Annotated in this window: 60 protein-coding genes (1 of these 60 cut by a window edge); 54 read left to right on the top strand and 6 right to left on the bottom strand. The window is 58.8% G+C overall.

Annotated features, from left to right (window positions below; genetic code table 11):
• From bamA to ispD, 15 genes are all read left to right on the top strand, one after another.
• Positions 1-1,333, top strand: partial view of an outer membrane protein assembly factor BamA gene (gene bamA, locus AC30D7_RS20540; protein ID WP_490135272.1) — the 3' portion only. It extends 1,046 nt beyond the left edge of the window; only the last 1,333 of its 2,379 coding nucleotides appear in the window; the start codon falls outside the window, past its left edge; the stop codon is at positions 1,331-1,333.
• 45 nt (positions 1,334-1,378) lie between these two features.
• Entirely contained in the window at positions 1,379-1,882 is a 504-nt protein-coding gene (locus AC30D7_RS20535) for an OmpH/Skp family outer membrane protein (RefSeq protein WP_007940508.1), read from the top strand.
• A 3-nt stretch (positions 1,883-1,885) separates the two neighbouring features.
• Complete coding sequence (lpxD, locus tag AC30D7_RS20530) at positions 1,886-2,941, top strand: UDP-3-O-(3-hydroxymyristoyl)glucosamine N-acyltransferase (RefSeq protein WP_490135271.1); 1,056 nt, start codon at positions 1,886-1,888, stop codon at positions 2,939-2,941.
• A gap of 109 nt (positions 2,942-3,050) precedes the next feature.
• Positions 3,051-3,491 carry a 3-hydroxyacyl-ACP dehydratase FabZ gene (fabZ, locus tag AC30D7_RS20525; protein ID WP_007940511.1) on the top strand — a complete coding sequence of 147 codons (441 nt, stop codon included), beginning with the start codon at positions 3,051-3,053 and terminating at the stop codon, positions 3,489-3,491.
• Entirely contained in the window at positions 3,488-4,264 is a 777-nt protein-coding gene (gene lpxA / locus AC30D7_RS20520) for an acyl-ACP--UDP-N-acetylglucosamine O-acyltransferase (protein WP_490135270.1), read from the top strand. Before fabZ ends, lpxA begins: the two co-directional genes overlap by 4 nt.
• A 2-nt stretch (positions 4,265-4,266) precedes the next feature.
• The gene (gene lpxB, locus AC30D7_RS20515; RefSeq protein ID WP_490135269.1) at positions 4,267-5,394 is read left to right on the top strand and encodes a lipid-A-disaccharide synthase; all 1,128 of its coding nucleotides are present in this window, start codon (positions 4,267-4,269) and stop codon (positions 5,392-5,394) included.
• Positions 5,394-6,035, top strand: a complete 642-nt coding sequence (gene rnhB, locus AC30D7_RS20510) for a ribonuclease HII (RefSeq protein WP_019581018.1) — start codon at positions 5,394-5,396, stop codon at positions 6,033-6,035. Before lpxB ends, rnhB begins: the two co-directional genes overlap by 1 nt.
• 82 nt (positions 6,036-6,117) lie before the next feature.
• On the top strand, positions 6,118-9,639 hold the full coding sequence (dnaE, locus tag AC30D7_RS20505) for a DNA polymerase III subunit alpha (RefSeq protein ID WP_490135268.1): 3,522 nt from the start codon (positions 6,118-6,120) through the stop codon (positions 9,637-9,639).
• Between the two features lie 150 nt (positions 9,640-9,789).
• A complete protein-coding gene (locus tag AC30D7_RS20500; RefSeq protein WP_490135267.1) occupies positions 9,790-10,737 on the top strand; it encodes an acetyl-CoA carboxylase carboxyltransferase subunit alpha in 948 nt (315 codons plus the stop codon).
• 148 nt (positions 10,738-10,885) lie between these two features.
• Positions 10,886-12,214, top strand: coding sequence for a tRNA lysidine(34) synthetase TilS (gene tilS, locus AC30D7_RS20495; RefSeq protein ID WP_490135266.1), 1,329 nt, complete (start codon positions 10,886-10,888; stop codon positions 12,212-12,214).
• 274 nt (positions 12,215-12,488) lie between these two features.
• Entirely contained in the window at positions 12,489-14,120 is a 1,632-nt protein-coding gene (gene pyrG, locus AC30D7_RS20490) for a CTP synthase (RefSeq protein WP_019581014.1), read from the top strand.
• A gap of 5 nt (positions 14,121-14,125) precedes the next feature.
• Positions 14,126-14,971 (top strand): 3-deoxy-8-phosphooctulonate synthase, encoded by an 846-nt coding sequence (kdsA, locus tag AC30D7_RS20485; RefSeq protein ID WP_490135265.1) that lies wholly within the window; start codon positions 14,126-14,128, stop codon positions 14,969-14,971.
• A 157-nt stretch (positions 14,972-15,128) separates the two neighbouring features.
• On the top strand, positions 15,129-16,418 hold the full coding sequence (eno, locus tag AC30D7_RS20480) for a phosphopyruvate hydratase (RefSeq protein ID WP_007940523.1): 1,290 nt from the start codon (positions 15,129-15,131) through the stop codon (positions 16,416-16,418).
• A gap of 170 nt (positions 16,419-16,588) precedes the next feature.
• Complete coding sequence (gene ftsB / locus AC30D7_RS20475; protein WP_105340281.1) at positions 16,589-16,867, top strand: cell division protein FtsB; 279 nt, start codon at positions 16,589-16,591, stop codon at positions 16,865-16,867.
• Positions 16,864-17,571: a 2-C-methyl-D-erythritol 4-phosphate cytidylyltransferase gene (gene ispD, locus AC30D7_RS20470; RefSeq protein ID WP_490135264.1), complete on the top strand. Its 708-nt coding sequence runs from the start codon at positions 16,864-16,866 to the stop codon at positions 17,569-17,571. Before ftsB ends, ispD begins: the two co-directional genes overlap by 4 nt.
• Before the next feature lie 36 nt (positions 17,572-17,607).
• On the opposite strand, the gene AC30D7_RS20465 is transcribed toward ispD, so the two are convergent.
• Entirely contained in the window at positions 17,608-18,504 is an 897-nt protein-coding gene (locus AC30D7_RS20465; protein WP_490135263.1) for a LysR substrate-binding domain-containing protein, read from the bottom strand.
• A 106-nt stretch (positions 18,505-18,610) separates the two neighbouring features.
• Between AC30D7_RS20465 and AC30D7_RS20460 the strand changes: the two genes are divergently transcribed.
• The 8 genes from AC30D7_RS20460 to rpoS all read left to right on the top strand — a co-directional run bounded on the left by AC30D7_RS20460 (position 18,611) and on the right by rpoS (position 25,746).
• Positions 18,611-19,723 (top strand): S-(hydroxymethyl)glutathione dehydrogenase/class III alcohol dehydrogenase, encoded by a 1,113-nt coding sequence (locus AC30D7_RS20460; RefSeq protein WP_007907184.1) that lies wholly within the window; start codon positions 18,611-18,613, stop codon positions 19,721-19,723.
• A gap of 8 nt (positions 19,724-19,731) precedes the next feature.
• Entirely contained in the window at positions 19,732-20,577 is an 846-nt protein-coding gene (gene fghA, locus AC30D7_RS20455; protein ID WP_490135262.1) for an S-formylglutathione hydrolase, read from the top strand.
• Between the two features lie 43 nt (positions 20,578-20,620).
• Positions 20,621-21,094, top strand: coding sequence for a 2-C-methyl-D-erythritol 2,4-cyclodiphosphate synthase (gene ispF / locus AC30D7_RS20450; protein WP_490135261.1), 474 nt, complete (start codon positions 20,621-20,623; stop codon positions 21,092-21,094).
• Positions 21,091-22,149: a tRNA pseudouridine(13) synthase TruD gene (truD, locus tag AC30D7_RS20445; RefSeq protein ID WP_490135260.1), complete on the top strand. Its 1,059-nt coding sequence runs from the start codon at positions 21,091-21,093 to the stop codon at positions 22,147-22,149. Before ispF ends, truD begins: the two co-directional genes overlap by 4 nt.
• Positions 22,137-22,886: a 5'/3'-nucleotidase SurE gene (gene surE, locus AC30D7_RS20440; RefSeq protein WP_490135259.1), complete on the top strand. Its 750-nt coding sequence runs from the start codon at positions 22,137-22,139 to the stop codon at positions 22,884-22,886. The genes truD and surE overlap by 13 nt, the downstream gene beginning before the upstream one ends.
• A 41-nt stretch (positions 22,887-22,927) precedes the next feature.
• Complete coding sequence (locus AC30D7_RS20435; protein ID WP_172901226.1) at positions 22,928-23,563, top strand: protein-L-isoaspartate(D-aspartate) O-methyltransferase; 636 nt, start codon at positions 22,928-22,930, stop codon at positions 23,561-23,563.
• A 211-nt stretch (positions 23,564-23,774) separates the two neighbouring features.
• Positions 23,775-24,632 carry a peptidoglycan DD-metalloendopeptidase family protein gene (locus tag AC30D7_RS20430; RefSeq protein WP_490135258.1) on the top strand — a complete coding sequence of 286 codons (858 nt, stop codon included), beginning with the start codon at positions 23,775-23,777 and terminating at the stop codon, positions 24,630-24,632.
• A gap of 106 nt (positions 24,633-24,738) precedes the next feature.
• Positions 24,739-25,746, top strand: a complete 1,008-nt coding sequence (rpoS, locus tag AC30D7_RS20425; RefSeq protein WP_490135257.1) for an RNA polymerase sigma factor RpoS — start codon at positions 24,739-24,741, stop codon at positions 25,744-25,746.
• 483 nt (positions 25,747-26,229) lie between these two features.
• On the opposite strand, the gene fdxA is transcribed toward rpoS, so the two are convergent.
• The gene (gene fdxA, locus AC30D7_RS20420; protein WP_490135256.1) at positions 26,230-26,553 is read right to left on the bottom strand and encodes a ferredoxin FdxA; all 324 of its coding nucleotides are present in this window, start codon (positions 26,551-26,553) and stop codon (positions 26,230-26,232) included.
• Between the two features lie 142 nt (positions 26,554-26,695).
• On the bottom strand, positions 26,696-29,275 hold the full coding sequence (gene mutS, locus AC30D7_RS20415) for a DNA mismatch repair protein MutS (RefSeq protein ID WP_026345675.1): 2,580 nt from the start codon (positions 29,273-29,275) through the stop codon (positions 26,696-26,698).
• 199 nt (positions 29,276-29,474) lie between these two features.
• Here mutS and AC30D7_RS20410 point away from each other — a divergent pair, with 199 nt between their 5' ends.
• The 26 genes from AC30D7_RS20410 to recX all read left to right on the top strand — a co-directional run bounded on the left by AC30D7_RS20410 (position 29,475) and on the right by recX (position 49,506).
• Positions 29,475-30,209, top strand: a complete 735-nt coding sequence (locus AC30D7_RS20410; protein ID WP_490135308.1) for an XRE family transcriptional regulator — start codon at positions 29,475-29,477, stop codon at positions 30,207-30,209.
• Positions 30,210-30,718: 509 nt separating this feature from the next.
• The gene (locus AC30D7_RS20405) at positions 30,719-31,300 is read left to right on the top strand and encodes a DUF642 domain-containing protein (protein WP_230174329.1); all 582 of its coding nucleotides are present in this window, start codon (positions 30,719-30,721) and stop codon (positions 31,298-31,300) included.
• 70 nt (positions 31,301-31,370) lie between these two features.
• Positions 31,371-31,718 carry a phage holin family protein gene (locus AC30D7_RS20400; RefSeq protein WP_019581003.1) on the top strand — a complete coding sequence of 116 codons (348 nt, stop codon included), beginning with the start codon at positions 31,371-31,373 and terminating at the stop codon, positions 31,716-31,718.
• A 128-nt stretch (positions 31,719-31,846) separates the two neighbouring features.
• Positions 31,847-32,431, top strand: a complete 585-nt coding sequence (locus tag AC30D7_RS20395; RefSeq protein ID WP_028939214.1) for a phage tail terminator protein — start codon at positions 31,847-31,849, stop codon at positions 32,429-32,431.
• Positions 32,428-32,610, top strand: a complete 183-nt coding sequence (locus AC30D7_RS20390; RefSeq protein ID WP_003198311.1) for a DUF2635 domain-containing protein — start codon at positions 32,428-32,430, stop codon at positions 32,608-32,610. Before AC30D7_RS20395 ends, AC30D7_RS20390 begins: the two co-directional genes overlap by 4 nt.
• Positions 32,610-34,106 carry a phage tail sheath subtilisin-like domain-containing protein gene (locus AC30D7_RS20385; protein WP_028939215.1) on the top strand — a complete coding sequence of 499 codons (1,497 nt, stop codon included), beginning with the start codon at positions 32,610-32,612 and terminating at the stop codon, positions 34,104-34,106. The genes AC30D7_RS20390 and AC30D7_RS20385 overlap by 1 nt, the downstream gene beginning before the upstream one ends.
• Positions 34,107-34,173: 67 nt before the next feature.
• Positions 34,174-34,521, top strand: a complete 348-nt coding sequence (locus AC30D7_RS20380; RefSeq protein ID WP_018926973.1) for a phage tail tube protein — start codon at positions 34,174-34,176, stop codon at positions 34,519-34,521.
• Positions 34,518-34,814, top strand: a complete 297-nt coding sequence (locus AC30D7_RS20375) for a phage tail assembly protein (protein ID WP_018926972.1) — start codon at positions 34,518-34,520, stop codon at positions 34,812-34,814. The genes AC30D7_RS20380 and AC30D7_RS20375 overlap by 4 nt, the downstream gene beginning before the upstream one ends.
• 130 nt (positions 34,815-34,944) lie before the next feature.
• Positions 34,945-36,447 (top strand): phage tail protein, encoded by a 1,503-nt coding sequence (locus AC30D7_RS20370; protein ID WP_490135255.1) that lies wholly within the window; start codon positions 34,945-34,947, stop codon positions 36,445-36,447.
• Positions 36,434-37,669, top strand: a complete 1,236-nt coding sequence (locus tag AC30D7_RS20365) for a DNA circularization protein (RefSeq protein ID WP_019581000.1) — start codon at positions 36,434-36,436, stop codon at positions 37,667-37,669. Before AC30D7_RS20370 ends, AC30D7_RS20365 begins: the two co-directional genes overlap by 14 nt.
• Before the next feature lie 3 nt (positions 37,670-37,672).
• A complete protein-coding gene (locus AC30D7_RS20360; RefSeq protein WP_490135254.1) occupies positions 37,673-38,716 on the top strand; it encodes a phage baseplate assembly protein in 1,044 nt (347 codons plus the stop codon).
• Positions 38,717-38,768: 52 nt separating this feature from the next.
• Positions 38,769-39,278, top strand: coding sequence for a phage baseplate assembly protein V (locus tag AC30D7_RS20355; protein WP_490135253.1), 510 nt, complete (start codon positions 38,769-38,771; stop codon positions 39,276-39,278).
• Positions 39,278-39,676, top strand: coding sequence for a phage GP46 family protein (locus AC30D7_RS20350; RefSeq protein WP_003222234.1), 399 nt, complete (start codon positions 39,278-39,280; stop codon positions 39,674-39,676). Before AC30D7_RS20355 ends, AC30D7_RS20350 begins: the two co-directional genes overlap by 1 nt.
• Positions 39,666-40,709, top strand: coding sequence for a baseplate J/gp47 family protein (locus AC30D7_RS20345; protein ID WP_490135252.1), 1,044 nt, complete (start codon positions 39,666-39,668; stop codon positions 40,707-40,709). The genes AC30D7_RS20350 and AC30D7_RS20345 overlap by 11 nt, the downstream gene beginning before the upstream one ends.
• The gene (locus tag AC30D7_RS20340; RefSeq protein ID WP_490135251.1) at positions 40,697-41,296 is read left to right on the top strand and encodes a YmfQ family protein; all 600 of its coding nucleotides are present in this window, start codon (positions 40,697-40,699) and stop codon (positions 41,294-41,296) included. Before AC30D7_RS20345 ends, AC30D7_RS20340 begins: the two co-directional genes overlap by 13 nt.
• Before the next feature lie 11 nt (positions 41,297-41,307).
• The gene (locus tag AC30D7_RS20335; RefSeq protein ID WP_490135250.1) at positions 41,308-42,459 is read left to right on the top strand and encodes a phage tail protein; all 1,152 of its coding nucleotides are present in this window, start codon (positions 41,308-41,310) and stop codon (positions 42,457-42,459) included.
• Positions 42,456-42,971, top strand: a complete 516-nt coding sequence (locus tag AC30D7_RS20330) for a phage tail protein (RefSeq protein WP_490135249.1) — start codon at positions 42,456-42,458, stop codon at positions 42,969-42,971. Before AC30D7_RS20335 ends, AC30D7_RS20330 begins: the two co-directional genes overlap by 4 nt.
• A 129-nt stretch (positions 42,972-43,100) precedes the next feature.
• The gene (locus tag AC30D7_RS20325; protein ID WP_490135248.1) at positions 43,101-44,135 is read left to right on the top strand and encodes a phage tail protein; all 1,035 of its coding nucleotides are present in this window, start codon (positions 43,101-43,103) and stop codon (positions 44,133-44,135) included.
• A gap of 25 nt (positions 44,136-44,160) precedes the next feature.
• A complete protein-coding gene (locus tag AC30D7_RS20320) occupies positions 44,161-44,766 on the top strand; it encodes a tail fiber assembly protein (protein ID WP_490135247.1) in 606 nt (201 codons plus the stop codon).
• A gap of 85 nt (positions 44,767-44,851) precedes the next feature.
• Positions 44,852-45,748 (top strand): gp53-like domain-containing protein, encoded by an 897-nt coding sequence (locus tag AC30D7_RS20315; RefSeq protein WP_490135246.1) that lies wholly within the window; start codon positions 44,852-44,854, stop codon positions 45,746-45,748.
• Complete coding sequence (locus AC30D7_RS20310; protein WP_490135245.1) at positions 45,749-46,195, top strand: phage tail assembly chaperone; 447 nt, start codon at positions 45,749-45,751, stop codon at positions 46,193-46,195.
• A gap of 54 nt (positions 46,196-46,249) precedes the next feature.
• On the top strand, positions 46,250-46,813 hold the full coding sequence (locus AC30D7_RS20305; protein WP_490135244.1) for a glycoside hydrolase family 19 protein: 564 nt from the start codon (positions 46,250-46,252) through the stop codon (positions 46,811-46,813).
• Positions 46,795-47,313 (top strand): lysis system spanin subunit, encoded by a 519-nt coding sequence (locus AC30D7_RS20300; protein ID WP_490135243.1) that lies wholly within the window; start codon positions 46,795-46,797, stop codon positions 47,311-47,313. Before AC30D7_RS20305 ends, AC30D7_RS20300 begins: the two co-directional genes overlap by 19 nt.
• 80 nt (positions 47,314-47,393) lie before the next feature.
• Positions 47,394-47,894, top strand: a complete 501-nt coding sequence (locus AC30D7_RS20295; protein ID WP_490135242.1) for a CinA family protein — start codon at positions 47,394-47,396, stop codon at positions 47,892-47,894.
• An 83-nt stretch (positions 47,895-47,977) separates the two neighbouring features.
• Complete coding sequence (gene recA / locus AC30D7_RS20290) at positions 47,978-49,030, top strand: recombinase RecA (protein WP_007940559.1); 1,053 nt, start codon at positions 47,978-47,980, stop codon at positions 49,028-49,030.
• A gap of 8 nt (positions 49,031-49,038) precedes the next feature.
• Complete coding sequence (gene recX / locus AC30D7_RS20285) at positions 49,039-49,506, top strand: recombination regulator RecX (protein WP_490135241.1); 468 nt, start codon at positions 49,039-49,041, stop codon at positions 49,504-49,506.
• Between the two features lie 42 nt (positions 49,507-49,548).
• Here the strand turns inward: recX and AC30D7_RS20280 are convergent, their stop codons facing one another.
• Complete coding sequence (locus AC30D7_RS20280) at positions 49,549-50,667, bottom strand: LOG family protein (protein WP_490135240.1); 1,119 nt, start codon at positions 50,665-50,667, stop codon at positions 49,549-49,551.
• A 490-nt stretch (positions 50,668-51,157) separates the two neighbouring features.
• Here AC30D7_RS20280 and AC30D7_RS20275 point away from each other — a divergent pair, with 490 nt between their 5' ends.
• On the top strand, positions 51,158-51,352 hold the full coding sequence (locus AC30D7_RS20275) for a hypothetical protein (RefSeq protein WP_490135239.1): 195 nt from the start codon (positions 51,158-51,160) through the stop codon (positions 51,350-51,352).
• Here AC30D7_RS20275 and AC30D7_RS20270 read toward each other — a convergent pair whose 3' ends face one another.
• Positions 51,353-51,778: a PA3611 family quorum-sensing-regulated virulence factor gene (locus AC30D7_RS20270; RefSeq protein ID WP_018926956.1), complete on the bottom strand. Its 426-nt coding sequence runs from the start codon at positions 51,776-51,778 to the stop codon at positions 51,353-51,355.
• 189 nt (positions 51,779-51,967) lie between these two features.
• Between AC30D7_RS20270 and AC30D7_RS20265 the strand changes: the two genes are divergently transcribed.
• The 3 genes from AC30D7_RS20265 (at position 51,968) to AC30D7_RS20255 (ending at position 54,065) form a co-directional block, all read left to right on the top strand.
• On the top strand, positions 51,968-52,726 hold the full coding sequence (locus AC30D7_RS20265) for a tRNA-uridine aminocarboxypropyltransferase (protein WP_490135238.1): 759 nt from the start codon (positions 51,968-51,970) through the stop codon (positions 52,724-52,726).
• A gap of 250 nt (positions 52,727-52,976) precedes the next feature.
• Complete coding sequence (gene erdR, locus AC30D7_RS20260; protein WP_018926954.1) at positions 52,977-53,627, top strand: response regulator transcription factor ErdR; 651 nt, start codon at positions 52,977-52,979, stop codon at positions 53,625-53,627.
• 75 nt (positions 53,628-53,702) lie between these two features.
• Positions 53,703-54,065 (top strand): diacylglycerol kinase, encoded by a 363-nt coding sequence (locus AC30D7_RS20255; RefSeq protein WP_018926953.1) that lies wholly within the window; start codon positions 53,703-53,705, stop codon positions 54,063-54,065.
• On the opposite strand, the gene AC30D7_RS20250 is transcribed toward AC30D7_RS20255, so the two are convergent.
• Positions 54,062-54,988 carry a LysR family transcriptional regulator gene (locus AC30D7_RS20250; protein ID WP_018926952.1) on the bottom strand — a complete coding sequence of 309 codons (927 nt, stop codon included), beginning with the start codon at positions 54,986-54,988 and terminating at the stop codon, positions 54,062-54,064. The two genes, AC30D7_RS20255 and AC30D7_RS20250, sit on opposite strands and share 4 nt — an antisense overlap.
• Positions 54,989-55,110: 122 nt before the next feature.
• Between AC30D7_RS20250 and fpr the strand changes: the two genes are divergently transcribed.
• The gene (gene fpr, locus AC30D7_RS20245) at positions 55,111-55,890 is read left to right on the top strand and encodes a ferredoxin-NADP reductase (protein ID WP_002554680.1); all 780 of its coding nucleotides are present in this window, start codon (positions 55,111-55,113) and stop codon (positions 55,888-55,890) included.
• Positions 55,891-55,939 lie beyond the last annotated feature (49 nt).

The following is a 55,939-nucleotide window of genomic DNA, read 5'->3' as shown; positions in this document are numbered from 1 at the left end:
CCGCATCAACTTCCGTGGTAACACCAAGTCCGAAGACGAAGTGCTGCGCCGTGAAATGCGTCAGATGGAAGGCGGCTGGGCTTCGACCTACCTGATCGACCAGTCCAAGACCCGTCTTGAGCGTCTGGGCTTCTTCAAGGAAGTCAACGTCGAAACGCCGGCTGTACCGGGCGTCGATGACCAGGTTGACGTGAACTACAGCGTCGAAGAGCAGGCCTCCGGTTCGATTACCGCCAGCGTCGGTTTCGCACAGAGCGCCGGTCTGATCCTCGGTGGTTCGATCACCCAGAACAACTTCCTGGGTACCGGTAACAAGGTCAGCATCGGCTTGACTCGCAGTCAGTACCAAAGCCGTTATAACTTCGGTTATGTCGACCCCTACTGGACAGCTGACGGTGTGAGCCTGGGTTACAACGCTTTCTATCGTACGACCGACTACAAAGACCTCGATGTCAACGTAGCCAGCTACGCCGTAGACAGCCTGGGCGCAGGTGTCAACGTTGGTTACCCGATCAGCGAGACTTCCCGTCTGACGTTTGGTTTGTCTGCACAACAAGACAAGATCAAGACGGGTCTTTACACCGTCGACGAAATCTTCGACTTCGTTAACAAGGAAGGTGATCAGTACCTCAACTTCAAGGCATCGGCCGGTTGGTCTGAATCTACTTTGAACAAAGGGGTACTGGCGACCCGTGGCCACTCCCAGAGCTTTACCGCGGAAGCCACGACACCAGGCAGCGACTTGTCGTTCTTCAAGCTCGATTATCGCGGTCAATTGTTCCAGCCGTTGTCTGAAAACTACACCATGCGCCTCCACACCGAGCTGGGCTATGGCGATGGCTATGGTTCGACCGACGGCTTGCCGTTCTATGAGAACTATTACGCCGGTGGTTTCAACTCGGTTCGTGGCTTCAAGGACAGCACCCTGGGGCCTCGTAGTACGCCGAGCCGGGGCGTGAACCCGGGCACCGCAACCGACCCGGACCAGGATCCACTACCGTTTGGTGGTAACGTCCTGATTCAGGGTGGTGTAGAAGTTCTATTCCCTCTGCCGTTCGTGAAAGATCAGCGTTCCTTGCGCACTTCGGTATTCTGGGACGTGGGTAATGTGTTCGATTCGACTTGCAAGCAGAGCACTAACGCCGATGGTTCCAAGTCCAACACTCAGTGTAACGACGTCAGCCTGAGCAATATGGCCAGTTCGGTGGGTGTCGGTGTGACATGGGTTACTGCCCTTGGTCCGTTGAGCTTTGCCTTGGCTATGCCAGTCAAGAAACCGGACAGCAATGCCGAGACTCAAGTGTTCCAATTCTCCCTCGGCCAGACGTTCTAAGCGTCTGACCCAAGATAACGACAATGGATTTTGTAGGAGTGCATCGTGCGTAAGTTGACTCAATTGGTTCTCCTGGCGACCGTACTGGTAGCAGGTCCGGCTTTTGCCGATATGAAAATCGCCGTTCTGAACTATCAGATGGCGCTGCTGGAATCCGACGCGGCGAAGAAATACGCCGTGGATGCCGAGAAAAAATTCGGCCCGCAACTGACCAAGCTCAAGAGCCTGGAAAGCAGCGCCAAGGGTATCCAGGACCGTCTGATGGCCGGTGGCGACAAGATGCAGCAAGGCGAGCGTGAGCGCCTGGAACTCGAGTTCAAGCAAAAGGCCCGTGATTTCCAGTTCCAGTCCAAGGAATTGAACGAAGCCAAAGCCGTTGCCGACCGTGAAATGCTGAAGCAGCTCAAGCCGAAACTGGACAGCGCTGTGGAAGAAGTCATCAAGAAAGGTGCTTATGACCTGGTCTTCGAGCGTGGCGCAGTGATTGATGTCAAGCCTCAGTACGACATCACTCGCCAGGTTATCGAGCGCATGAATCAGCTGAAGTAACCCATGACAGCGACCATAAAGCTCGGCCAGCTGGCCGAGTTCCTCGGCGCCACCTTGCGTGGCGACCCGGAGAAAGAAATTACTGGGCTGGCCACTTTGCAAGAGGCTGGCCCAGCTCAGTTGAGCTTTCTGGCAAATCCTCAATACCGTAAATACCTGGCTGACAGCGAGGCCGCAGCTGTGTTGCTGAAGGCCGCCGACGCTGAAGGTTTTGCCGGTGATGCGCTGGTGGTGGCTGATCCATATTTGGCTTATGCGCGCATTTCCCATCTGTTCGATCCCAAGCCCAAGGCGCCGGCCGGTATCCATCCGACAGCGGTCGTGGCAGCGGATGCGGTGGTCGATCCCGCGGCGAGCATCGGTGCTTTTGCAGTCATCGAAAGTGCAGCGCGTATTGGTGCCGGTGTGACCGTTGGTGCGCATTGCTTCATCGGTGCACGCAGCGAAATCGGCGAGGGCGGTTGGTTGGCCCCGCGCGTCACGCTGTATCACGATGTACGCATCGGCAAACGGGTAGTGATTCAATCCGGTGCCGTGCTCGGTGGTGAAGGCTTCGGTTTTGCCAACGAGAAAGGTGTCTGGCAGAAAATTGCCCAGATCGGTGGCGTCTCGATCGGAGACGACGTGGAAATAGGCGTAAATACCGCTATCGATCGCGGCGCGTTGGCCGATACCGTCATTGGTAATGGTGTAAAGCTCGACAACCAGATTCAGATTGCCCACAACGTCCAGGTCGGTGATCACACTGCCATGGCCGCGTGCGTGGGAATTTCCGGCAGCACCAAAATCGGCAAGCATTGCATGCTCGCCGGTGGCGTAGGGCTGGTAGGGCATATCGACATTTGCGACAACGTTTTCCTGACCGGGATGACCATGGTGACCCACTCGATTACCGAGCCGGGGTCCTATTCTTCCGGTACGGCGATGCAACCGGCAGCCGAATGGCGCAAAAGCGCGGCACGTATCCGTCAGCTCGATGACATCGCGCGACGTCTGCGACAGCTGGAAAAGCGTGTAGGGGACGTGACCCCTGACGGTAATGCTTCATCAGATGGCTGATACCATTTCCATATCAAGTGTGCACAGCCGCTAGACTGCCTCCCTTGATTTGCTAGAGGAGTGCGCGTCAGTCGCGCGCTCCCAATCTTTACATAGGCTTCCCCCCGAAATGATGGACATCAACGAGATTCGCGAATACCTGCCTCACCGTTACCCGTTCCTGCTGGTGGACCGGGTCGTGGATCTGGATGTGGAAGGCAAGCGCATTCGCGCCTACAAGAATGTCAGCATCAACGAACCGTTCTTCAATGGTCACTTCCCCGCGCATCCAATCATGCCGGGCGTACTGATCATCGAAGCAATGGCTCAGGCTGCCGGGATCCTTGGTTTCAAAATGCTTGACGTGAAACCGGCCGACGGCACCCTTTACTACTTTGTCGGCTCCGACAAACTGCGCTTCCGTCAGCCTGTGCTGCCGGGCGATCAATTGATCCTTGAAGCCAAGTTCATCAGCTGCAAGCGTCAGATCTGGAAGTTCGAGTGCCAGGCTTCGGTCGATGGCAAGCCAGTCTGCTCTGCTGAAATCATCTGTGCGGAACGCAAACTATGAGTTTGATTGACCCTCGCGCAATCATCGATCCGACGGCCGTCCTGGCCGACGACGTCGAAGTCGGCCCTTGGTCGATCATCGGCGCAGGTGTGGAAATCGGCGAGGGAACAGTGATCGGGCCGCATGTGATTCTCAAGGGCCCGACCCGAATCGGTAAGCACAACCGCATCTATCAGTTTTCTTCGGTAGGCGAGGACACGCCTGATCTGAAATACAAGGGCGAAGAAACCCGTCTGGTCATCGGTGACCACAATGTCATCCGTGAAGGCGTGACGATTCACCGAGGGACCATTCAGGACCGTTCGGAAACGACCCTGGGCGATCACAACCTGATCATGGCCTATGCCCATATCGGTCACGACAGCGTTATCGGCAACCACTGCATCCTGGTCAACAACACCGCGTTGGCCGGCCATGTGCACGTTGAAGACTGGGCGATCCTGTCCGGTTTCACCCTGGTTCATCAGTATTGCCACATTGGCGCTCACAGCTTTTCCGGCATGGGCACTGCCATCGGCAAGGACGTTCCAGCCTACGTCACGGTATTCGGCAACCCGGCCGAAGCCCGCAGCATGAACTTCGAAGGCATGCGTCGTCGCGGTTTCAGCGAGGAAGCGATCCACGCACTGCGTCGTGCCTACAAGGTGGTTTACCGTCAGGGCCTGACAGTCGAGCAAGCGCTCGCCGAGCTGGCCGAACCCTCGCTGCAGTTCCCGGAAGTCGCGGTGTTCCGTGATTCCATCCAGTCTTCGACCCGCGGCATCACCCGCTAATCATGGCCAATCTGCGTATAGCGCTGGTGGCGGGTGAGGCTTCCGGTGACATTCTGGGCGCGGGTCTCATGCGTGCGCTCAAGGCACAGCATCCGGCGGTCGAGTTCATTGGTGTCGGCGGTCCGCTGATGCAAGCCGAAGGCCTGACCTCGTATTTCCCGATGGAACGCCTTTCTGTCATGGGGCTGGTCGAAGTGCTGGGCCGTTTGCGCGAGCTGTTGGCCCGTCGCAAGAAACTGGTTGCGGACCTGATCGCCGAGAAGCCGGACGTGTTCATCGGTATCGATGCCCCGGACTTCAATCTCAATATCGAACTCAAGCTGCGTCAGGCCGGGATCAAGACCGTGCATTACGTCAGCCCGTCGGTCTGGGCCTGGCGACAGAAGCGAGTGCTGAAGATTCGCGAAGGTTGCGACCTGATGCTGACGCTGTTCCCGTTCGAAGCTAAATTTTATGAAGAGAAGGGCGTGCCGGTACGGTTTGTCGGGCATTCCCTGGCCGATGCGATCCCGCTTGAGGCCGATCGCGCCGCCGCGCGGGCCGAACTCGGTTTGCCGGACGGGCCGTTGGTTGCCCTGATGCCGGGCAGTCGTGGCGGTGAAGTCGGGCGCCTCGGTGCGTTGTTCCTCGACACTGCTCAGCGCCTGCGGGCCATGCGTCCGGGCGTGCGATTCGTCATGCCGTGCGCCAGTCCGGAGCGTCGGGCCCAGTTGGAAGAGCTGCTGGCTGGTCGCGATCTGCCGCTGACTTTGCTCGACGGCAAATCCCATCTGGCGCTGGCGGCGTGCGACGCGGTGTTGATCGCTTCGGGCACCGCCACCCTGGAAGCATTGCTGTACAAGCGGCCGATGGTGGTCGCTTATCGCCTGGCACCGCTGACGTTCTGGATTCTCAAACGGATGGTGAAGAGTCCCTACGTCTCGTTGCCGAATCTGCTGGCCCAGCGCCTGCTGGTGCCAGAGTTGTTGCAGGACGATGCGACTGTCGAAGCCTTGGCCCAGACTCTGTCGCCACTGATCGAAGGTGGCGAGGAGCAGACCCGAGGTTTTGACCAAATCCACCGAACCCTGCGACTGGACGCCTCCAATCAGGCAGCGGACGCGGTACTGAGCCTGATTGGCGGAGCATAATGAGCAAAGCAAGCAAGCAGCTGGGCCTGGATTTTATGTTGGTCGATGAAGTTGAAGATCTGGTCGCAGGGGTCGATGAAGTCGGTCGCGGCCCGCTGTGCGGTGCCGTGGTGACGGCGGCGGTGATCCTCGATCCAAGCCGACCCATCCTCGGCCTCAATGACTCGAAAAAGCTCACGGAAGCTCGCCGCGAAGCGCTTTACGATGAAATCTGCGAAAAAGCCCTGAGCTGGTGCATCGCTCGTGCCGAAGTCGAAGAAATCGACGAGTTGAACATTCTCCATGCCACCATGCTGGCTATGCAGCGTGCGGTCGAAGGGCTACACATTCAGCCGAAACTGGCGATGATTGATGGCAACCGGTGCCCGAAGCTTTCGATGCGCGCCGAAGCGGTGATCCAGGGTGATGGCAAGGTCCCGGCCATTGCAGCGGCGTCAATTCTGGCCAAGGTCAGCCGTGACCGTGAAATGGCGGCGTTCGAACTGATTTACCCCGGTTACGGTATCGGTGGCCACAAAGGCTACCCGACGCCTGTTCATCTGGAGGCGCTGACGCGTCTGGGGCCGACACCGATTCACCGCCGCTCGTTCGCCCCGGTACGCCTGGCGTATGAAGCGCGGGAAAACCTGATCGAGGGTTAGTCGCAGGCTGATGTTTTTCTCGAGGCCCGGTACAATCCGGGCCTTGTTGTCTTCACGTTTCTAGTTTCTAGACAGGATCACTATGCCGGCTTCATTCGTTCATCTACGCCTGCACACTGAATATTCCCTGGTCGACGGTCTGGTGCGGATCAAACCGCTGGTCAAGACCCTGGTCGGTATGAACATGCCTGCCGTGGCGGTCACCGACCAGAACAACATGTGTTCCCTGGTCAAATTCTATAAAGCCGCCATGGGCGCCGGGATCAAGCCGATCTGTGGCGCCGACCTGTGGCTGTCGAACAAGGATCCGGACAACCCCTTGAGCCGGATCAGCCTGCTGGCGATGAACGCCACAGGTTATCGCAACCTCACCGAACTGATCTCCCGTGGTTTCATCGACGGCCAGCGCAATGGTTCGATCATCATCGAGCGCGAGTGGGTGGCCGAAGCCAGCGAAGGCTTGATCATGCTGTCGGCGGCGAAAGAGGGCGAAATCGGTCTGGCGATGCTCGGCGGCAACCCGGACGAAGCCGAAACCCTGGCTCGCGAGTGGATGGCGGTGTTCCCGGATCGTTTCTATCTGGAAATCCAGCGCACCAACCGCCCCAACGACGAAGAACATCTGCACGGCGCCGTGGCCCTGGCCGAGAAAATCGGCGCGCCGCTGGTGGCGACCAACGACGTGCGCTTCATCAAGCAGGAAGACTTCGAAGCCCACGAAACCCGCGTTTGCATCGGTGAAGGCCGCGCCCTCGACGATCCGCGGCGTTCGAAGAATTACAGCGATCAGCAATACCTCAAAAGCGCCGAGGAAATGGCCGAGCTGTTCAGCGACCTGCCTGAGGCGCTGGAGAACACGGTCGAGATCGCCAAGCGCTGCAACATCGAAGTGAAGCTGGGCAAGCACTTCCTGCCCAACTTCCCGATTCCCGATGGCATGACCATCGACGAGTATTTCCGCAAGGTTTCCTTCGACGGTCTGGAAGAGCGCCTCAGCGTTCTGCTGCCCAAAGACACCACCGAAGACTACGAAGCCAAGCGTCAGGTTTATGTCGACCGGCTGAATTTCGAGCTGGATATCATCATCCAGATGGGGTTCCCCGGTTACTTCCTGATCGTGATGGACTTTATCCAGTGGGCCAAGAACAACGGCGTACCGGTGGGGCCTGGCCGTGGGTCGGGTGCCGGGTCGCTGGTGGCCTATGTGCAGAAGATCACCGACCTCGACCCGCTGGAATATGACCTGCTGTTCGAACGTTTCCTTAACCCGGAACGGGTTTCCATGCCCGACTTCGACGTCGACTTCTGCATGGACGGTCGCGACCGCGTGATCGATTACGTGGCCGAAAAATACGGCCGCAACGCGGTAAGCCAAATCATCACCTTCGGTTCCATGGCGGCCAAGGCTGTGGTCCGTGACGTGGCGCGGGTGCAGGGCAAGTCCTACGGTCTGGCAGATCGTCTGTCGAAGATGATTCCGTTCGAAGTCGGCATGACCCTGGAAAAAGCCTACGAGCAGGAAGAAATCCTGCGCGACTTCATCAAGGTCGATGAAGAAGCCGCGGAAATCTGGGAGATGGCGCGCAAGCTCGAAGGCGTTGTGCGTAACGTCGGCAAGCACGCCGGTGGTGTGGTCATCGCGCCGACCAAGCTGACCGACTTCTCGCCGATCTATTGCGACGAAGCGGGCGACGGTCTGGTAACCCAGTTCGACAAGGATGACGTTGAGGCTGCCGGTCTGGTGAAGTTCGACTTCCTGGGGCTTCGGACCCTGACGATCATCGACTGGGCGCTGAAAACCATCAACCGCGACCGCGCCAAGGTCAACGAACCGCCGCTGGACATCGCGTTCATCCCGCTGGATGACAAACCGACTTACACGCTGCTGCAAAAAGCCGAAACCACCGCGGTGTTCCAGCTCGAGTCGCGCGGCATGAAAGAGCTGATCAAAAAGCTCAAGCCCGACTGCCTGGAAGACTTGATCGCACTGGTGGCCCTGTTCCGTCCGGGGCCACTGCAATCGGGCATGGTGGACGACTTCATCAACCGTAAGCACGGTCGCGCCGAACTCGCGTACCCGCACTCGGACTACCAGTACGAAGGCCTCAAGCCGGTATTGGCGCCGACTTACGGCATCATCCTGTATCAGGAACAGGTGATGCAGATTGCCCAGGTCATGGCCGGTTACACCCTTGGCGGCGCGGACATGCTGCGTCGAGCCATGGGTAAGAAAAAACCCGAAGAAATGGCCAAGCAGCGCGGCGGTTTCATTGAAGGTTGCGCCACCAACAATATCGACGCTGACCTTGCCGGTAACATTTTCGACCTCGTAGAAAAATTCGCCGGTTACGGCTTCAACAAATCCCACTCCGCTGCCTACGGCCTGGTGTCGTACCAGACCGCGTGGCTGAAAGCCCACTATCCGGCGCCGTTCATGGCCGCGGTACTGTCGGCGGATATGCACAACACCGACAAGGTCGTGACCTTGATCGAAGAAGTGCGGACCATGAAGCTGCGCCTCGACGCGCCGGACGTGAACACCTCGGAGTTCAAGTTCACGGTGAACGACGAAGGCCGCATCATTTACGGTCTGGGCGCGATCAAGGGCGTGGGCGAAGGTCCGGTCGAAGCGATTACCGAGGCCCGGCAAGACGGGCCGTTCAAGGACCTGTTCGATTTTTGCGCGCGGGTCGATCTCAAGCGCATCAATAAGCGCACCCTCGACGGCTTGATCCGCAGTGGTGCCCTGGACCGCCTTGGCCCGTATTTCCACGATGAGCAGAAAGCCTATCAGGCCAACATCGATCGCAACCGCGCGGTGTTGTTGACGGCCATGGAAGAGGCGATCAAGGCGGCCGAGCAGACCGCGCGGACCCACGACAGTGGCCATGCCGATCTGTTTGGCGGTCTGTTCGTTGAAGAAGACGCCGACGTCTACGCCAATCACCGCAAGGCCAAGGAACTGACCCTCAAGGAACGCCTGAAAGGCGAGAAAGACACCTTGGGCCTGTACCTCACCGGCCACCCGATCGACGAATACGAAGGCGAGATCCGTCGCTTCGCCCGTCAGCGCATCATCGACCTGAAGCCGGCTCGCGACACGCAAACGGTCGCGGGCATGATCATCGCCCTACGAGTGATGAAGAACAAAAAGGGCGACAAGATGGGCTTCATCACCCTCGACGACCGCTCCGGGCGGATCGAAGCCTCGTTGTTCGCCGATGCATTCCACTCCGCGCAGTCGCTGTTGCAGACCGATGCGATGGTGGTGGTCGAAGGCGAAGTCAGCAACGACGATTTCTCCGGTGGCCTGCGGTTGCGGGTCAAGCGGGTGATGAGCATGGAAGATGCGCGCACCAACCTGGCGGAAAGCCTGCGCCTGAAGTTGCATGCCAAGGACCTCAAGGGCGATCAGCTACGCTGGTTGGGCGAGTTGTTGAAGCGTCATCGCGGTGCGTGCCCGATCACCATGGACTACACCAGCCCCGATGCGAAGGCCTTGTTGCAGTTTGGCGAGACCTGGCGGATCGACCCGGCGGATGCCTTGATTCAAGCCCTGCGTGACCAGTTCGGGCGAGACAACGTCTTCCTCCAATACCGTTGACGGTCAGGCGTCATTCCTTACCATGGGAACGCGCCTGATCCCGACCCGAATTTTTAATCTCGACCTGAACGCGCCTGTCCCTTAAGGTAGGGCGCGAATAGACAACCGGCCGGCCCAAGCTCTCTTGGACGCGACCCTAGACGGACGCCTATGAACCCGAATTTTCTAGATTTCGAACAGCCGATCGCCGACCTGCAAGCCAAGATCGAAGAGTTGCGCTTGGTCGGTAATGACAATTCGCTGAATATCGGCGATGAGATCTCCCGCCTACAGGACAAGAGCAGCACGCTGACCGAAGACATCTTCGGCAAGCTGACCAGCTGGCAGATCGCGCGTCTGGCGCGTCACCCTAAACGTCCGTACACCCTGGACTACATCGAACACATCTTCACCGAGTTCGATGAGTTGCACGGCGACCGTCACTTCTCCGACGACGCTGCCATCGTTGGCGGTGTTGCTCGTCTGGACGACCAGCCGGTGATGGTTATCGGTCACCAGAAAGGTCGCGAAGTGCGCGAGAAGGTTCGCCGCAACTTCGGCATGCCGCGCCCTGAGGGCTACCGCAAGGCGTGTCGCCTGATGGAAATGGCCGAGCGTTTCAAAATGCCGATCCTGACCTTCATCGACACCCCGGGCGCTTACCCTGGCATCGATGCCGAAGAGCGCAACCAGAGCGAAGCGATTGCCTGGAACCTGCGCGTCATGGCTCGCCTGAAAACCCCAATCATCGCCACCGTGATCGGTGAGGGTGGTTCCGGTGGTGCGCTGGCCATTGGCGTCTGCGATCAGCTGAACATGCTGCAATATTCGACCTACGCGGTGATTTCGCCGGAAGGTTGCGCCTCGATTCTGTGGAAAACTTCCGAGAAAGCCCCGGATGCCGCTGAAGCGATGGGCATCACTGCCGAGCGTCTGAAGGGCCTGGGCATTGTCGATAAAGTGATCGGCGAGCCGTTGGGTGGCGCTCATCGTGATCCGGCGGCTGCCGCTGCCTCGATCCGCGCCGAGCTGAGCTCGCAACTGGCGATGTTGAAGAAGTTCGACAACGACGCGCTGCTGACCCGTCGTTACGAGCGTCTGATGAGCTACGGTCTCTGATCTGATCGCGCTTCGGCAAGCGCGGGATACCCAATGTGGGAGCGGGCTTGCTCGCGAAAGAGGTATAACAGTCAACTCAGACGTTGAATGTTGAGCCTCCTTCGCGAGCAAGCCCGCTCCCACATTTGATTTGTGCGAAGTGATCGATATGAGCCAGCCCAAGATTGATTTGTCTACCAGGCTCCTGCTGAGTCTTGCACCTTGGCGTAACGCCACAACCTGGCGCATCGCCTTCTCCGGTGGTCTCGATTCCACCGTCCTGCTGCACCTTCTCGCACACCTCGCAAAAACCGAATCCTTGCCGGCGTTGACCGCCATTCACATCCACCACGGCCTGCAGGCTGCGGCTGATGCGTGGCCGGAACATTGTCAGTCGGTCTGTGATGCGTTGGGTGTGCCGCTGGAGGTTGTGCGTGTTCAGGTTGAGCGTGGCGCGAGCCTTGAGCGTGCGGCGCGGGATGCGCGTTACGGCGCCTTCATTGCGGCAACTCACGCCGGTGAAGTACTGCTCACAGGTCAGCACCGTGACGATCAAGCGGAAACCCTGTTGTTTCGGCTGATGCGCGGGGCAGGGGTGAGAGGTTTGTCGGGGATGCCGAGCGAGCGTCCGTTAGGTCGTGGGCATCTGCTGCGACCACTGCTTGATGTCACTCGCGCCGAGCTTGAGGCCTACGCCACTGAATATCAGCTGAACTGGATCGAAGATCCGTCGAATCAGGACCGGCAGTTCTCGCGCAATTACTTGCGTCATCAGGTGTTCCCGGTGTTGACCGCGCGCTGGCCGCAAGCAGTGGCGACCATAGCTCGCAGCGCTGCGCATCTGAGTGAGGCGCAGGGGTTGCTCGACGACCTGGCGCAAATTGATCTGGCCCAGGCCGGCACCGTCAGTGATTTCGATTGGCTGGGGTTGCCGTCGCTGGAACTGGCGCCCCTGGAAAAGCTCTCTGATGCACGCCAGCGCAATGCCCTGAGTCATTGGCTCAAACCACTGACGTCTTTGCCGGACAGTGACCATTGGTCGGGTTGGCAGGATTTGCGCGATGCGACTGGCGATGCACGTCCGGTCTGGCGATTGGCGGCGGGCGAACTGCATCGGGCTGGTGGGCGTCTCTGGTGGTTGTCAGGTGGCTGGTTGCGCACTCCGCCATCCACTGTGTGTTGGGCTGATCCCTCGGTATCACTGGAGTTGCCGGGTAATGGTGCGCTCACGTTCACCGGCCAGATCCCTGATGGCCCGTTACAGATCCGCTATCGTGAAGGCGGCGAGATCATGAGTCTGCCAGGTCGTGGTCACCGTGACTTGAAGCGTTTGCTCAACGAAAGCGGTGTGCCGGGCTTCGCCCGTGGCAGATTGCCGCTGGTCTACAGGGGCCAGCAATTGCTGGCGGTGGCGAACCTGCGGGGGCTGAATGGCAGTGAGTGCAGTGGCTGGTATTTGCATTGGCAGCCGCCGATCGAAGATCAAGGTTTGAGCTGAAAGGGGCTTTCCGGTAGACTACGCTCCCTTCTTGATACAACTTCTGTGGATTCTCCTGAATCGCAGCAGTTGCCGATTACCAAGCAGTCTTTGCTGGGCGATTCCAAAAAATGTGTAGCGAGCAACCTACCGGTGTTTCATCTTCCGGTCTGTCCCAACGCGGCGGTTTTTTTGAAAGGTGCACTGTGATTAATGCAGGTGATCGGGGGCTTCGGCCTTCCTTCGCTTTCCCCGGCGGCTCGGACCGCTTTAACGCAGACTTCTAGGGTTTTTCATGACGCGCTACATATTCGTCACGGGCGGTGTTGTTTCTTCATTGGGGAAAGGCATTGCCTCGGCTTCATTGGCGGCCATCCTGGAGGCGCGGGGACTTAAGGTCACCATGCTGAAGCTGGACCCGTACATCAACGTTGACCCGGGCACCATGAGCCCGTTCCAGCACGGTGAAGTGTTCGTCACCCACGACGGCGCCGAGACCGACCTGGACCTGGGCCACTACGAGCGGTTCATCCGCACGACCATGACCCAGAACAACAACTTCACCACTGGCCGTGTCTACGAACACGTCCTGCGCAAAGAGCGCCGTGGTGATTACCTGGGCGCAACCATTCAGGTGATCCCGCACATCACCGACGAAATCAAGCGCCGGATCATCAAGGGCGCCGGCGATGCCGACGTGGCCATGGTCGAGATCGGTGGCACCGTGGGTGACATCGAGTCGCAACCGTTCCTCGAAGCGATCCGTCAATTGCGTTTCGAAGTCGGCGCCAAGCGCGCGATGCTGATGCACCTGACACTGGTGCCGTACATCGCCACTGCCGGCGAAACCAAAACCAAGCCAACCCAGCACTCAGTCAAGGAACTGCGTTCCATCGGCCTGCAGCCTGACGTGCTGGTGTGCCGCTCCGATCACCCGATCGACATCTCGTCGCGTCGCAAGATCGCGCAGTTCACCAACGTTGAAGAACGTGCAGTGATCGCGCTGGAAGACGCCGACACCATCTACAAGATCCCGGGCATTCTGCACTCCCAGGGCCTGGATGATTTCGTTGTCGAGCGTTTCGGCCTGCAATGCGACAGCGCCGATCTGTCCGAGTGGGAAGCGGTGGTTGATGCCAAGCTGAACCCGGAGCACGAAGTCACCATCGCCATGGTCGGTAAGTACATGGAACTGCTGGACGCCTACAAGTCGCTGATCGAAGCGATGAGTCACGCCGGCATCAGCAACCGCACCAAGGTCAACCTGCGCTACATCGATTCCGAAGACATCGAAAACCAGGGCACTGCTCTGCTGGAAGGCGTCGACGCGATTCTGGTACCGGGCGGCTTCGGTCTGCGTGGTGTTGAAGGCAAGATCACTGCCGTTCAATACGCTCGCGAAAACAAGGTTCCTTACCTGGGTATCTGCCTGGGCATGCAAGTGGCCGTTATCGAGTTCGCTCGTAACGTCATGGGCTGGAAAGATGCCAACTCCACTGAGTTCGATCGCACCAGCGGTCACCCGGTAGTGGGCCTGATCACCGAGTGGGAAGATGCCACCGGCGCCGTCGAAACCCGTACCGAATCGTCCGACCTGGGCGGCACCATGCGCCTTGGCGCTCAGGACTGCCTGCTTGAGCCAGGTTCCCTGGTGCACGATTGCTACGCCAAGGATGTGATCGTTGAGCGTCACCGTCATCGCTACGAAGTGAACAACAACTTGCTGCCGCAAATCATCGATGCCGGCCTGAAAATCTCCGGTCGCTCCGGTGATGGCGCGCTGGTTGAAGTGGTTGAAGCACCGGATCACCCATGGTTCGTCGCTTGCCAGTTCCACCCCGAGTTCACCTCGACGCCACGTGACGGTCACCCGTTGTTCAGCGGTTTCGTTAAAGCCGCTTTGGCTCAACACCAGAAGAAGGCGTAAACCTGATGGCGCAGAAGATCATCCGTGTAGGCGATATCGAGATTGCCAACGACAAGCCAATGGTGCTGTTCGGTGGCATTAACGTGCTGGAAAGCCGCGACATGGCGATGCAGGTCTGCGAAGAGTACGTAAAGGTCACCGAAAAGCTCGGTATCCCTTACGTGTTCAAGGCCAGTTTCGACAAGGCGAACCGTTCTTCTGTGACCTCTTACCGTGGCCCAGGCCTGGAAGAGGGCATGCGGATTTTCCAGGACATCAAGCAAGCCTTCGGCGTGCCGATCATTACTGATGTCCATGAGCCTGATCAGGCCGCGGTCGTCGCTGAAGTCTGCGACATTATCCAGTTGCCAGCCTTTTTGTCGCGCCAGACCGACCTTGTGGTCGCGATGGCCAAGACCGGCGCGGTGATCAACATCAAGAAAGCCCAGTTCCTCGCACCTCAGGAAATGAAACACATCCTGAACAAATGCGTGGAAGCCGGTAACGATCAGTTGATCCTCTGCGAACGTGGTTCGAGTTTCGGCTACAACAATCTCGTGGTCGACATGCTCGGTTTCGGCATCATGAAGCAGTTCGAATATCCGGTGTTCTTCGACGTGACCCACGCGCTGCAAATGCCCGGCGGTCGCTCCGATTCCGCCGGCGGTCGTCGTGCTCAGGTCACTGACCTCGCCAAGGCCGGCATGAGCCAATCGCTGGCCGGGTTGTTCCTCGAAGCGCACCCGGACCCGGACAATGCCAAATGCGACGGCCCTTGCGCCTTGCGTCTGGACAAACTGGAGCCTTTCCTGGCCCAACTCAAAGCATTGGACGAACTGGTGAAGAGTTTTCCGACGGTAGAAACCGCGTAAACCTCATTTCTCCGGTAAAGTACCGCACGGTATAAATGCTCAAGCCCTCGGGCTTGAGCCTTATCGTCCGCAAGCCTGCCCGTTGTCTGTCGCTTGCCGACGATAAAAGATTTCCTTCAGCTGCGTCGTTTTCGTCAACTTTGGAGTGTTTACAACAATGGCAAAAATCGTCGACATCAAAGGTCGTGAAGTTCTCGACTCCCGTGGCAATCCCACTGTGGAAGCAGACGTGCTTCTCGATAACGGCATCATCGGCAGCGCTTGCGCGCCATCCGGTGCTTCCACTGGCTCGCGCGAAGCGCTCGAGCTGCGTGATGGCGACAAGAGCCGTTACCTGGGTAAAGGCGTGCTCAAGGCCGTAGCCAACATCAACGGTCCGATCCGTGACCTGTTGCTGGGCAAAGACCCAAGCGATCAGAAAGCGCTGGATCACGCGATGATCAAGCTCGACGGTACCGAAAACAAAGCGACCCTGGGCGCTAACGCGATCCTCGCCGTTTCCCTGGCCGCGGCCAAGGCAGCAGCACAGGACCAGGACCTGCCGCTGTACGCTCACATTGCCAACCTGAACGGCACCCCGGGTGTTTACTCGATGCCGGTTCCGATGATGAACATCATCAACGGTGGCGAGCACGCCGATAACAACGTCGACATCCAGGAATTCATGGTTCAGCCGGTTGGCGCCAAGTCTTTCTCGGAAGGTCTGCGCATGGGCACCGAGATTTTCCATCACCTCAAAGCCGTTCTGAAGGCCCGTGGCCTGAGCACTGCCGTCGGTGACGAAGGTGGTTTCGCGCCGAACCTGGCTTCCAACGAAGACGCCTTGAAAGTGATCTCCGAAGCCGTGGCCAACGCCGGTTACAAGCTGGGTACCGACGTGACCCTGGCACTGGACTGCGCGGCCAGCGAATTCTATGAAGATGGCAAGTACAACCTGTCCGGCGAAGGCCAGGTGTTCACTGCTGAAGGTTTCGCCGACTACCTGAAAGGCCTGACCGAGCGTTACCCGATCATCTCCATCGAAGACGGTCTGGACGAGTCCGACTGGGCTGGCTGGAAAATCCTCACCGACAAGATCGGCGAGAAGACCCAGCTGGTAGGCGACGACTTGTTCGTAACCAACACCAAGATCCTGAAAGAAGGCATCGACAAAAAGATCGCCAACTCGATCCTGATCAAGTTCAACCAGATCGGCACCCTGACCGAAACCCTGGAAGCCATCCAGATGGCCAAGGCCGCTGGTTACACTGCTGTGATCTCGCACCGCTCCGGCGAAACCGAAGATTCGACCATTGCCGACCTGGCCGTGGGCACCTCGGCTGGCCAGATCAAGACCGGTTCGCTGTGCCGTTCCGACCGCGTTTCCAAGTACAACCAACTGCTGCGTATCGAAGAGCAGTTGAATGGCAAAGCCAAGTACAACGGTCGCAGCGAGTTCCGCGGCTAAGCTGTAGATGGTAAAAAGACACCGGATTGTGTCGGAAAAATCGCGACAGCGACGGATTTGCCACTAATCTGATGCCTTAAGAGCACAAGCCTGGTTCTTCCAGGCTTCGTGCTATCAGAAGCTTCAAAGTTTGGCATGGCTGTCTTTTTTCACTGGATACCTGATATTCGATGCGCAGTCCCAATTGGTTGTTCCTCGTCTTGCTCTTGCTGCTGGCCGGTCTGCAGTACCGCCTGTGGGTGGGTAATGGCAGCCTGGCGCAAGTGGCCGAACTGAAGCAGCAGATTGCGGATCAACACGCCGAGAACGAGACGTTGCTGGAGCGTAATCGGGTGATGGACGCTGAAGTCAGTGAATTGAAAAAGGGCATGGAGACCGTTGAAGAGCGGGCTCGCCATGAGTTGGGCATGGTCAAGGATGGTGAAACCCTTTACCAGTTGGCCCAATGATTGAGTCGTTACCGGCCTTCTGGGCCGTGATTCCTGCCGCGGGCGTCGGTGCCCGTATGGCCGCGGACCGTCCCAAGCAATATTTGCAACTGGGCGGGCGCACTATTCTTGAACACAGCCTCGGCTGTTTCCTCGATCATCCCGCCCTGAAAGGGTTGGTGGTCAGTCTTGCTATCGACGATCCTTACTGGCCGAACCTGGCCTGTGCTGCCGATCCGCGTATTCAGCGGGTTGAAGGCGGTGCCGAGCGTTCCGGGTCAGTGCTCAACGCCTTGCTGCATCTGCATGCCCAGGGCGCTGACGATGAGGATTGGGTGTTGGTTCACGATGCCGCGCGACCGAATCTGGCGCGTGATGATCTTGATAAATTGCTCAGTGAACTGGCTGATGATCCGGTGGGCGGTCTGTTGGCGGTGCCAGCGCGCGACACCCTCAAACGGGTCGACAAGCATGGGCGTGTGTTGGAAACGGTGGATCGCAGTGTGATCTGGCAGGCTTATACGCCGCAGATGTTTCGCCTTGGCGCATTGCATCGGGCGTTGGCGGATAGCCTGGTGGCGGATGTTGTCATTACCGATGAAGCCTCGGCCATGGAGTGGGCAGGTATGGCGCCCCGTTTGATCGAAGGTCGATCCGATAACATCAAAGTCACGCGCCCCGAAGACCTGGAGTGGTTGCGCCAGCGTTGGGCTAACCGCCGTTAAAAGATCGCAGCCTATGCAGGCTGTGATCTTTTGCTCTTAAACCCGATACTCCGGCCGTTCGGCCAACCCTTTCTTCAAATAATCCACCAACTTGCGCACCTTCGGCGACAGATGCCGCTGCTGCGGATAAAGCGCCCAAACCGCTGTGTTCGGCGGTTGATGGGCTTCCAGCAGTGAAATCAACTCGCCGTTTTTCAGGTGCTCCAGCACGTAGTAGTCCGGCAACTGACACAACCCAACCCCTTGTAGCGCGGCATCCAGCACCGCTTGCCCACTGTTGCAGCGCCAGTTTCCCTGTACTCGCTGGGAAAATTCTCGCCCGTTCTGTTCCAGTTGCCAGATATCCGAGCTGCCGATGAGGCAGTTGTGGCGGCTCAGTTCCGACAAACTGTGTGGGCGACCATACCGTTCCAGGTAGGACGGCGAGGCGCACAGGTACATGCGCCGTGGTGCCAAACGAGTCGCGACCAATCTTGAATCCTGCAGGCGGCCGAGGCGGATGGCCAGGTCCAGCCCTTCGTGCACCAGATCGAGCGGGCGGTTGCTCAGTTCGATGTCGACACGCAGTTGCGGATACAGCCCCATGAAACGAGTCACCAGCGGCACAATGAATCGTTCGCCGTAGGCCACGGCACAGGTCATGCGCAGCATGCCCTTGGGTTCGCTGGTCAGGTCGCCGACAGCGCGCAACGCTTCTTCGCGGCCGTCCTGCAACCGTTGGCAATGTTGCAGAAAGGTTTGCCCGGCTTCGGTCAGCGTGACCCGGCGGGTGCTGCGATAGAGCAAGCGGGTTTGCAGTCGCTCTTCCAGTCGTACGATTTGGCGACTGATGTGGGAGGAAGACACCCCAAGGCGTTCAGCCGCGGCGGTGAATTGGTTGCACTCTGCGACGGCGACGAACTCGTCGATGCCTTCCCAGCGGTTTTCGGACATCAGGATTATCCCTGCATGGCAATAATGTTTTGCTTTTGTCCCGATTATTCATCGTATGCCGCTGTATTACACTCCCTGTCTCGTTTTTATTCACTGGAGAGTCAGCATGATCAAGTCGCGCGCCGCCGTTGCCTTCGAGGCCAAGAAGCCCCTCGAGATCGTTGAAGTCGATGTCGCCATGCCCAAGGCGGGCGAAGTCCTGCTGCGCGTCGTCGCTTCCGGTGTCTGCCATACCGATGCCTACACCCTCTCGGGCGCGGACCCGGAAGGTATCTTCCCGTCGATCCTGGGCCACGAAGGTGGCGCGGTGGTCGAAGCGATCGGCGAGGGCGTGACCTCGGTTGCGGTGGGCGATCATGTGATCCCGCTGTACACCCCGGAATGTGGCAAGTGCAAATTCTGTCTGTCGGGCAAAACCAACCTCTGCCAGGCGATTCGTGCAACCCAGGGTAAAGGCCTGATGCCGGACGGCACTTCGCGCTTTTCCTACAAGGGCGAAACGATTTTCCACTACATGGGCACCTCGACGTTTTCCGAGTACACCGTGCTGCCGGAAATCTCCGTCGCCAAAATTCCTAAAGAAGCACCGCTGGAAAAAGTCTGCCTGCTGGGCTGTGGCGTCACCACCGGCATCGGTGCGGTGATCAACACTGCCAAGGTCAAACCGGGTGACACCGTTGCCATCTTCGGCCTGGGTGGCATCGGACTGTCTGCCGTGATCGGCGCGGTCAAAGCCAAGGCTGGCCGGATCATCGCCATTGACATCAACCCGGCCAAGTTCGAAATCGCCAAGCAATTGGGCGCCACGGACTGCGTGAACCCGAAAGACTTCGATCGTCCGATTCAGGAAGTGATCGTCGACATGACCGATGGCGGCGTCGACTTCTCGTTCGAATGCATCGGCAACGTGCAGTTGATGCGTGCCGCACTTGAGTGCTGCCACAAAGGTTGGGGCGAGTCGGTCATCATCGGTGTGGCCGGCGCAGGCCAGGAAATCTCCACCCGTCCATTCCAGTTGGTCACCGGTCGCGTCTGGCGCGGTTCGGCGTTCGGTGGCGTGCGTGGCCGTACCGAGTTGCCAAGCTATGTCGAAATGGCCCAGACCGGCGAGATCCCGTTGGATACCTTCATCACCCACACCATGGGCCTGGAAGATATCAACAAGGCGTTTGACCTGATGCATGAAGGCAAAAGCATCCGTAGCGTCATTCATTTCTGAGGTCGCTTATGAGCCTGGAAAATATCTCCTGCCAGAAAAGCTTCGGCGGCTGGCACAAGCGTTACCGGCACCGCTCCGACGTGCTCGGTTGCGACATGGTGTTTGCCGTGTACCTGCCGCCGCAAGCGGAGCAGGGCGGTAAACTGCCAGTGTTGTACTGGTTGTCTGGCCTGACCTGTACCGACGAGAACTTCATGCAGAAGGCCGGTGCCATGCGCATGGCTGCCGAGCTGGGGCTGATTATCGTCGCACCGGACACCAGCCCACGCGGTCCCGAAGTGCCGGGCGATCCGGATGGTGCCTGGGACTTCGGTCTCGGTGCCGGTTTTTATCTGAATGCCACGCAGGAACCGTGGTCGCGGCACTATCGGATGCATGATTATGTCGTGCAGGAATTGCCGGCATTGGTCGAAGCGCATTTCCCGGCATCGGACAAACGAGGCATCAGCGGCCATTCCATGGGCGGTCATGGCGCGTTGGTCTGCGCCTTGCGCAATCCGGGGCGTTATCAGTCGGTGTCGGCGTTCTCGCCGATCAACAATCCGATCGATTGCCCATGGGGACAGAAAGCCTTTTCCCGTTACTTGGGTGAAGACCGGTCGAAATGGCGCGAGTGGGATGCCTGTGCATTGATTGCCGAGGCCGAAGAGAAGCTGCCGCTGCTGGTGGATCAGGGCGATCGCGATGATTTTCTCGCCACCCAGCTCAAGCCTGAAGCCCTGCAACAGGCGACCAAACAGGCTGGTCATCCGCTGACGTTGCGCTTGCAACCGGGCTACGACCACAGCTATTTCTTCATCGCCAGTTTTATCGACGACCACTTACAGCATCACGCGCGCGCTCTAAGCGCCTAATGCAGGTAGAATCACGCCCTGACAAAAATCGGGGCGTTTTTTTATGCGTATTGGCCACGGCTATGATGTGCACCGTTTCGGTGAAGGCGATTTCATCACGCTGGGCGGTGTGCGGATTGCACACAGCTTCGGGCTGCTTGCCCATTCCGACGGTGATGTCCTGCTGCACGCCTTGAGCGATGCGTTGCTCGGCGCTGCCGCGCTGGGTGATATCGGCAAGCATTTTCCGGACACCGACCCGCAATACAAGGGCGCCGATAGCCGTGCGCTGTTGCGTCATGTCGTCGCACTGATCCACGCCAAGGGCTGGAAAGTCGGCAACGTCGATAACACCATCGTCGCCCAGGCCCCAAAAATGGCCCCGCATATCGAATCGATGCGCGCGCTGATTGCCGCGGATCTTCAAGTTGAGTTGGATCAAGTGAACGTGAAAGCAACCACCACCGAAAAGCTTGGCTTTGTCGGTCGCGAAGAAGGTATTGCCGTGCACTCCGTTGCCTTGTTGCTGCGCGCATGAACGAGGCGCAATTGCTCGGCCCGCGGGCCTATGGTGACGCTCTCGGCAGCGCGGTGCTGAAAGCCACGGCGGAAGATTTCCAGGTCGATGAAGTCCTCGATATTCCCCTGAGCGGCGATGGCGAACACCTATGGATCTGGGTGGAAAAGCGCGGTCTGAATACCGAAGAGGCGGCGCGGCGGATAGCCAAGGCTGCGGGCGTGCCGTTGCGCACTGTCAGCTACGCCGGCCTCAAGGACCGTCAGGCGCTGACTCGCCAGTGGTTCAGCGTGCAACTGCCTGGCAAGGCCGATCCTGATCTGGCGGCGGCGGAAAACGACACGCTGAAAATCCTCAAGACCGGTCGACACAGACGCAAGCTGCAACGCGGCGCCCATTCGGCCAACGGCTTCACCTTGCGCTTGACCCAGTTCGCAGGCGACAAGGCGGCGATCGAAGAGCGTCTGCAACTGATCGCCAGGCAAGGTATTCCCAATTATTTCGGCGCCCAGCGTTTCGGACATGATGGCGGCAACGTCGTCGACGCCCGTGCCTGGGCGGCGCGCAAGGCCCTGCCGGAACAACGCAATGTGCGTTCTCGGTTGCTCTCCACCGCGCGCAGTTTTCTGTTCAATCAGGTGTTGGCAGCGCGCGTAGCCGATGGTACCTGGCAGCGTGCCCTGGTCGGCGATCTGCTGGCGTTCACCGACAGCCGCAGTTTTTTCCCGGCAGGTGAGGCCGAATGCAGCGACCCGCGTCTGGATATTCTCGACCTGCACCCGACCGGCCCGCAGTGGGGCGAAGGTGACTCGCCGGCGTCGGGGGCTGTCCATGAACTGGAGCAGGCAATCGCCGCGCGCGAAGCGGATCTGCGCGATTGGTTGATTAACGCCGGAATGAGCCACGAACGTCGCATCCTGCGGCTGCCCATTGGTGGGTTGACGTGGCATTATCCCGAGCCTGACATTCTGCAACTGGAATTCGTCCTCCCGGCCGGATGCTTCGCCACCGTATTGGTGCGTGAACTCGTCGATCTGGTGCCGGTGGGGCAGACGGACAGCCCATGCGTATTCTGATTTCTAACGACGATGGGGTAACCGCACCCGGTCTCGCCGCGCTTTATGCTGCGCTGGCGGATTACACCGAATGTGTGGTTATCGCCCCGGACCAGGACAAAAGCGGCGCCAGCAGCTCGCTGACGCTCGACCGTCCGTTGCACCCGCATACCTTGGACAACGGCTTTATCAGCCTCAACGGCACGCCCACCGATTGCGTGCACCTGGGCCTTAACGGCTTGCTGGAGTTTGAGCCGGACATGGTGGTTTCCGGAATTAACCTGGGTGCGAACCTGGGGGATGACGTGCTGTATTCCGGTACAGTGGCGGCGGCCCTTGAGGGACGTTTTCTGGAGCGTCCTTCGTTTGCCTTTTCGTTCGTCTCACGGCAAGTGGAGAACCTTCCCACGGCGGCCTATTTTGCGCGCAAACTGGTAGAGGCCCACGCGGACCTCGATCTGCCACCGCGCACGGTACTGAACGTGAACATTCCCAACTTGCCGCTGGAGCATATCCGCGGGATTCAGCTGACCCGCCTGGGCCATCGCGCCCGGGCCGCTGCGCCGATAAAAGTGGTCGATCCGCGCGGGAAATCCGGTTACTGGATCGCGGCTGCGGGGGACGCCGAAGATGGCGGCCCGGGCACCGATTTCCATGCGGTGATGCAAGGCTATGTTTCAATCACGCCATTGCAACTGGATCGCACCTTTAATGATGCCTTCAGAAGTCTCGATGGCTGGCTGGAGGGGCTGCGCTAATGGCTCGTGAACAAGACGATATTCTGCATCGGGGCATTGGGATGACCTCCCAACGGACCCGCGAGCGCCTGATTCAGCGCCTCTATGAAGAAGGAGTGTCCAACGCCAAGGTGTTGGAAGTCATCCGCCGCACACCGCGTCACCTGTTCGTCGATGAGGCGCTGGCCCACCGCGCCTATGAAGATACGGCGCTGCCGATCGGGCATAACCAGACCATCTCCCAGCCTTATATGGTGGCGCGCATGAGCGAGCTGCTGCTCGAAGCGGGGCCGCTGGATAAGGTAATGGAAATCGGCACCGGTTCGGGTTACCAGACGGCGGTGCTATCGCAGTTGGTCGAGCGGGTTTTCTCCGTCGAGCGCATCAAGGTTCTGCAAGACCGGGCCAAGGAGCGCCTGGTGGAGCTGAACCTGCGCAACGTGGTATTTCGCTGGGGCGATGGCTGGGAAGGATGGCCGGCGCTGGCGCCTTACAACGGCATCATTGTTACCGCCGTGGCCACCGACGTGCCTCAGGCGCTGCTCGATCAGTTGGCGCCGGGAGGGCGATTGGTGATTCCGGTCGGCTCCGGTGAAGTTCAACAATTGATGCTGATCATCCGTGAAGAACAGGGCTTTTCCAGGCGTGTTCTGGGGGCGGTGCGCTTTGTGCCATTGCTCAACGGGCCGCTGGCCTGAGCATTTGTTTCAGCGCGCTGAATTCTCTTCGTTTGCCCGGGTCTTACAGCGGCATCGATGGGTTAAACGGAATTCATCGTCAGACCGCAAACGTGTGCGTGAGGCGAATCCGCTTCATTAAAGGTAAAGCCTGTTCGGCCCGTTATACTTGCGACATTTCGTGCCGACACACGGCAATTCATATTTTCAGCCACCACAAAGGGAGCGGCGGGTGAGTCTCACAGTCGTTGCGCAGCGAATGGGTATAACGAGCTTTCAGCGTCTGGTGACTGGTCTTGTCTTGAGTACCTTGCTGGTCGGTTGCTCCAGCACCAAATCGAGTAGCGTGGGCGTTGTCGAACGCAACAACGCGGTCGCCCAGCGTCCGGCCGTCACCACCGGCCAGTACGTTGTACGACCCAAGGACACGTTGTTCTCCATCGCCTTTCGCTACGGCTGGGACTACAAAGCCCTAGCGGCAAGGAACAACATTCCTACGCCTTACACGATCCATCCGGGTCAGACGATTCGCTTCGACGGTCGCAACGATTCAACGCCGACTTCGGTCGTGAGTTCGTCCAGTTCCTCGCCTTCGTCGTCGAGTAAAACCACGGTAATTCGGCGCCAGGCAAATGGCACGACGACCAGCACAACGGTGCTTGCGCCGTCCGTCGCCAGCAAGCCGGCACCCGCGCCACTGCCTCCTGCCGGTCCGGCCCCGACAGGCTGGGGGTGGCCTTCTAATGGCATTCTGATTGGAAAATTCTCTTCAAACGGTAGTTTGAATAAAGGAATTGATATCGCCGGAGATTTGGGACAGCCTGTTTTAGCTGCGTCTGATGGGACGGTGGTATACGCCGGGAGTGGCTTAAGGGGCTACGGCGAATTAGTCATCATCAAACACAGCGATACCTACGTCAGTGCCTACGGTCATAACCGCAGGCTGTTGGTTCGGGAGGGGCAGCAGGTCAAGGTCGGACAGACAATTGCCGAAATGGGGTCAACGGGTACAGACCGGGTGAAACTGCATTTTGAGATTCGCCGACAAGGTAAACCTGTAGATCCGCTGCAGTTCCTGCCACGTCGTTGATTTGTTCACCAGCCTGTTCCGTCACGTAGAGGGAACAGGCTCCAGCGTTGCCAGGGATCTAGGCGCCGCTTGAGCTTGAGGTCGAACTCACCAAAGGACTATAACAATGGCTCTCAGTAAAGAAGTGCCGGAGTTTGACATCGACGATGAGGTTCTCCTTATGGAGACCGGCATCGCTATGGATTCGATGTCGAATGATGAAGGGGACGCATCGCCTTCCGTTCGTGCCAAATCCAGACACTCCACTTCACTAAAGCAACACAAGTACATCGACTACACCCGGGCACTCGATGCCACGCAGCTGTACCTCAACGAAATCGGTTTTTCCCCATTGCTCTCCCCGGAGGAAGAAGTCCATTTTGCGCGCTTGTCGCAAAGTGGTGATCCGGCCGGGCGCAAGCGCATGATTGAAAGCAACCTGCGGCTGGTGGTGAAAATCGCCCGGCGTTATGTCAATCGTGGGCTGTCGCTGCTGGACCTGATCGAAGAGGGTAACCTCGGCCTTATCCGGGCAGTGGAAAAGTTCGATCCAGAACGCGGCTTCCGCTTTTCGACCTACGCCACCTGGTGGATTCGTCAGACCATCGAACGCGCGATCATGAATCAGACCCGGACCATCCGGCTACCTATTCATGTGGTCAAAGAGCTCAACGTGTACTTGCGGGCTGCACGGGAGCTGACTCAAAAGCTCGACCATGAACCCTCACCCGAAGAAATTGCCAACCTGCTGGAGAAACCGGTAGGCGAGGTCAAGCGCATGCTCGGCCTGAACGAACGGGTTTCTTCGGTCGACGTCTCGCTGGGTCCGGATTCGGATAAAACCCTGCTGGACACCCTGACCGATGACCGCCCGACCGATCCATGTGAGCTGTTGCAGGATGACGACCTGTCGCAGAGCATCGATCAGTGGCTCTCGGAGCTGACCGACAAGCAACGCGAGGTGGTCGTACGCCGCTTCGGTTTGCGAGGTCACGAAAGCAGCACGCTTGAAGATGTTGGCCTGGAAATCGGTCTTACCCGGGAGCGGGTCAGGCAAATTCAGGTTGAAGGCCTCAAGCGTCTTAGGGAGATTCTCGAGAAAAATGGCCTGTCGAGCGAGTCGCTGTTCCAATAAGCCATTCGCACAACCGGCAACAAAAAGCCCCGACTGGTTCGGGGCTTTTTGCTGTCGGGAATATGAGAGGCGCATTATTTTGGCGCCATCTCAGGTTTGTAGTCTCGGAGTGTAAGACTTGGCTTACTCTTTCGTAAGTGTTCACTATCTTTACACCCCAGTAGTCGTCTATTGAATCTATGTATCTGTTATATCTTATTGATTTATATGAATATTTTTTTAAATTAACGACATGTTACAATCGATTTAAGCCAGGAAGACCGATTGCTCTTAGTGGGGAACTGTCTAGTATTTGAACTGTGTCGACGGATAGACACGCCCTTCAAGGAAGAGGGGAATGGACATCGCAGGAAGCGGTTCATCAGGACGATGAAAAGGACTACATGGAATAGGGAAAAAATGTGGGCGGGTCACACCGCCCCTTTTTTTGCCTGCAGAAAAGCAAAAAGGCCCGCAAGGGCCTTTTAGGGAACGCGGTGGGAATCAGCGTTCGAGGTGTTCGATCTTGCCTGGCTTGCCATCCCATTCAGCGGAATCGGGCAATGGATCTTTCCGTTCAGTGATGTTCGGCCATATCTCGGCCAACTCCATGTTCAGCTGAATGAAGTTTTCCATGCCGGCGGGAACTTCATCTTCAGAGAAGATGGCCACGGCAGGGCATTCGGGTTCGCACAGTGCGCAGTCGATGCACTCATCCGGGTGAATCACCAGGAAGTTCGGGCCTTCGTAAAAGCAGTCCACCGGACAGACTTCTACGCAGTCGGTGTACTTGCACTTGATGCAGTTGTCGGTGACGACGAAGGTCATTTCTAATTTTCTCCTCAGGCGGCGGCAGCGGAGCCCCTTCAGGACGGGGTCGCCAGGTTCGGGAGCGATAGTCTGCAGGCCAGGCTATGAGCCTGCAGCATCCCAAACCGCGCGAGATTCTAACAGCTTGCAGGCAAGTGCGTTAGATCCGTGTCTTTAATGTATAGAGCATTTCCAAAGCCCTGCGCGGTGTCAGGTCATCCAGATCAAGTTTGGCCAGTTCATCCAGCACCGGGTGCGGCAGGCTGGCGAACATGTCGCTCTGCTGTGGCGCAACGGATTTGCCTTTGGCCGGCGTCGGCACTTCATGGGGCAGCGCTGTGGATTCCAGCCGGCTCAAGTGTTCACGGGCACGCACGATCACTTCGCTCGGCACCCCGGCCAATTGTGCAACCGCCAGGCCATAGCTCTGGCTGGCAGGCCCGGGCAGCACGTGGTGCAGGAACACGATGCGTTCGTTGTGCTCGGTGGCATTGAGGTGCACGTTGGCTACTAGCGGTTGGGCTTCCGGCAGCACCGTCAGCTCGAAATAGTGAGTGGCGAACAGTGTATAAGCCCGCAGTTGCGCCAGACGCTCAGCCGCGGCCCACGCCAGGGACAGGCCGTCGAAGGTGCTGGTGCCGCGACCGACTTCGTCCATCAGCACCAGGCTGCGCTCGGTGGCGTTGTGCAGGATGTTCGCGGTTTCGCTCATTTCGACCATGAAGGTCGAACGTCCGCCCGCCAGGTCGTCGCTGGAACCGATCCGGGTGAAGATCCGGTCGACCAGGGACAATTCGCAACTGGCCGCCGGCACGAAGCTGCCAATGTGCGCCAGCAGCACGATCAATGCGGTCTGACGCATGTAGGTGGATTTACCGCCCATGTTCGGACCGGTGATTACCAGCATGCGGGTGCTGTCGTCGAGGCTCAGGTCGTTGGCCACGAACGGCGTGGTGAGTACTTGCTCGACCACCGGGTGACGGCCCTGGCTGATGCGCATGCATGGCTCGCTGACGAAGCGTGGGCAGTTCAGGTCCAGGTTCAGCGCACGCTCGGCGAGGTTGCTCAGCACGTCCAGTTCGGCCAGTGCGGCGGCGGTGTCCTGCAAGGGCGGCAATTGAGCGATCAGGTCTTCGAGCAGTGCTTCATAGAGCATCTTCTCGCGCGCCAGGGCGCGGCTCTTGGCCGACAGCGCCTTGTCTTCGAACGCTTTCAGTTCCGGGGTGATGAAACGCTCGGCACCCTTGAGGGTCTGGCGACGGATATAGTCCGCCGGTGCCGATTCGGCCTGTTTGCTCGGCAGCTCAATGAAGTAGCCGTGAATGCGGTTGTAGCCGACCTTGAGGTTGGCCAGGCCGGTGCGGGCCTTTTCGCGGGCTTCCAGATCGATGAGGAACTGCCCGGCGTTTTCGCTGAGCGATTGCAGTTCGTCGAGTTCGCTGTCGTAACCGGTTTTCAACACGCCGCCGTCACGGATCACCGCTGGCGGGTTGTCGATGATGGCTTTTTCCAGCAGCGCCGCGAGTTCCGGATAGGTGCTGGTGGTCGTCGCCAGTTGAATGATGTGCGGAGCTTCAAGCTCGGCCATCGCCACCTGCAACTCTGGCAGTGCGCCGAGGGCATCGCGCAGACGCGCCAGGTCGCGAGGGCGGGCATTGCGCAGGCCGATCCGCGCCAGAATCCGCTCGATGTCACCGATTTCCTTGAGCTGCGGTTGCAGTTTCTCGAAACGATAACGGTCCAGCAGGCAGGTGATCGACGTCTGGCGTGCCAGCAGTACGGTCAAATCCCGCAGCGGACGGTTCAGCCAGCGGGTCAGCAAACGGCTGCCCATGGCGGTCTGGCAGCGGTCGACCACCGATTGCAACGTGTTGTCGCGACCACCGGCCAGGTTGGTGTCCAGTTCCAGGTTGCGCCGGCTCGCGCCGTCCAGCACCACGGTGTCGTCCAGGCGCTCATGACGCAGGCTGCGCAAGTGCGGCAGGGCGGTGCGCTGAGTTTCCTTGGCGTAGCTGAGCAGGCAGCCAGCAGCGCCGATGGCCAGGGTCAGGTTCTCGCAGCCGAAACCTTTCAGATCCTGGGTGGAAAACTGCTGGCAAAGACTTTTCAACGCCGAGTCACGCTCGAAATCCCACGGCGCACGGCGACGAACCCCACGGCGTTTTTCCGCCGGCAAATCCTTCGGCCAGTCATCCGGGATCATCAGCTCCACCGGGTTGACCCGCTCCAGCTCCGCCAGCAGGTTTTCCCAGCCTTTGATCTCCAGCACCGTAAAGTTGCCGCTGGTGATATCGAGCACCGCCAGACCGAACAGACGCTCGTCACCCAGCACCGCCGCGATCAGGTTGTCCCGACGCTCATCCAGCAGCGCTTCATCGCTGACCGTGCCGGGCGTGATAATACGCACCACCTGACGATCCACCGGGCCTTTGCTGGTGGCCGGGTCGCCGACCTGCTCACAAATCACCACCGATTCGCCGAGCTTTACCAGTTTCGCCAGGTAACCTTCCGCAGCGTGGTAAGGAATCCCACACATCGGAATCGCCTGACCCGCCGATTGCCCACGAGCTGTCAGGGTGATGTCCAGCAACTTGGCGGCCTTCTTCGCGTCTTCATAGAAGATCTCGTAGAAGTCGCCCATACGATAGAACATCAGCTGGTCGGGGTGCTGATTCTTCAGGCGCCAGTATTGCTGCATCATTGGCGTGTGGGAGGACAGATCGGAGACGGCTTTATTCATCGGATATAGGCAAATTCGTTGAAAGGTGTGGGGCAAAGGAGGGGCATCGGCCCGGCTTTTCCGCGATGGGCGCAAGGTTACCATGGGCGGTCCGCCCGACGCAGGCATGAAAGCCTCAACGCTATTTTTCGTGGGTCTATGCACAAATTATGCAATTTGGCATTTGTCTTCCGAAAAAAGATCAAGCACTATTCGCGTTATGCAAAAACGCAATGTTTCTACCGTCTTAAGAGCACTGCTCGATCAGCACGGGATCTCCCCCACGGAGCTTCACCGTCGCACCGGCGTGCCTCAATCCACTCTCTCGCGCATCCTCAGCGGGAAGATCGTCGATCCTTCGGATAAACATATCTCGAAGATTGCCGAATACTTTTCTGTGAGCACCGATCAGTTGCGGGGCCGCGCGGATGTTGCGCCGGCCGCTGGCGCCGGGCGCGATGAATTGCATTCGGAACTCAAGGACATAAGCCTGTGGGACGACGATACGCCTGTCGATGACGACGAGGTGTCGGTCCCCTTTCTTCGTGAGGTTGAATTGGCTGCTGGATCAGGAAGATTCGTCATCGAAGAGAGCGAGCGCTCTAGCCTGCGCTTCGGCAAGCGTAGCTTGCGCCACAACGGCGTGCAGTTCGACCAGGCTAAATGCGTGACCGTGCGCGGCAACAGCATGTTGCCAGTGCTGCGCGATGGTGCCACGGTGGGGGTGAATGCCGGTAAATGCGGGATTGGCGACATCATCGACGGCGACCTGTACGCCATCAATCACAATGGCCAGTTGCGGGTGAAACAGCTTTATCGCCTGCCGACCGGGATTCGCCTGCGCAGCTTCAATCGCGATGAGCATCCTGACGAGGACTACAGCTTCCAGGAAATCCAGGAAGAGCAAATCGTCATCCTTGGTCACGTCTTCTGGTGGGGCATGTACGCCCGCTAACCTCACCACTGTCAGATAAAACCCGTCGCCGACGGGTTTTTTTTCGCCTGCCAAAAACCGCCAACGCCTTTGTCTGTGGGGGGTTCATGCATCTGTGCATTTGTAGTGCATAAATAAATGCATTTATGCATTGACTGTATATGCATCAATGCATATTCTTTGTCTCAAGCCGCTCAACAAAGCGGCTCGAAACGAAGCTCTTTAGTTCCACCACAAAGGCAGCGATGAACCGGCCTCAACGGTTCAGAGGGTTGGCAACTGACCCGGGTGTGCAGCGTAAAGCACCAGAAGCAGTTATCCGGCGGGCAGGGACCGCGGTCGGAAAAACAATTTGAATCGATCCGTACCGCGCCAGTAGCGCCGAAAGATCATGCAAGCGCATTACTGAAAAGCCTGGGCGACCGGGCTTTTTGGAATGCCTGCCTACATCAGGCATATCAACCCTCATCCTGGACCGTCATTGCAGCAAACCGCTGCGTAATCCATTCATTCGACTCAATAGGTAAAACATGGACGTATTCAACAAAATCGTTGGCCCGCTGATGCTGGTCATGGCTCTGTCCGGCGCTGCGGGCAGCGCTACTGCCGCAAACCTCCTGGTCAACGGCAGCTTTGAACAACCGGGTTGCAGCGACAGTTGCATTCTGGACACGACGGCGAAAGCCAACTTCATCACCGGCTGGACGACCTTTCTGTCGGGCGCCGAATACTTCAACGTGCGCGCCTCGATTCCTGGCTCCGCCGCAGCGGAAGGCGCGGTGATTGTCGATCTGGCTAACAATGTTTATGGCAACGGCGGCGGCATTCAGCAGAACTTCGCCACCGTAGTAGGGGCCAAGTATCGATTGACCTTCAGCCTGGGCAACTCGGTGTACGCCAGCCGCTCCGGTGATGGTGTCGTGCAAGTGAAGGTCGCCGGTCAGACCGTCACCTTCAACACGCCAACGGTCAAGGGTAGCGTTGTCGAGTGGAACACTGTGACTTATGACTTCACAGCGACCACGGCCCAAACCACTCTGGCCTTCTCCAATGAGCAGAACCCGTACGTCAACTTCGCTTTCATCGACAACGTGATCGTTGAAAAGCTGTAGTTCTTCATCGATCAAAACCAGGCGGCTCATTTTCGAGAGGCCCATCTCATCGATCCCAAGGAGGCGGGACATGACAAACGAGCAACAAGCGTTGCTGGACATGCCGATCTGGCTCGTCATCCTCCTCGCGGTAGCGGGCGGGGTGTCCGGCGAAATGTGGCGCGCCGACAAGGAGGGCGCCCGTGGCTGGTCACTGCTGCGGCGCCTGGCCCTGCGGTCCGGGGCCTGCATGATCTGCGGCGTCTCGGCGATCATGCTGTTGTACGCCGCGGGCCTGTCGATCTGGGCCGCTGGCGCCTTTGGCTGCCTGACGGCGATGGCCGGGGCGGACGTGGCCATCGGGCTTTACGAACGCTGGGCCGCCAAGCGAATTGGCGTTTGTGAAGTGCCACCGCGCGATCCGTCTCAGGATCATTGAGCCTTCAATCTTAAGGAGCTTCATCCACTGTGCATACCGCACTGACCCGCAAGGACGCGGGTTTACCACGGCCAGTACTGTTCACTCAAACCCGCCACGGCGGGTTTTTTATTGCCCGGTGAAGAACCATGAAGATCACAGCCCTGATCACGCAACTGCGTGAGCAATGCCCAACCCTGGCCAATCGTGTGGCCGCCGGCATCGACCTCGCCACGCTGCAAGCCAACACCCCGTTGCAAACGCCTTGCGCCTATGTGGTGCCGATTGCCGATCTGGCCAGCAAAAGCGTGGCGCAAAACCTGATGCTGCAACCGATCCGCGACCGCGTCGAAGTCACCCTGGTGCTCGACACCACGGACGCCGTTGCAGCGCTGGATCAACTGCACGACCTGCGCGCCGAACTGTGGCGCGCACTGGTGGGTTTCAAGCCTGGTAACGACTACAGCGCCATCGCCTACGACGGCGGCGAACTGGTTTCCATCAACAGCAGCCGTGTGCTCTATCGCCTGCGCTTTTTCACCGAATTCCAGCTCGGCCGCAATTTGCCGGGGCAACCGGCGCAGAGCTGGCACGAGCGTGAACTGGACGGCTTGTCGTCCTTTACCGGGGTCACCGTGCGGGTCGATGCGATCGACCCGGCGGACCCCAATCTGCAACGCCCAGGCCCCGACGGGCGCCTGGAACTGACTTTCTCTGGAGACGTAACCCCATGAGCAAACGCATCACCGTGCTGCCGGCCCCGGGCCGTGCCGTGCCGGACCCGGAAGCGGGCGATCTGTTGCCCCTCGAAGGCCGTGAAGTGCCGGACAACGCCTGGTGGCGTCGACGTCTGGCCGATGGCGATATCACTACCAAAGCCGTGAAAGCGGCGAAACCACAGGGAGCCAAATAATGGCGATCGGATTCAGCAACATCCCCGCGGACATTCGTGTTCCGCTGTTCTATGCCGAAATGGACAACTCGGCCGCCAATAGCGCGTCGTCGGCGATGCGCCGCCTGATCGTCGCTCAGGTCAACGACAACATCGCGCCGGCCGATGTCGGCAAGCTGGTGCTGGTGTCCAGCGTGGCGTTGGCCAAAAGCATTGGCGGCCAAGGCTCGATGCTCGCCTCGATGTACGAAACCTGGCGCAAGACCGACCCGATCGGCGAGATCTGGTGCCTGCCGCTGCACAACACCGAAGGCAGCATTGCCAAAGGCGTGCTGACCCTGACGGGTGCGGCGACCCAAAGCGGCGTGCTCAACCTGTACGTCGGCGGCGTTCGCGTTCAGGCGGCCATCGTCAACGGCGCCACCGCGGCGCAAGCGGCCACCGCCCTGGCACTGAAAATCAACGCCAGCGCCGATCTGCCGGTCACTGCCGCAGCGGTCGAAGGTGTGGTCACCCTGAGCGCCAAATGGACTGGCGACAGCGGCAACGACATCAGCCTGCAATTCAATCGCCTGGGCAAGAGCAACGGCGAAGAAACCCCGGCCGGCCTGACCTCGGCGATCACCGCCATGACTGGCGGCGCCGGTGTGCCGGATCAAGTGGCTGCCGTGGCTGCGCTGGGCGATGAACCGTTCGAGTTCATCTGCATGCCGTGGTCGGATCTGTCGACGCTCAACACCTGGCAAGCCGTCATGGATGACAGCACCGGTCGTTGGTCCTGGGCCAAGCAATTGTTCGGTCACGTCTACAGTGCCAAACGCGGCACCGTCGGCACTCTGGTGGCGGCCGGTCAGGCGCGTAACGACCAGCACATGACCATTCAGGCGCTGGAACCGGGCGTACCGCAACCGTTTTGGGTACAGGCCGCGGCCCTGGCTGCGCGCACCTCGGTGTTCATCTCGGCCGACGCCAGCCGTCCGACCCAAAGCGGCAGCCTGCCAGGTCTCGACCCGGCTCCGGCGAGCGAGCGGTTCACCCTGACCGAGCGTCAGTCGCTGCTCAACTACGGCATCGCCACCGCGTACTACGAAGGCGGCTACGTGCGCATTCAGCGTTCGATCACCACCTATCAGAAGAACGCCTACGGCCAGGCAGACAACTCCTACCTGGACAGCGAAACCATGCACCAGTCGGCGTTCATCGTGCGTCGTCTGCAAAGCGTGATCACCAGCAAATACGGCCGCCACAAACTGGCCTCCGACGGCACCCGTTTCGGCGCCGGCCAGCCAATCGTTACCCCGAGCACCCTTCGCGGTGAGCTGATCGCCCAGTACGCCAAGCTCGAACTGGAAGGCCATGTGGAAAACGCCGAGCTGTTTGCCGAACACCTGATCGTCGAGCGCGACACCCAGGACCCGAGCCGGGTCAACGTGCTGTTCCCGCCGGACTACATCAACGGTCTGCGCGTGTTCGCGCTGCTCAACCAGTTCCGTCTGCAGTACGACGACGCAGCCTGATCGCTGCCTTTGACTGTATGAATTCGGCCCACCGCGCGTGGGCTTTTTATTTGAAGGGAGAAACACCATGGGTCAACTGATTGCGGGCACCTGCTACGTCAAAGTGGACGGCGCTCAACTGACCATCAACGGTGGCTGCGAAGCACCATTGATGGCCGTTAAACGGGAAACCGTCGTGCCGGGCTTCTACAAGGAAACCGACATCGCGCCGTCGTTCAAAGTGACGGCGCTGCACACTGCGGACTTCCCGCTCAAGCAACTGATCGCAGGCTCCGACATGACCGTCACCTGCGAATTCAGCAACGGCAAAGTCTATGTACTAGCCGGCGCTTATCTGGTGGAGGAGCCGGTATCCAAAGGCGATGACGCCACCATCGAACTGAAATTCGAAGGCATCAAGGGGACTTGGCAATGAGCAACGCCGTGAAGCTTCAAGTTGCGATCGAAGCCCACGGCGAGCCCTTGACCGAGCTCAACCTGCGCCGCCCGACGGTGCAGGAAGTGCGAGCGATCAAGGCGCTGCCGTACAAGATCGACAAGAGCGAAGAGGTCAGCCTGGACATGGACGTCGCGGCCAAATACATCGCCGTGTGCGCCGGCATCCCGCCGTCGTCGGTCAACCAGCTGGATCTGGCTGACCTCAATACGCTGAGTTGGGCCGTCGCGAGTTTTTTCATGAGTGCGGCATCGGAGCCATCACCGACCTGATCGCAGTCGCCTATGACCTGGCCTGGTTCTGGAAGGTTGACCCCGAACAGATGATGGCCAGGCCACTGGATGTGCTCCGCGAATCGCTGGAGCACGCGCAACGGATCAATGCGGTGCAGCAGGTGCAGTGATGGCAGACACACAAACGAAAGGGAAAACATCGGTGCTGCTCACGGGCATCGATGAACTGTCACCCAAACTCGGCGCCCTTCGGGAAAAAGTCGAGAGCTTCAAGAAAAACCTGGAGCAGACCGGCCTCGGCAAACTGGACATCAGCGGTCTGTTCAAGGGCGGTAGCGTGATCACGCCGTTCGTGGATGCAATCAAGGTGTCCGACGCGTTCAAGGGCAAATTGACCGAAGTCGGTGAAGCTGCCGAAGGCGTTGATTTGCCGAAAGCGCCGGTGAGCGCTACGCAAAACATGAATGTGTTCAGTCGCTCGATGGAGCAGGTATCGATCGCGGCCAACACGGCCTTGCAGCCTGCTGTCGCGACCGTAACGGCAGGTCTTCAACCGTTGTTGGCTGGATTTGGCAGCCTGCTTGATGACAACCCGAAATTGGTCGAAGGGTTGGCGGCAGGTGCCATCGCATTTTCGGCAATGCAAACGGCCGTGACTGGCGCGACGCAAGTGTTCGATCTGATGAGCATGGTGCTCAAGACCAATCCGATCATGCTGATTGCCATGGGCATTGCCCTGGCGGCCGGTGTGATCATTGCCAACTGGGAGCCGATTTCGACGTTTTTCGCCGGGCTCTGGCAAAAGGTTGTCAGTTTCTGGGCGCCGATCAGCGGAGTGTTTGCGGCAATTTTTGATCAAGTAAAAGCAGTCGTGAGTGCAGGATTCGACTTCCTCAAGGCGTGGTTTGCCTGGACGCCCTACGGAATGATCCTGAACAACTGGGGGGCCGTTGTCGGTTTGTTTGCGGCGATCTGGGATCTGCTTGTGGCACTGACTGTGCCGGTGAAGGAGAAACTGCGCAGCCTGTTCGACTGGGTGCCGCTGGACGCCATTGCCGCCGCTTGGGATCAGGTCCCTGCCATGTTCTCGGGCTACTGGGAGTCGATCAAGCTTGGAGCGCAGGCGTTCTTTTCCTACCTCAGCGGGCTGTTCACTTGGTCGCCCTTGGATGCACTGAGCGAAACATGGGCATCTGTGGTTCAGTTTTTCAGTGAAAAAGCGGAAAAGCTCCGGGCCATTCTGGCGCCCATCCAGGAGATGCTTGGCGGTAGCTTTGGTGGTTTTATCGCCCAAATTACCGGCAAGGTCGAAAGCTTCACCGAGGTGCAAAAGAAAACCAATGCTGAAGGCAAGGGTGAGTTTGCGCCGGCGGCGGCGTTCATCAATGCCGCTTCCGCGCAGTCTTCAAACCCACTGGCGACTCCCGGCAGTTTGCCGCTCAAGTCGTCGTTGTTGCAGCCCGGTTCTCTGACTCAAAACTCCAACGCCTTGATCCAACAAAGCGCCGCCAACAATCGCACGCAACTCGAAGGCGGCCTGACGGTTCGCTTCGAAAACGCGCCGGCCGGGCTGCGCACCGATCAACCGCAAACCAATCAACCGGGGCTGTCGCTCAACTCGCGCATCGGCTACCGCTCACTTTCCATGGGAGGCTCCAATGAGTTGGCGTGACCGTTTGTTGCCGGCGTCCTTTCGCGGTGTCGGTTTCTGGGTCGATCAGGCGAAAACCCCGGTCGGTAAAAAGGGCCAGTTGCACGAGTATCCGCAGCGGGACCTGCCGTTTTTCGAGGGCCTTGGCCAGCAGGCAAAGATCCACGATCTGACGGCGTTCATCGTCGGCCCCGATTGCCTGGAGCAGCGCGACAAGCTGCTCAAGGCGCTGGAGCAGGGCAGTGGTGAACTGGTGCACCCGTGGCTGGGGCGGATACAGGTCAAGGTCGGCGAATGCGACATGACCCATACCCGCCAGGACGGCGGGCTGGTGACCTTTACGCTGAAGTTTTACCCCGATGAGCCGCTGCCGTTTCCGACGGCCACGGTCAGCACGCAGAAGGTGCTGCTGGCCAAGGCCGATACCTTGCTGGGCTCGGCGGTGGCGCGTTTCGAACAGGCCATGACCCTGATCAAGGCCGCGCGAATCGGCATCGCCAATCTGCGCAACAGCCTGACCGGGGTGTATGACGTAATCAAGGAACAGCTCAAACCGTTGATCGAGCAATATCGGCAGATCACCGAGCTGGTCAAAGCGGTCAAGGAATTGCCCAAGGAAGTGGCGGCGGAATTCAAGGGCTTGCTCGGCGATATCAAATCGCTCAAGGACTTCGCGAAGGAGGGTTATCGTGGCGTGATTGCCGACGTGTCCCAACAGCTCGAAGCCATCCGCAAGGCCGATGCGCCGAAGCTCACCACCGGCAAGGACACCACAGCTGCAGCGCAAGCCATGGCCGATCTGGTGCAGGACACGCTGCTGGTCAAAGTGGCGCAATGGGTCGCCTCGATGCCGGTCGCGTCGACACCGGTGAAACTGTCGTCGACACCATCGCTGGAGCAGCAGGCGAACCTGCCGGTCACCCGGCAGGAAGTGCCGGTCACCGACGATTTGAAAGCACTGCAAAAGGCGCTGGTAGAGGCGACCAACCCGATGCTGGACAAGGCCGGTCCCGCGCATTATCAGGCCATCGACGATGTGAAGCAGGCGCTGCTTGCGCATCTCAAGGCAGTGGCGTCGTCGGGTGTACGACAGGTCAGCAAGTCTTTTCAGGAAAGCCTTCCGGCGCTGGTCGTGGCGTACAAGCAATTTGCCGATGCAACGCGGGTCACCGAAGTGATTCAGCGCAACGGGATTGCCCATCCGGGGTACGCGCCTAACGATGTGAAAGTCTCCGGGAAGTGAACCATGAACGAGATGGATAACCGCGTCACGTTGACGGTCGGCGGCCTGGAATACGGTGGCTGGAAAAGCGTGGAAATCACGGCGGATCTGGAGCGTCAGTTCCGCACCTTTAAACTCAACATCACCTGGCAATGGCCGGGGCAGACCGTGGACAAGCGGATCCAGCCCGGAGACGCCTGTGAAGTGCGCATCGGCCAGGATCTGGTACTGACCGGGTATGTGTTCAAGGCCCCGATCAGCTATGACGGGCGACAGATCAGCCTGAACATCGAAGGCAGTTCTTGTACTCAGGACCTGGTGGATTGCGCCGCGACCAACCGCCCGAATCAATGGCATGAGCAATCGCTGTTGAGCATCGTCGAAGCGCTGGCGATCACCTACAAGGTCTTTGTGGTCAGTGAAATTCCCGAGACCGCCCGGCTCAGCAGTCACACCATCGTGCCGGGGGAAACGGTGTTTCAATCCATCGACCGCTTGCTGACGTTATTCCGGGTGTTTTCTACCGATGATGCCCAGGGCCGGTTGGTGTTGGCCCGGCCTGGCAGTGGTGGCCGAGCCAGCGATGCGCTGGAGTTGGGCAAGAATATTCTGTCGGCCAACGCGCCGATGGATTACAGCCAGGTGTTTTCCGAATACCGGGTCATCGGTCAGCAAAAGGGCACGGACAAGAAGAGCGGGGCGGCAGTCAGCGAAGTTGAATCGGTGTCCGCCGACCTGAGCTACAAGCGTCGGCGGGTCACGGTGATCAATGAAGGCATGCAGATCAATCCCGATCTCGCCTTGCAACGGGCCAACTGGGAAAGCGCTACCCGCGTCGGCAAGGCCAAAACCACCACCTATCAGGTGCAGGGTTGGCGGCAATCGAACGGCGATCTGTGGCGTCATAACACGTTGGTGCGGGTCAAGGATCCGGTACTGGGGTTCGATGACGACATGCTGATTTCCAAGGTGACCTACTCGCTGTCGGCGCAAGGCTCGGTCACCACCCTGCAAGTTGCACCGCCGCATACCTTCGACGCCAACCCCGAGCCCCCGAAGAAAACCTGATAGCCCCTTAAAAGATCGCAGCCTTCGGCCTCGCTCCTCCAAGGAATTCAACATGAGCCTACTGACACGACTCCTGGCGCGCGGCACTGTCGTGCTCGCCAACTCGGCCACCAAGCTTCAATCGCTGCAAATGCGCCTCACCGCCGGCGAAGTGAACGACGACATGGAGCACTTCGAACCCTACGGTTTCACCAGTAACCCGCTGGCCGGCGCCGAAGGTATCGCCACGTTTCTGGGCGGTGATCGCTCCCACGCCATCGTGCTGGTGGTCGCCGACCGTCGCTATCGCCTCCAGTCCCTGGCCGCGGGAGAAGTGGCGATCTACACCGACGAAGGCGACAAGATCCACTTCAAGCGCGGGCGGATCATCGACATCGAAACCGCCACCCTGAATATCCGCGCCAGCAGTGCAGTCAACTTCGACACACCCGTGATCAACCAGAGCGGAAAAATCGTTTCCACCGGCGATCAAGTTGCCGGCGGCATCAGCCAGATCAAACACGTGCACGTCGGCGTGCAAGCGGGCAACGGCCAGAGCGGCGCACCGGCGGGAGGGCAGTGATGTTGATCAGCCAGAACCTCCACGCCGCACTGACTCGCGCAGTGTTGATCAGCCTGTTCACCTGGCGCCGTGCTGCCGATGACGATGCCCTCGACGACGAAGAGCGTTTCGGTTGGTGGGGCGACAGCTTTCCTACGGTGGCCGACGACCGCATCGGTTCGCGGCTGTGGCTGCTGCGCCGGGTCAAGCTGACCCGCCAGACCCAGATGGACGCCGAGTTCTACGCCCGCGAAGCCCTGCAATGGCTGATCGACGACGGCCATTGCAGCGCCATCGACATCATCAGCGAACGCCTCGACGCCCAGCGCCTGAACCTGCGCACGGTCCTGACCCTGGCCGACGGCGAACGCCTGGACATCAACCCCGATAACAGTTGGCAGGTGATCTATGCCGTTTGAAACCCCTTCGCTGCCGGTGCTGATCAAGCGCACCCAAAGCGACCTGGCCAGCGATTCGCTGCGCCAGTCCGATGCGCAAGTGCTGGCCCGCACCCTCGGTGGCGCCGCCTACGGCCTGTATGGCTACCTGGACTGGATCGCCGAGCAGATCCTCCCGGACAAGGCGGATGAGTCGACCCTGGAACGGATCGCCGCACTGCGTTTGAACCAGCCGCGCAAATCCGCACAAGCGGCCAGCGGCAGCGTCAGCTTTACCGCCAGCGCCGGTGCCGTGCTGGATGTCGACACCCTGCTGCAATCAAGCGACGGTCGCACCTACAAAGTGACCGCCGCGCGCACCACCAACAACGGCCTCAACAGCACCACCATCGCCGCGCTCGAAGCCGGTAGCCTGGGCAATGCCGAGGCCGGCTTGACGTTGATACCGGTGCAGCCGATTGCGGGGATCGTCGGCAATAGCTTTACCGTACTGGCGCCGGGGCTCAACGGTGGTGTGGCGCGGGAAAGCCTGGAGTCACTGCGCTCGCGGGTGATTCGCTCCTACCGCATCATCCCCCACGGCGGTTCGGCCCAGGACTATGAAACCTGGGCCCTGGAATGCCCTGGTGTGACCCGCGCCTGGTGCCGTGGCGGTTTGTTGGGGCCGGGCACGGTCAGCCTGTTCATCATGCGTGACGACGATCCGCAGCCGGTGCCGAATGACGAACAACTGGCCGAAGTCCAGGCCTACATCGAGCCTCTGCGCCCGGTCACCGCCGAGGTGCATGTACAGCGGCCGGTTCAGGTACCGGTCGTCTATCACCTCAGCGTGAGTCCCGACACCACGGCAGTCCGTGCGGCAGTCGAGGCGCAATTACGTGACCTGCATAACCGTGAAGCCGACCTCGGCCAGAAATTGTTGATCAGTCACATCCGTGAAGCCATCAGCAGCGCCAGTGGTGAATACGACCACTCACTCACCTCGCCCGTCGCCGATGTCCCTGCCAACAAAAACGAATTGCTGACGTTTGGAGGTTGCGTATGGGGGGCATAAGAACCGCCGCGCAATACCACGCCCAACTGCGCAGCCTGCTGCCCAGTGGGCCGGCCTGGGACCCTGAACAAGTTCCTGAACTCGAAGAAGTGCTCGAAGGCGTGGCACAGGAGCTGGCCCGCCTCGACGCCCGCGCCGCCGACCTGCTCAACGAAATGGACCCGGCTGGGGTCAGCGAACTGGTGCCCGATTGGGAGCGGGTAATGAACCTTCCCGACCCATGCCTGGGCGCCACGCCACTGTTCGATGACCGCCGCCTGGCCGTGCGCCGGCGACTGCTCGCGGTCGGCAGTCAAGCCGTCGGTTACTACCTCGAGATCGCGAAAAGCCAGGGTTACCCGAGCGCCACCATCACCGAACTCGAAGCCCCGCGCATGGGCCGCTCGCGTTTCGGTGCGGCCCACTGGGGCACTTGGGAAGCGCAGTTCATGTGGACGCTGAATACCGGTGGGCGATTGCTGTTGGGACGACGTTTTGGGGCGAGTTACTGGGGCGAGCGTTTCGGCGTGAATCCGGGCTCGGCACTGGAGTGTTTGATCCACCGCAGCGCACCGGCACATACCAAGGTGCACATCAATTATGACTAGGGAGTAGAGGGATGGACTATCCGAAGAGTGTGCCCAGCGCCGGGTTGGTGAATGGGAAGTTTGTGGATGAGAACCCGCTGACCGGGACGCCGGGGTCGTTGATTCCGGCGGAATGGGGGAATGGGGTGACGCAGGAGATTGTGAACGTCATCAAGGCAGGGGAATTGACCCCGGATGAGGCGAAAAGCGACCAGTTGCTGCAAGCAATTCAAACGGTCACCGCCAAGGGCTGGAATCAGGATCTGGCTCTGCCCCTAACGGCCTTGCCATTGCCGACGGTGGCGACATCTGATGCCCGCTTGCCGGTAACGCCGGCTGCGGTTTCGACCGGCGGTGGCAAGGTTTCGATTCCGGCTGGTGTGTACATCAGTCTCGGTCAGGAAGTCGTGGCCGGGCAGTTGGGGCGTTCTCGTACATTTGTGACCACAGCCTGGAGCAGCCTGGATTTGTTGGCTAACGCGGGTTACTTCCTGAGAGCGCAAGTGATAGGGGGAGTGCTGACGTTCTATACGCAGCGAGGAACAATCTATGACGCTGCTCCCGAAGGATTGAAAGGTACTGTCAATGGTGGGGCTGGTGGAGGCTTTCAGTCTACGCCGCTGGATATTTGCATCGCCTGGATCGCGACCGGAGCCCCTGGTACGACGCCAACAATACGACAGATGTATAACCGCAACCGGTTGTCATGGACTCAGACGGTGAATGGTAGCGGCGTGGTTTATCTGCCGCTGGACCCTCATGCGCGTGCAGCACGTCTGGTGGTGGGTAACCCGACTCCCCATCCCACAGCTATTACCAGTGTGTCCTTTGCGCCGGGCGGATGGCTAGGCGGCAACTATTGCTATCTGAATCCAACCGTCAACTATTCCAATAACTGGGATGGCTGGGGAACGGCAGGGGCTTCTGTTGGCATCTTTACCAGCAACGTCGTTAACGACACGACGGTTTCTTCACTGACCGCAAGTTTCGATCACTCGGAGCTGCGCTCGCTTTGGCAGGTTTATCAAGCCGAGCATACGTACGGCGCCAGTAATGCGAGCAGTGATGAGTTGCTTTTTGGTATGGGTCTCAAGGCCTTTTCTCAAGCTGACTATGCAAACGGTATTGCGATCAACTTTGCGGCGGCGGTTAACGTACTTGTGTCTTGGGAGTTGATTCGATGAACGTTATTCAAGAGCTTCATCAGTTCGAGGACGGTCTGCGTCCCGCACAACCTTCTGCCGCCCATGACTGGGACGGTGAAAAATGGCTGCTGGACGCCGCGAAAGTTGCTCAGCTGGAACAGCAGGAAGCCGAACGCCTGTGCGCCAAAGTCGATGCCGCCGCAGACAGTGCTCGCACCGCTCTGGCCGGTGATCCACTCAAAGCCATGGAATATGCCCAGGCGGCCGCTGACGCCCAAGCCTTTCAGGACGCCGGCTACCCGAAAAAGGACGTGCCGCTGGCTGTGTCTGCTTGGGTTGTTAAAGGCCGGACGGCCAAGCAGGCCGCCGAGCAGATCTTGAGTAAAGCCGCAGAGCTCAGCGACCAATTGCTGACCCTGCGCACACTGCGCCTCAAGGCCAAAACGCAAATCCGCGCGCACGCGGCCAAGGGCAAGATGGATCAGGCCCGCAGCGTGGGCGATGAAGCGTTGGTGGCTATTCGCGAATTCATCAGCGACCCGGCTGACTAGGCGAGAACCATTCAATTCCCCTGTTCAGGCCCTCGTACTCGTGGGTTTTTCTTGCAAAAAAAAATTGTGGACGCGATTGCACCACTAAACCGCGTCGACACGGACCATTTGTTATGTCAGAGGAACGATATGGATTATCCAAAAAGTGTCCCCAGCGTTGGCTTGGTAGACGGGCGGTTTGTGGATGAAAATCCGGTGGCCGGAACACCCGGTTCATTGATCCCGGCGGTCTGGGGAAATGCCGTTACCGAGGAGGTACTTGGCGTTATCACCGGTGCAGGTTTGGCGCCGATGGAAGGGAACAACGGGCAGTTGCTCAAGGCTCTGCAGGTACTGATGGCGATGGCAAGCCCTATGCGTTCATCGATCATCAATTTATCGGCTTCCAAGGCATTGACCGGCGACGATCTTGGGCTCGTACTGGTCAACGCTGCAGTCGGAGCTACGACAGTCAGTTTGCCTACGGCCAACGCGGCACTTGGTATCCGTGATGTCATTGTCCGACGGGTCGATAACACCAGCGCGCGCCTTGTTGTACAGGCCAGCGGAACGGACAAAATCAAGTTTCACACGCACTTGTCTCAAGGGGGATATCAATTTCTGGTGCTGATGGGCGCTGGAGACTGGTGGCACCTGCGCAGTGACGGCGCTGGAAGCTGGTGGCCTATAGGACGCTTCGATAGCACGCCGCTTGGTCGTCCGGTCTTTGAGACAACGTCCCTGTTGAATCCGGGTGGCTACGGACCTTTGAGCAGCACTGTCTTCGCTCGTACGGATTGGCCTTGGTTATGGGATCACGCGCAGCAATCCGGATTCATAACGACGGAGGCGGCTAGGGTCGGATCTGAAGGAGGCTGGACCAGCGGTGATGGAATACTGACATTCCGCGGCCCGGAAGGGCGCGGAGAATTCATCAGAGTTGTTGACGAGGGTCGCAGTGTTGACCCAGGTCGAATGGCTGGTAGTTGGCAAGTTGATACATTGAAGTCACACAGACATGAACTAAAAAGCGACATGTTGGGTGTTCCCTCAGGTGCCGGGTCAGTCGCTCCCGATGCTCTATTCAATCAAGGTTCGAGCAGTCTTGGTTTTACCGAAGTTACCGGTGGTGTTGAAACACGCCCGCGAAATATCGCCTACCCTGGCAGAATAAAACTCATCTGAAATCAATTTTGGTCTGAGTTTGTTAATGGATGTTCAAAGTTTTTCAATAGAGGTATTTATGTTTTATTATTATGTAAATGAAACAACGCAGGAAATTGTCGGTCCGGTGGAGTTGCCGGAGATCCCCGGTATGGGCGTTGTCTTGCCAGGCAATGCCATAGAGTTGCCGGAAGCATTGCCGGCCGCCGAAGCGGGTTACGTATGGGTTTGGCGTAACGGTGTCGCTTTGCAATTTATCGATTTACGCAACCGCCTGGTGTATCGCAAAGACACAGGCGGTCCTCAATATTGGTACGAATTGGGTCCGTTGCCTGACTATCTGACTATCAAGCCTCGCCCCGGCGAATACTATGTTTGGCTGAATGATGACTGGGCGCTGGACTTGGCTGCCGAACGAGCAGGCAAAACCGCTCAAGCCGGCGTCGAGCGAGACAATCGTCTACGTGAGGTGGTTATTCGCGTTGCACCGCTGCAATACGCCTATGAACTGGGTGAGGCTACTAATGTTCAACTGGCTACTCTGCAAGAATGGAAACGCTATACGCTCAAGTTGATGAACATTGAACAGCAACCGGATTTTCCACGGATCATTGAATGGCCGGCTTCGCCTGTCAGCATCGTAGTCGTATAAGCCCCCAAACTTACTAATAACTGGAAGTGCTGCCTTGTGTTGCCAGCACGCGGCTGCCTGCAAAATACCAACGGAAGGATATACCGTGGACTATCCCAATAGCGTCCCCAGCGCCGGACTGGTGGACGGCAAGTTTGTCGATGAAAACCTGATCACGGGGACTCCGGGCTCTTTGATCCCTGCCAGCTGGGGCAATGGTGTCACTCTGGAGTTGTTGAAAGTCATCGAGGCTGCCGGCATCAATCCATCAGAGGCGAGTAACGATCAACTCTTAACGGCGTTGCGCAGTAACAAGCTGTTTGTGACCGCGCCACAGTTCGACAGTGATCAGTCGGTCGCCACCACTGAATTCGTGACCCGCAGCGGTCTACAGTTTTCAGGTTTCAACGCCTTTCCCGCGAGCGCAACGTTGACCGCAGCCAGCGTGGGTGGGGTGGCGAGTTTTGCCAGTGCCACGCCGATCACGGCGACGTTGCCATCCATCAATGGGCTTGCCCATGCCAGCACGATCCATGTCATCAACGCCGGAAACGGTGTGCTGACCATCAACCCGGCTGGCGCCGAAGTCATCGAGACCTGTAACGGCACATTCGGGCCGGTCAAGCTTGGCCTCGGTGATTCCGCGCACTTCATCAAGCTGAGTAGCGAGTGGCGCCTGTATGGGGGCTCGGTCAGCGATAAGTACGCTTCGTCCTTCTCCGGCGTCTACGGCAACGTCGGTTACCAGAAGTATCCCAGTGGCAACATTGAACAATGGGGCGTTGGCACCACGGATGCCAATGGCGATGTCTATGTCACTTTCCCGATCTCGTTCCCGACGTCTTTTTCTTCGCTCGTGGCCACCCATGTGGGGGGCGACGGTGCGATGGTCATCCTGGTTGGGGGTACCGGGACCAAACAGGGCTGTCGCCTGAAAGTCCGGAATTTTTCCGGTCAGTCGCAGGCGGGATGGAGTGTGAATTATTTTGCGAAGGGCTATTGAATGAACGCGTTCAATGTTTTGTTTAGCGCCAATACCCGGGGCGTCTATGTGCCGGGTATCAACACTTCGGACATCCCCGACGATGTCATCGAGATTCCACAGGCGTACTGGGTATCGCTGCTCCAGCAACTGGCAGTCACCCCGAAAATGATTGCGGTAAATACCGATAACGGATTTCCAGTCTTGGTCGATCCGCCGCCGCTCGCGCCTGACGAAGCGGCCAAAATCGAGCGCCTTTGGCGTGATAGCCAGTTATCGGTCACCGATAGCATGGTCGCTCGTGACAGGGACGAACTGGAGGACGGCGGCGGCACGACGTTGACCACCGAACAATACGCCGAGTTGCAGGCTTATCGCCGTGCACTTCGGGATTGGCCGCAAGATTCGTTTTTTCCTTTCACTGAACATCGACCCACTGCGCCACTTTGGCTGAGTGGATATCTTTGAGATGAGCCACGCACTTGTCGGTGCCAGCACGGGACGACCCTTTTGGGGAGCTATATGACCGTTACACAACAGCAACTACAAAGCATCATGCCCGACGCCCGCTCCCAAGCGGGCGTTTTCATTTCCGCCCTCAACACCGCCATGTCCCACCGCAACATCAACACCCCGAAGCGCATCGCCGCCTTTCTCGCGCAAGTCGGCCATGAGTCGGGACAGTTGCAGTACGTACGCGAACTGGGCAGCACGCAATACCTGAGCAAATACGACACCGGCACCCTGGCCGCCCGTTTGGGCAACACTCCGGAACCCGACGGCGATGGTCAAGAATACCGTGGCCGAGGCCTGATCCAGATCACCGGGCGTAACAACTACCGCCAATGCAGTTTCGGTCTGTTTGGCGATGAACGTTTGTTGGCGTTGCCTGAATTGCTGGAGCAACCGCAATGGGCGGCCGAGTCAGCCGCCTGGTTCTGGGAGCAGAATGGCCTGAATGAATTGGCCGATCGCGACCAGTTCAATAGCATCACTCGTCGTATCAACGGCGGGCTGAACGGTTTACAGGATCGCCTGGAAATCTGGGCGCGGGCGAGGGCGGTGCTATGCCAGTCCTCGGTCTGATCAGTTGGCGATTGATCGGTCTGCTGGTGCTGGCCGGTTGTTCGGCGGCGCTGGCCTGGCAGTTTCAGGATTGGCGCTACGGCCGGCAACTGGCGGAACAGGCCAGGCTGCAGGCCGAGACCCTGAATCAACTGACTCTGGCGACCGCCACCGAGCAACAGGCCGAACAAAACAGGCGTCTGGCCCTGGAGCAGCGATTGTCGGCCAGTGAACAAACCCATTATCGAGCGCTTAGCGATGCCGAACGTGATCAAGGTCGCCTGCGCGATCGTCTTGCCACTGCTGATGTGCGCCTGTCAGTCCTCCTCGATGCCCATGACGCTGCCTCAACCTGTGCAGTGCCAGCCGCCTCCGGCACCGGCGGCGTGGATCATGGCGCCGCGCGAGCCCGACTTGACCCGGCGCATGCTCAACGAATTATCGCCATCACCGACGCCGGTGATCGCGGACTGATTGCCTTGCAGGCCTGTCAGGCCTACGTCAGAGCCCTCGCTCGCTAACATTTTGATCGATCCTGAACCTTGCAAGCGTGATCTGCTCGTGTACGGTAGTGCTCATTCCGCTCGATCAGGAGAGAGCCGTGAAAGATATTACTCAGCTGGCCGCTGAACTTGGCAGGCGCTTGCAGGTTCTCAATGCCCACGTCACCACTGCCGAATCCTGCACCGGGGGCGGGATTGCCGAGGCGATCACCCGCATTCCGGGGAGCTCGGCGTGGTTCGAGGCCGGTTATGTCACCTACTCAAACCGTCAGAAAACCCAGCAATTGAATGTCCCGGCCGAGTTGTTTTCAACCGTCGGGGCGGTCAGTCGCGAGGTGGTCGAGGCCATGGTCCGAGGTGCACAGGAAAAAAGCCGGGCGCGGTTTGCCGTGGCGGTCAGCGGTGTGGCGGGGCCGGATGGCGGTTCGCCGAACAAGCCCGTGGGCACGGTGTGGCTGGCCTGGGGCGTCGGTGAGCAGGTGTTCAGCGAGGTCCAGCACTTTGTCGGTAACCGTGATGAGGTCCGCCGACAAACGGTGAAGGCCGCGCTAGAGGGGCTGCTGCGGCATGCCGCTGGAGAAATCTCAAATCAGGGGTAGGCGATCCTGAAACGCTGTGGAATAATACTGGCTACTTATACAGGTGTTGGCCGTCAGGCCTTATTGATTACGTGAGGACTTTAATGGACGACAACAAGAAGAAAGCCTTGGCTGCGGCCCTGGGTCAGATCGAACGTCAATTCGGCAAGGGTGCCGTAATGCGTATGGGCGATCAGGACCGTCAGGCGATCCCGGCCATTTCCACTGGCTCTCTGGGTCTGGACATCGCGCTCGGCATTGGCGGTCTGCCAAAAGGCCGTATCGTTGAGATCTACGGTCCTGAATCCTCCGGTAAAACCACCCTGACACTGTCGGTGATCGCCCAGGCTCAAAAAGCCGGTGCGACCTGCGCATTCGTCGACGCCGAACACGCCCTCGACCCTGAGTACGCCGGCAAACTGGGCGTCAACGTCGACGACCTGCTGGTTTCCCAGCCGGACACCGGCGAGCAGGCCCTGGAAATCACCGATATGCTGGTGCGTTCCAACGCCGTTGACGTGATCATCGTCGACTCCGTGGCCGCTCTGGTGCCAAAGGCTGAAATCGAAGGCGAAATGGGCGACATGCACGTGGGCCTGCAAGCCCGTCTGATGTCCCAGGCGCTGCGTAAAATCACCGGTAACATCAAGAACGCCAACTGCCTGGTGATCTTCATCAACCAGATCCGCATGAAAATCGGCGTGATGTTCGGCAGCCCGGAAACCACCACCGGTGGTAACGCGCTGAAGTTCTACGCATCGGTTCGTCTGGACATCCGTCGTACTGGCGCGGTGAAAGAAGGTGATGAAGTCGTCGGTAGTGAAACCCGCGTCAAAGTCGTGAAGAACAAGGTGGCTTCGCCGTTCCGTCAGGCCGAGTTCCAGATTCTTTACGGCAAGGGCATCTACCTCAACGGTGAGATGATCGACCTGGGTGTGCTGCACGGTTTCGTCGAGAAGTCCGGTGCCTGGTACGCCTACAACGGCACCAAGATCGGTCAGGGCAAGGCCAACTCGGCCAAGTTCCTGGCAGATAACCCGGAAATCGCCGCGACCCTTGAGAAGCAGCTGCGCGACAAGCTGCTGACCCCAGCACCGGACGTCAAGGCTTCGGCCGTCAGAGAGACCGAAGACGACTTGGCTGACGCTGATATCTGATCGATCCGATGACCGCCGTACTAGATACACTCGTCGCGGTGCGGCGAACCGCAATGGACCTGCTCGCGCGACGCGAGCACGGTCGAGTCGAGCTGACGCGTAAACTGCGTCAGCGCGGCGCCCCCCCTGAAATGATCGACACAGCACTCGACCGCTTGACGGAAGAGGGCTTGTTGTCCGAATCCCGTTACCTCGAAAGCTTTGTTTCCTACCGTGCCCGTTCCGGTTATGGCCCTTTGCGCATTCGCGAAGAGCTGAGCCAGCGTGGCCTGCAACGTATCGACATCGAGCTTGCCTTGCGCGAGAGTGGTATCGATTGGCAGGAGCAACTGGAAGACACCTGGCGGCGCAAATTTTCCGGGCATTTACCGATAGACGCCCGGGAACGTGCCAAACAGGGCAGGTTCCTGAGTTATCGGGGATACTCCATGGAAATGATCAGCCGCTTGTTCAGCGGCCGAGGGATGGACGATTAACTGGAACGGCTCGCTATTTCGATAGCGGGCCGTTTTTTTGCTTCACGTTACCTTGGACGGTTCCCGCGTGCGTTGTTGCGGCTGGGGGTTGGATTGGGCCCAGTTTTCTGGAAGGTTGATGTAATCCACCAATTCCCGCAGACGGCCATGATCACGAGCGTTGAAGGTGAAGGACAGTCGCGTCAGATGGCTGAACTGTGCTTCGTCATGCTCTTCGCCGATGTAGGCGTGCTGATGGAAATGATCGCTCAGGCATAAGTCGGCAAATGCTTCTTGCATGTGTTCGAGTGCCCGATCCTTGAGTTTGTGATTCATTCGAATCACGAATTGATGCTTGAGCCAGCGGCTGGAGTGGAAGTTACTGTAGAACTGGTTGATCTGCTCCACGGCCTCTTCGACGCTGTAGACCAGGCTCAGCAGCTTCATGTCGGTCGGCAGGATGTAGCGATTTTCCTCCAGTTGATGGTGAATGAAATCCAGCGCGCCTTGCCAGAACCTGCCTCCCGGCACATCCAGAAGCACCACGGGCACCAATGGGCTTTTACCGGTCTGGATCAGGGTCAGCACCTCCAGTGCTTCGTCCAGCGTACCGAAACCGCCTGGGCACAGGACCAGCGCATCAGCCTCCTTGACGAAGAACAGCTTGCGGGTAAAGAAGAAGTGGAAGGACAGCAGGTTGGTGGTGCCGTTGACGGTGGGATTGGCATGCTGCTCGAAGGGCAGGGTGATATTGAATCCCAGGCTGTGCTCCAGGCCGGCACCTTCATGGGCCGCCGCCATGATGCCGCCGCCGGCACCGGTGATGACCATCAGGTCCGAGCGCGCCAGGGCGGCGCCCAGTTCTCGGGCCAGACCATATAGCGGGTGTTCTATCGGCGTGCGTGCCGAGCCGAAAACGGTAACTTTGCGCCGTCCCTTGAACTGCTCCAGCACACGGAAAGAGTGTTCGAGTTCACGCAGGGTTTGCAGGGTGATCTTGGCATTCCAGCGGTTGTGATCTTCCTGAGCCATGCGCAGCACGGTCAGGATCATGTCGCGGTAAATCGGGATGTTGGGGCTGTTGGGTGAAACCAGGTTGAGTTGTTCTTCGACCTTGCTGGTGAGGTCGTGGCCGCTTTCTTGAAAATGACGGCTCAGTAGGTCATTCGGTTGGTAAGGCATTCAACTTCTCCTTCTGCACAGAACCCTCGGCCCGACAAAACAATCGTCGGCGCCGCGACACCCCTTGTGTCGCCGTCTGCCCAAGCCCATGCCTGGGCGCTCTACCTGACTCGATTGCGATCGAGCCATCCATACGGGCTCTGCTTATCCCTTGAATGAAAGAAACGTTCGCACAATAAGACACCGTAATGGGCAGCCCCTTTTCTGCCCTCAAAAAAACAACATGAACACTTTGAATTTAGACCCTCGCAACGATTTGCGCTGGCTTGATCATTGCGCCGCAAAGTCTTTCCTGGCAACCGCTTATTGACGATTTGCAAGGTGCTTTCACCGCTCGTCTGAACGCAAGCCGCATGTCCTGCGCTCTGATTTACTAAGTTACAGGCGTGACACGACAATTTTGCGTCAACGGCAGGACGCAACATTCAAGCAATTCAGGGATTTATCGCATGATCAATGGCGATCAATGCATGCAGGGAGGCGGGAAACCATGCCCAGAGTGACTCTGGAGATCGATGCGCAACTGTATCGATTGCTGAAAGCATCGGCCGAGACCCATCATTTGAGTTTCGAAGAAGAGTGTTGCCGACGTCTGGAGGGTGGGGAGCGACGCTCGCGTTACTTGCAGGCGCTGTTGGCAGAGCTGCGCGCCGAGGATGAACAGCGGCGCGCGAATGCCAAGTAATTATTTCTTCTTCGCGGGAGTCTCTTTCGGGCAATCCGAGTCCTGGAAGCTTGCGGAGCCGACCGGACGGTTGGTTTTCACCTCGGTGAAGTCGTAACGCATGATCGCGCCCTTGGCCATCAGCTTGCGGAACCCTGGGTTTCTGCATACGGAAGCGCCAAGCTGGAAGTACACCGCTTTGGGATCGGCGCGCATTTTTTCGGCGTGGCTGCTTTGTACGCTCAAGTGGTTGATCAGCACTTTTCCTTCAGCGGTGTAGCCCTGATCAAGAATGTCTTCGTTGATCGCCCGTGGAGTGCCAACGCTGCTTTGTACGGCGACGTTTCGCAGCTCTCTGTTGAGATTCTGCTCACTCAAGGATGCAGCCTGAGCGCTAAAGGACGACGCCAGCAAAATGGCAGCGGTGGGAACGATAAGGCGCAGCATGAAACTCTCCTGGTTCAGTGACTGGTGGTTCGACCAGGCACATGACTGTGCGTTCAGTGGCGGCGAATTATAGGGGAGGAGTCCCGGACGGTACAGGCTTGCGCCGAACCCTCTGGTAAACTGCCGGCACTTTTTGCCTTGCCGAGTGTTTTTTGTGTCGATTTTCCTTACCTGTCGGCGTCGCCAGCGATGAGTCAGACCCTTGTGCATTTTTCGAAGAACGCCGTCGCCCGCTTGCGCGATGAGCGCGAAGAGGCGGGCATCAAGCCGATTCAGGCCCGTGGCTGGCGGGCAACCCGTTGCCGTGCCTGCCGCGTGATCGAGAGCCATTGTCTGTGCGCCTGGCGCCCGCAGGTCGAAACCCGCAGCGGCGTGTGCCTGATCATGACCAATAAAGAAGTGTTCAAGCCGAGCAATACCGGTTGGCTGATCGCCGATGTGGTGCGCGACAATCATGCATTCATCTGGTCGCGCACCGAGATTGATGCGCAACTGCTGGCGCTGTTGGCCGATCCGCAATGGCAGCCGTACCTGGTGTTTCCGGGCGAATACGTCGAACCCGAGCGAGTTACCCACAGTGTCGCAGTCGATAGCACCAAGCGCCCGCTGTTCATTCTGCTGGACGCCACCTGGACCGAAGCCCGGAAGATTTTCCGAAAAAGCCCTTATTTTGATGGGTTGCCGATTCTGAGCCTGCTCCCCGAGAAGCTTTCACGCTACCGATTGCGCAGGTCCACGCGCAGCGAGCACCTGTGCACGGCCGAAGTGGCCGCGCTGTGCCTGGATCTTGCTGGCGATACAGACGCTGCATCGGCACTGGACGCCTATTTTGATGTGTTCAGCCAGCATTACCTGGACGCTAAACATCAGCTGGATATGAATGTTGAAACACCGGCCCACGCCGAGCTGATGCCCTTCGTACAGCACGCGGCGCCCGTTGTCGGCTGAACGTCGCCCATACTGCAAGGAACGAGACCCGTTGGCCGCGCCATGCAACTTGACCACCCCGGCTTCGCTGGGCATGCTTGGCGCCGATTAGGGCGCGGCCACGGTTTGATACGCCGTATTTCTTACGTGAAAGTCACGTGATTGGCGTTGAACGTGCCCTGTTGGTGCCGCTGCGTGGCGGCACCTCGAGTTGTTTTGGCGAGGCCTGAATGCATCGGGCGTCCCACAAAAAAACAGGATCATTTGAAAAATGGCCACATACGAAATCCTGATTGCCGATGACCACCCTCTTTTTCGTAGTGCCTTGCATCAAGCATTGACCCTGGGCCTGGGCCCGGATGTCCGGCTGGTGGAGGTGGCGAGCATTGCCGAGCTGGAAAGCCGTCTGACCGAAAAGGCCGATTGGGACCTGGTGTTGCTGGACCTGAACATGCCAGGGGCTTACGGTTTTTCCGGGCTGGTGCTGTTGCGCGGTCAGTACCCGCAGATTCCGGTGGTGATGGTGTCGGCGCAGGAAGAAGCGTCGATCATGGTGAAGTCCCGTGAGTTCGGCGCAAGCGGTTTCATTCCCAAGTCCAGCGACCTGAGCGTCATTCAAAAAGCCGTGCGCGCAGTGCTCGATGGTGACGTTTTCTGGCCGCCACAGGCCTTCGAGGCGGTCAGCGTCTCCGACGAAGCCAAGGCGGCCAGCGAAGGCCTTGCCAGCCTGACGCCCCAGCAGTTCCGGGTGTTGACCATGGTCTGTGAGGGTTTGCTGAACAAGCAGATTGCTTACGAATTGAGCGTGTCCGAAGCGACGATCAAGGCCCACGTCACCGCGATTTTCCGTAAGCTGAATGTACGGACCCGGACTCAGGCGGCGCTGCTCTTGCAACAACTTGAGTCAATTTCGAGCCACTAAGGTGTTATGTATTCACGCTTTTTTGACTTTGCTTAATCTAGCTTTCCCACTCCTTTTTGGTCAGTTGCTTACTCTATGTCACCTTTCAAAGGCCAGACCGGCCTAAAACGCATCCTCAACGCCTCCGGCTATTCCTTTGACGGCCTGCGCGCGGCCTTCACTGGCGAGGCGGCCTTCCGGCAACTGGTGTTGCTCAATGCCATCCTGATTCCGCTGTCGTTCTTCCTGAATGTCAGCCGTGTCGAGCAGGCGCTGCTGATTGCAGTCTGCCTGTTGGCGTTGATCGTCGAATTGCTCAACTCGGCGGTCGAAGCGGCCATTGACCGCATTTCCCTGGAGCGGCACCCACTGTCCAAGAACGCCAAGGACATGGGCAGTGCCGCTCAACTCGTGGCATTGAGCATGATCGCGCTGGTATGGGCGGTGATCCTGCTTTAAGCGATGGCAGGCAGAACGATCTCGTCGCTGCGCTGAACCCCGGCGGTGAAGGCGCGGCACAGTTCGAGGAACTCGCGCATCGCCGATGTCTGATATTTCTGTTTGTGCCAGATGAAATAGAACTGCCGCGCCAGGTCCAGGTCCGGTGTTTCTACCGGCACCAGGCTGCCGCGACGAAAAGCATCACGTAGCGCCAGGCGCGAAATGCAGCCAATCCCCAAACCCGACTCCACCGCGCGCTTGATCGCTTCGGTGTGTTCCAGTTCCAGGCGAATGTTCAGCGCGCTGCGGTGGTGACGCATGGCCTGGTCAAAGGTCAGCCGCGTGCCCGAGCCTTGTTCTCGGAGAATCCACGCCTCATGACTCAGCTCCTCCATGGTGGCAATACCGCGTTGAGCCAGCGGATGCTGGGGCGCGCAGAACACCACCAGTTCATCTTCGACCCAGCTCTGCACTTCGATGTCCGGATGGCTGCAGTCGCCTTCGATTAGACCCAGATCAATTTCATAGTGAGCCACTTGTTGCACGATGTTGGCAGTGTTCTGCACATGCAGCTTCACCTGGCTTTCCGGATGACGCTGCATGAAGCTGCCGATCAGCAGGGTAGCCAGGTAATTGCCGATGGTCAGGGTCGCACCGACCGCCAGAGAGCCGAAACCGGACTTGCCGTTGAGCAAGTCTTCGATTTCCTTGGCCTGATCGAGCAGGGCCACCGCCTGCGGCAACAGCTGTTTGCCGAGGGCGTTGAGGCTCAGCCGTTTGCCGGCGCGATCGAACAGCTGACAGCTGCACTGGCGCTCTAGCTCGGTGATCGAGGTACTCGCCGCCGATTGCGAGAGGTTGAGCAGGCCCGCAGCACGGGATACGCTTTCCTGCTGGGCGACGGCGACGAATACTTGAAGTTGACGGAGAGTAAATCTCATATCGATATAACCGATAACCCTTATCTTAATAATCCATTTAACAGATATTGTCGCTGCCATTAGAATGCGATGCAATTGTGCACATCATTGGCGCAGGCAAAATCTCCAGGAGTCCCACGTACATGAGCAACATGAACCACGAGCGTGTCCTCAGTGTTCATCACTGGAACGACACTCTGTTCAGCTTCAAGTGCACCCGCGATCCGGGCCTGCGCTTCGAGAACGGTCAGTTCGTGATGATCGGCCTGCAACAGCCCAACGGTCGGCCGCTCATGCGTGCTTACTCGATTGCCAGCCCGAACTGGGAAGAGCATCTCGAGTTTTTCAGCATCAAAGTGCCTGATGGCCCGCTGACTTCCCAGTTGCAGCATCTGAAGGAAGGCGACGAGATCATCATCAGCAAAAAGCCTACCGGCACTCTGGTGCTGGATGACTTGAAGCCTGGCAAACATTTGTACCTGCTCAGCACCGGTACCGGTCTGGCGCCGTTCATGAGCGTCATCCAGGACCCGGAAACCTACGAGCGTTTCGAAAAAGTGATCCTGTGCCACGGCGTGCGTTACGTCAATGAAGTCGCTTACCGCGAATTCATCACCGAGCACCTGCCGCAGAACGAGTTCTTCGGCGAGGCTCTGCGTGACAAGTTGATCTACTACCCGACCGTGACCCGCGAGCCGTTCGAAAACGAAGGCCGCCTGACCGATCTGATGCGCAGTGGCAAGCTGTTCAGCGACATCGGCCTGCCGCCGATCAACCCGCAGGACGACCGCGCCATGCTGTGCGGCAGCCCGAGCATGCTCGACGAGACCAGCGAAGTGTTGAACAGCTTCGGCCTGACCGTTTCGCCGCGGATGCGCGAGCCGGGTGATTACCTGATCGAGCGTGCATTCGTCGAGAAGTAAGCACACCGCATTACTGAAAAGCCCCCATTGCCTGTGCAGGCAATGGGGG

It is taken from the genome of Pseudomonas sp. DF5, assembly GCF_058148225.1.
This window is presented reverse-complemented; position numbering and strand designations above follow the sequence as displayed.

Coding starts and splice junctions, on each gene's coding strand:
- eno (WP_007940523.1), top strand. CDS start 15,129: ATGGCAAAAATCGTCGACATCAAAGGTCGTGAAGTTCTCGACTCCCGT.
- AC30D7_RS20370 (WP_490135255.1), top strand. CDS start 34,945: ATGGCAGACACACAAACGAAAGGGAAAACATCGGTGCTGCTCACGGGC.
- tilS (WP_490135266.1), top strand. CDS start 10,886: ATGAGCCAGCCCAAGATTGATTTGTCTACCAGGCTCCTGCTGAGTCTT.
- lpxD (WP_490135271.1), top strand. CDS start 1,886: ATGACAGCGACCATAAAGCTCGGCCAGCTGGCCGAGTTCCTCGGCGCC.
- recX (WP_490135241.1), top strand. CDS start 49,039: ATGACCGCCGTACTAGATACACTCGTCGCGGTGCGGCGAACCGCAATG.
- rpoS (WP_490135257.1), top strand. CDS start 24,739: ATGGCTCTCAGTAAAGAAGTGCCGGAGTTTGACATCGACGATGAGGTT.
- AC30D7_RS20335 (WP_490135250.1), top strand. CDS start 41,308: ATGGACTATCCGAAGAGTGTGCCCAGCGCCGGGTTGGTGAATGGGAAG.
- dnaE (WP_490135268.1), top strand. CDS start 6,118: ATGCCGGCTTCATTCGTTCATCTACGCCTGCACACTGAATATTCCCTG.
- AC30D7_RS20255 (WP_018926953.1), top strand. CDS start 53,703: ATGTCACCTTTCAAAGGCCAGACCGGCCTAAAACGCATCCTCAACGCC.
- truD (WP_490135260.1), top strand. CDS start 21,091: ATGAACGAGGCGCAATTGCTCGGCCCGCGGGCCTATGGTGACGCTCTC.
- fpr (WP_002554680.1), top strand. CDS start 55,111: ATGAGCAACATGAACCACGAGCGTGTCCTCAGTGTTCATCACTGGAAC.
- AC30D7_RS20250 (WP_018926952.1), bottom strand. CDS start 54,988: ATGAGATTTACTCTCCGTCAACTTCAAGTATTCGTCGCCGTCGCCCAG.
- AC30D7_RS20395 (WP_028939214.1), top strand. CDS start 31,847: ATGAAGATCACAGCCCTGATCACGCAACTGCGTGAGCAATGCCCAACC.
- AC30D7_RS20400 (WP_019581003.1), top strand. CDS start 31,371: ATGACAAACGAGCAACAAGCGTTGCTGGACATGCCGATCTGGCTCGTC.
- AC30D7_RS20300 (WP_490135243.1), top strand. CDS start 46,795: ATGCCAGTCCTCGGTCTGATCAGTTGGCGATTGATCGGTCTGCTGGTG.
- AC30D7_RS20355 (WP_490135253.1), top strand. CDS start 38,769: ATGAGCCTACTGACACGACTCCTGGCGCGCGGCACTGTCGTGCTCGCC.
- AC30D7_RS20500 (WP_490135267.1), top strand. CDS start 9,790: ATGAACCCGAATTTTCTAGATTTCGAACAGCCGATCGCCGACCTGCAA.
- mutS (WP_026345675.1), bottom strand. CDS start 29,275: ATGAATAAAGCCGTCTCCGATCTGTCCTCCCACACGCCAATGATGCAG.
- AC30D7_RS20325 (WP_490135248.1), top strand. CDS start 43,101: ATGGATTATCCAAAAAGTGTCCCCAGCGTTGGCTTGGTAGACGGGCGG.
- AC30D7_RS20435 (WP_172901226.1), top strand. CDS start 22,928: ATGACCTCCCAACGGACCCGCGAGCGCCTGATTCAGCGCCTCTATGAA.
- pyrG (WP_019581014.1), top strand. CDS start 12,489: ATGACGCGCTACATATTCGTCACGGGCGGTGTTGTTTCTTCATTGGGG.
- AC30D7_RS20365 (WP_019581000.1), top strand. CDS start 36,434: ATGAGTTGGCGTGACCGTTTGTTGCCGGCGTCCTTTCGCGGTGTCGGT.
- lpxB (WP_490135269.1), top strand. CDS start 4,267: ATGGCCAATCTGCGTATAGCGCTGGTGGCGGGTGAGGCTTCCGGTGAC.
- AC30D7_RS20280 (WP_490135240.1), bottom strand. CDS start 50,667: ATGCCTTACCAACCGAATGACCTACTGAGCCGTCATTTTCAAGAAAGC.
- fabZ (WP_007940511.1), top strand. CDS start 3,051: ATGATGGACATCAACGAGATTCGCGAATACCTGCCTCACCGTTACCCG.
- kdsA (WP_490135265.1), top strand. CDS start 14,126: ATGGCGCAGAAGATCATCCGTGTAGGCGATATCGAGATTGCCAACGAC.
- ftsB (WP_105340281.1), top strand. CDS start 16,589: ATGCGCAGTCCCAATTGGTTGTTCCTCGTCTTGCTCTTGCTGCTGGCC.
- AC30D7_RS20380 (WP_018926973.1), top strand. CDS start 34,174: ATGGGTCAACTGATTGCGGGCACCTGCTACGTCAAAGTGGACGGCGCT.
- surE (WP_490135259.1), top strand. CDS start 22,137: ATGCGTATTCTGATTTCTAACGACGATGGGGTAACCGCACCCGGTCTC.
- AC30D7_RS20270 (WP_018926956.1), bottom strand. CDS start 51,778: ATGCTGCGCCTTATCGTTCCCACCGCTGCCATTTTGCTGGCGTCGTCC.
- AC30D7_RS20305 (WP_490135244.1), top strand. CDS start 46,250: ATGACCGTTACACAACAGCAACTACAAAGCATCATGCCCGACGCCCGC.
- AC30D7_RS20345 (WP_490135252.1), top strand. CDS start 39,666: ATGCCGTTTGAAACCCCTTCGCTGCCGGTGCTGATCAAGCGCACCCAA.
- AC30D7_RS20385 (WP_028939215.1), top strand. CDS start 32,610: ATGGCGATCGGATTCAGCAACATCCCCGCGGACATTCGTGTTCCGCTG.
- AC30D7_RS20410 (WP_490135308.1), top strand. CDS start 29,475: ATGCAAAAACGCAATGTTTCTACCGTCTTAAGAGCACTGCTCGATCAG.
- AC30D7_RS20405 (WP_230174329.1), top strand. CDS start 30,719: ATGGACGTATTCAACAAAATCGTTGGCCCGCTGATGCTGGTCATGGCT.
- recA (WP_007940559.1), top strand. CDS start 47,978: ATGGACGACAACAAGAAGAAAGCCTTGGCTGCGGCCCTGGGTCAGATC.
- AC30D7_RS20460 (WP_007907184.1), top strand. CDS start 18,611: ATGATCAAGTCGCGCGCCGCCGTTGCCTTCGAGGCCAAGAAGCCCCTC.
- AC30D7_RS20330 (WP_490135249.1), top strand. CDS start 42,456: ATGAACGTTATTCAAGAGCTTCATCAGTTCGAGGACGGTCTGCGTCCC.
- erdR (WP_018926954.1), top strand. CDS start 52,977: ATGGCCACATACGAAATCCTGATTGCCGATGACCACCCTCTTTTTCGT.
- ispF (WP_490135261.1), top strand. CDS start 20,621: ATGCGTATTGGCCACGGCTATGATGTGCACCGTTTCGGTGAAGGCGAT.
- fghA (WP_490135262.1), top strand. CDS start 19,732: ATGAGCCTGGAAAATATCTCCTGCCAGAAAAGCTTCGGCGGCTGGCAC.
- rnhB (WP_019581018.1), top strand. CDS start 5,394: ATGAGCAAAGCAAGCAAGCAGCTGGGCCTGGATTTTATGTTGGTCGAT.
- AC30D7_RS20275 (WP_490135239.1), top strand. CDS start 51,158: ATGCCCAGAGTGACTCTGGAGATCGATGCGCAACTGTATCGATTGCTG.
- AC30D7_RS20350 (WP_003222234.1), top strand. CDS start 39,278: ATGTTGATCAGCCAGAACCTCCACGCCGCACTGACTCGCGCAGTGTTG.
- AC30D7_RS20340 (WP_490135251.1), top strand. CDS start 40,697: ATGGGGGGCATAAGAACCGCCGCGCAATACCACGCCCAACTGCGCAGC.
- fdxA (WP_490135256.1), bottom strand. CDS start 26,553: ATGACCTTCGTCGTCACCGACAACTGCATCAAGTGCAAGTACACCGAC.
- AC30D7_RS20360 (WP_490135254.1), top strand. CDS start 37,673: ATGAACGAGATGGATAACCGCGTCACGTTGACGGTCGGCGGCCTGGAA.
- AC30D7_RS20390 (WP_003198311.1), top strand. CDS start 32,428: ATGAGCAAACGCATCACCGTGCTGCCGGCCCCGGGCCGTGCCGTGCCG.
- AC30D7_RS20320 (WP_490135247.1), top strand. CDS start 44,161: ATGGATGTTCAAAGTTTTTCAATAGAGGTATTTATGTTTTATTATTAT.
- lpxA (WP_490135270.1), top strand. CDS start 3,488: ATGAGTTTGATTGACCCTCGCGCAATCATCGATCCGACGGCCGTCCTG.
- AC30D7_RS20310 (WP_490135245.1), top strand. CDS start 45,749: ATGAACGCGTTCAATGTTTTGTTTAGCGCCAATACCCGGGGCGTCTAT.
- AC30D7_RS20375 (WP_018926972.1), top strand. CDS start 34,518: ATGAGCAACGCCGTGAAGCTTCAAGTTGCGATCGAAGCCCACGGCGAG.
- ispD (WP_490135264.1), top strand. CDS start 16,864: ATGATTGAGTCGTTACCGGCCTTCTGGGCCGTGATTCCTGCCGCGGGC.
- AC30D7_RS20265 (WP_490135238.1), top strand. CDS start 51,968: ATGAGTCAGACCCTTGTGCATTTTTCGAAGAACGCCGTCGCCCGCTTG.
- AC30D7_RS20465 (WP_490135263.1), bottom strand. CDS start 18,504: ATGTCCGAAAACCGCTGGGAAGGCATCGACGAGTTCGTCGCCGTCGCA.